Source organism: Ruegeria sp. CDSB029 (assembly GCF_059611125.1).
This window is the reverse complement of the sequence record NZ_JBXWOX010000010.1, coordinates 1-57,450: the sequence shown is the minus strand read 5'-3', so window position 1 is coordinate 57,450 and position 57,450 is coordinate 1. Positions and strand designations below refer to the sequence as shown.

The 57,450-nt window shown below is 58.7% G+C and carries 52 protein-coding genes (1 of these 52 only partly in view); 37 read left to right on the top strand and 15 right to left on the bottom strand.

What is annotated here, in order from left to right; all coding sequences use genetic code 11:
• The 3 genes from fdhF to AC2FI8_RS13590 form a co-directional block, all read left to right on the top strand.
• Positions 1-2,573 carry the 3' portion of a formate dehydrogenase subunit alpha gene (gene fdhF, locus AC2FI8_RS13600; RefSeq protein WP_496779537.1) on the top strand. Its footprint begins 211 nt before the window's first position, so 2,573 of the gene's 2,784 nt are visible here — the last part of the coding sequence; its start codon lies off the left edge, out of view; the stop codon is at positions 2,571-2,573.
• Positions 2,574-2,684: 111 nt separating this feature from the next.
• On the top strand, positions 2,685-3,491 hold the full coding sequence (locus AC2FI8_RS13595) for a cyclase family protein (protein WP_496767088.1): 807 nt from the start codon (positions 2,685-2,687) through the stop codon (positions 3,489-3,491).
• The gene (locus AC2FI8_RS13590) at positions 3,475-3,996 is read left to right on the top strand and encodes a thioesterase family protein (protein WP_496767087.1); all 522 of its coding nucleotides are present in this window, start codon (positions 3,475-3,477) and stop codon (positions 3,994-3,996) included. Before AC2FI8_RS13595 ends, AC2FI8_RS13590 begins: the two co-directional genes overlap by 17 nt.
• 12 nt (positions 3,997-4,008) lie before the next feature.
• On the opposite strand, the gene AC2FI8_RS13585 is transcribed toward AC2FI8_RS13590, so the two are convergent.
• The 3 genes from AC2FI8_RS13585 to AC2FI8_RS13575 form a co-directional block, all read right to left on the bottom strand.
• Complete coding sequence (locus AC2FI8_RS13585; protein WP_496779535.1) at positions 4,009-8,088, bottom strand: translocation/assembly module TamB domain-containing protein; 4,080 nt, start codon at positions 8,086-8,088, stop codon at positions 4,009-4,011.
• Positions 8,085-9,833, bottom strand: coding sequence for an autotransporter assembly complex protein TamA (locus AC2FI8_RS13580; RefSeq protein ID WP_496706817.1), 1,749 nt, complete (start codon positions 9,831-9,833; stop codon positions 8,085-8,087). The genes AC2FI8_RS13585 and AC2FI8_RS13580 overlap by 4 nt, the downstream gene beginning before the upstream one ends.
• A 215-nt stretch (positions 9,834-10,048) precedes the next feature.
• Complete coding sequence (locus AC2FI8_RS13575; RefSeq protein WP_496779533.1) at positions 10,049-11,272, bottom strand: urate hydroxylase PuuD; 1,224 nt, start codon at positions 11,270-11,272, stop codon at positions 10,049-10,051.
• A gap of 96 nt (positions 11,273-11,368) precedes the next feature.
• Between AC2FI8_RS13575 and AC2FI8_RS13570 the strand changes: the two genes are divergently transcribed.
• Positions 11,369-12,292 (top strand): LysR family transcriptional regulator, encoded by a 924-nt coding sequence (locus AC2FI8_RS13570; RefSeq protein WP_113791847.1) that lies wholly within the window; start codon positions 11,369-11,371, stop codon positions 12,290-12,292.
• Between the two features lie 33 nt (positions 12,293-12,325).
• Here the strand turns inward: AC2FI8_RS13570 and uraH are convergent, their stop codons facing one another.
• Positions 12,326-12,682: a hydroxyisourate hydrolase gene (uraH, locus tag AC2FI8_RS13565; RefSeq protein WP_496726840.1), complete on the bottom strand. Its 357-nt coding sequence runs from the start codon at positions 12,680-12,682 to the stop codon at positions 12,326-12,328.
• A 161-nt stretch (positions 12,683-12,843) separates the two neighbouring features.
• Between uraH and puuE the strand changes: the two genes are divergently transcribed.
• Complete coding sequence (gene puuE / locus AC2FI8_RS13560) at positions 12,844-14,262, top strand: allantoinase PuuE (protein WP_496779531.1); 1,419 nt, start codon at positions 12,844-12,846, stop codon at positions 14,260-14,262.
• Entirely contained in the window at positions 14,259-14,747 is a 489-nt protein-coding gene (locus AC2FI8_RS13555; RefSeq protein WP_496726842.1) for an ureidoglycolate lyase, read from the top strand. Before puuE ends, AC2FI8_RS13555 begins: the two co-directional genes overlap by 4 nt.
• Positions 14,748-14,841: 94 nt before the next feature.
• On the opposite strand, the gene AC2FI8_RS13550 is transcribed toward AC2FI8_RS13555, so the two are convergent.
• The 3 genes from AC2FI8_RS13550 to AC2FI8_RS13540 form a co-directional block, all read right to left on the bottom strand.
• A complete protein-coding gene (locus AC2FI8_RS13550) occupies positions 14,842-15,828 on the bottom strand; it encodes a type I glyceraldehyde-3-phosphate dehydrogenase (protein WP_496779529.1) in 987 nt (328 codons plus the stop codon).
• 54 nt (positions 15,829-15,882) lie between these two features.
• A complete protein-coding gene (locus AC2FI8_RS13545; protein ID WP_496767080.1) occupies positions 15,883-16,206 on the bottom strand; it encodes a hypothetical protein in 324 nt (107 codons plus the stop codon).
• Between the two features lie 88 nt (positions 16,207-16,294).
• On the bottom strand, positions 16,295-17,128 hold the full coding sequence (locus tag AC2FI8_RS13540; RefSeq protein ID WP_496767079.1) for a bifunctional allantoicase/(S)-ureidoglycine aminohydrolase: 834 nt from the start codon (positions 17,126-17,128) through the stop codon (positions 16,295-16,297).
• A gap of 175 nt (positions 17,129-17,303) precedes the next feature.
• Between AC2FI8_RS13540 and AC2FI8_RS13535 the strand changes: the two genes are divergently transcribed.
• Positions 17,304-17,660: a hypothetical protein gene (locus tag AC2FI8_RS13535; protein WP_496767078.1), complete on the top strand. Its 357-nt coding sequence runs from the start codon at positions 17,304-17,306 to the stop codon at positions 17,658-17,660.
• 7 nt (positions 17,661-17,667) lie between these two features.
• On the opposite strand, the gene AC2FI8_RS13530 is transcribed toward AC2FI8_RS13535, so the two are convergent.
• Complete coding sequence (locus tag AC2FI8_RS13530; protein WP_496767077.1) at positions 17,668-18,603, bottom strand: 2-hydroxyacid dehydrogenase; 936 nt, start codon at positions 18,601-18,603, stop codon at positions 17,668-17,670.
• Positions 18,604-18,730: 127 nt separating this feature from the next.
• On the opposite strand from AC2FI8_RS13530, the gene AC2FI8_RS13525 reads away from it, so the two are divergent.
• The 4 genes from AC2FI8_RS13525 to AC2FI8_RS13510 all read left to right on the top strand — a co-directional run bounded on the left by AC2FI8_RS13525 (position 18,731) and on the right by AC2FI8_RS13510 (position 22,441).
• A complete protein-coding gene (locus tag AC2FI8_RS13525) occupies positions 18,731-19,966 on the top strand; it encodes an acyl-CoA dehydrogenase family protein (protein ID WP_496726847.1) in 1,236 nt (411 codons plus the stop codon).
• An 8-nt stretch (positions 19,967-19,974) separates the two neighbouring features.
• Positions 19,975-20,781 carry a thioesterase family protein gene (locus AC2FI8_RS13520; protein WP_496779526.1) on the top strand — a complete coding sequence of 269 codons (807 nt, stop codon included), beginning with the start codon at positions 19,975-19,977 and terminating at the stop codon, positions 20,779-20,781.
• 122 nt (positions 20,782-20,903) lie between these two features.
• Positions 20,904-21,503 (top strand): DUF1007 family protein, encoded by a 600-nt coding sequence (locus AC2FI8_RS13515; RefSeq protein ID WP_496779524.1) that lies wholly within the window; start codon positions 20,904-20,906, stop codon positions 21,501-21,503.
• On the top strand, positions 21,488-22,441 hold the full coding sequence (locus tag AC2FI8_RS13510) for a nickel/cobalt transporter (RefSeq protein WP_496779522.1): 954 nt from the start codon (positions 21,488-21,490) through the stop codon (positions 22,439-22,441). Before AC2FI8_RS13515 ends, AC2FI8_RS13510 begins: the two co-directional genes overlap by 16 nt.
• On the opposite strand, the gene truA is transcribed toward AC2FI8_RS13510, so the two are convergent.
• On the bottom strand, positions 22,438-23,205 hold the full coding sequence (gene truA / locus AC2FI8_RS13505) for a tRNA pseudouridine(38-40) synthase TruA (RefSeq protein WP_496767072.1): 768 nt from the start codon (positions 23,203-23,205) through the stop codon (positions 22,438-22,440). The genes AC2FI8_RS13510 and truA overlap by 4 nt on opposite strands.
• 107 nt (positions 23,206-23,312) lie before the next feature.
• On the opposite strand from truA, the gene AC2FI8_RS13500 reads away from it, so the two are divergent.
• The 8 genes from AC2FI8_RS13500 (at position 23,313) to AC2FI8_RS13465 (ending at position 34,067) form a co-directional block, all read left to right on the top strand.
• Positions 23,313-24,728 (top strand): YcjX family GTP-binding protein, encoded by a 1,416-nt coding sequence (locus tag AC2FI8_RS13500; RefSeq protein WP_496779653.1) that lies wholly within the window; start codon positions 23,313-23,315, stop codon positions 24,726-24,728.
• Positions 24,725-25,180, top strand: a complete 456-nt coding sequence (locus AC2FI8_RS13495; protein ID WP_496779520.1) for a GNAT family N-acetyltransferase — start codon at positions 24,725-24,727, stop codon at positions 25,178-25,180. The genes AC2FI8_RS13500 and AC2FI8_RS13495 overlap by 4 nt, the downstream gene beginning before the upstream one ends.
• Entirely contained in the window at positions 25,173-26,162 is a 990-nt protein-coding gene (locus AC2FI8_RS13490) for a YcjF family protein (protein WP_496726854.1), read from the top strand. The genes AC2FI8_RS13495 and AC2FI8_RS13490 overlap by 8 nt, the downstream gene beginning before the upstream one ends.
• A 54-nt stretch (positions 26,163-26,216) precedes the next feature.
• Positions 26,217-26,927, top strand: a complete 711-nt coding sequence (locus tag AC2FI8_RS13485) for a VIT1/CCC1 transporter family protein (RefSeq protein ID WP_496767070.1) — start codon at positions 26,217-26,219, stop codon at positions 26,925-26,927.
• A gap of 282 nt (positions 26,928-27,209) precedes the next feature.
• Positions 27,210-29,909: a DUF2339 domain-containing protein gene (locus AC2FI8_RS13480; RefSeq protein WP_496779518.1), complete on the top strand. Its 2,700-nt coding sequence runs from the start codon at positions 27,210-27,212 to the stop codon at positions 29,907-29,909.
• Positions 29,910-30,072: 163 nt separating this feature from the next.
• Positions 30,073-32,985, top strand: a complete 2,913-nt coding sequence (gene ileS, locus AC2FI8_RS13475; RefSeq protein WP_496779516.1) for an isoleucine--tRNA ligase — start codon at positions 30,073-30,075, stop codon at positions 32,983-32,985.
• 82 nt (positions 32,986-33,067) lie between these two features.
• Positions 33,068-33,523 (top strand): methylated-DNA--[protein]-cysteine S-methyltransferase, encoded by a 456-nt coding sequence (locus AC2FI8_RS13470; protein ID WP_282120675.1) that lies wholly within the window; start codon positions 33,068-33,070, stop codon positions 33,521-33,523.
• A gap of 76 nt (positions 33,524-33,599) precedes the next feature.
• Positions 33,600-34,067: a hypothetical protein gene (locus tag AC2FI8_RS13465; RefSeq protein ID WP_058273207.1), complete on the top strand. Its 468-nt coding sequence runs from the start codon at positions 33,600-33,602 to the stop codon at positions 34,065-34,067.
• A 3-nt stretch (positions 34,068-34,070) separates the two neighbouring features.
• Here the strand turns inward: AC2FI8_RS13465 and AC2FI8_RS13460 are convergent, their stop codons facing one another.
• From AC2FI8_RS13460 to fsa, 4 genes are all read right to left on the bottom strand, one after another.
• The gene (locus AC2FI8_RS13460; RefSeq protein ID WP_496740199.1) at positions 34,071-34,766 is read right to left on the bottom strand and encodes a CDP-alcohol phosphatidyltransferase family protein; all 696 of its coding nucleotides are present in this window, start codon (positions 34,764-34,766) and stop codon (positions 34,071-34,073) included.
• Between the two features lie 85 nt (positions 34,767-34,851).
• Positions 34,852-35,772, bottom strand: coding sequence for a tyrosine recombinase XerC (locus AC2FI8_RS13455; RefSeq protein ID WP_496779514.1), 921 nt, complete (start codon positions 35,770-35,772; stop codon positions 34,852-34,854).
• Entirely contained in the window at positions 35,769-36,476 is a 708-nt protein-coding gene (locus AC2FI8_RS13450) for a DUF484 family protein (protein ID WP_058273210.1), read from the bottom strand. The genes AC2FI8_RS13455 and AC2FI8_RS13450 overlap by 4 nt, the downstream gene beginning before the upstream one ends.
• Positions 36,477-36,670: 194 nt before the next feature.
• Positions 36,671-37,324, bottom strand: coding sequence for a fructose-6-phosphate aldolase (gene fsa, locus AC2FI8_RS13445; RefSeq protein WP_050603155.1), 654 nt, complete (start codon positions 37,322-37,324; stop codon positions 36,671-36,673).
• A 90-nt stretch (positions 37,325-37,414) separates the two neighbouring features.
• On the opposite strand from fsa, the gene AC2FI8_RS13440 reads away from it, so the two are divergent.
• The 4 genes from AC2FI8_RS13440 (at position 37,415) to AC2FI8_RS13425 (ending at position 42,309) form a co-directional block, all read left to right on the top strand.
• Entirely contained in the window at positions 37,415-39,610 is a 2,196-nt protein-coding gene (locus AC2FI8_RS13440; protein ID WP_496779512.1) for a primosomal protein N', read from the top strand.
• Between the two features lie 79 nt (positions 39,611-39,689).
• The gene (locus tag AC2FI8_RS13435; RefSeq protein ID WP_496779510.1) at positions 39,690-40,922 is read left to right on the top strand and encodes an MFS transporter; all 1,233 of its coding nucleotides are present in this window, start codon (positions 39,690-39,692) and stop codon (positions 40,920-40,922) included.
• A gap of 66 nt (positions 40,923-40,988) precedes the next feature.
• Positions 40,989-41,861, top strand: a complete 873-nt coding sequence (locus AC2FI8_RS13430; RefSeq protein WP_496779508.1) for a 50S ribosomal protein L11 methyltransferase — start codon at positions 40,989-40,991, stop codon at positions 41,859-41,861.
• 103 nt (positions 41,862-41,964) lie between these two features.
• A complete protein-coding gene (locus tag AC2FI8_RS13425) occupies positions 41,965-42,309 on the top strand; it encodes a hypothetical protein (protein WP_109312601.1) in 345 nt (114 codons plus the stop codon).
• Between the two features lie 99 nt (positions 42,310-42,408).
• On the opposite strand, the gene AC2FI8_RS13420 is transcribed toward AC2FI8_RS13425, so the two are convergent.
• Positions 42,409-42,621: a DUF1127 domain-containing protein gene (locus AC2FI8_RS13420; RefSeq protein ID WP_496779506.1), complete on the bottom strand. Its 213-nt coding sequence runs from the start codon at positions 42,619-42,621 to the stop codon at positions 42,409-42,411.
• 334 nt (positions 42,622-42,955) lie between these two features.
• Here AC2FI8_RS13420 and ruvC point away from each other — a divergent pair, with 334 nt between their 5' ends.
• The 4 genes from ruvC (at position 42,956) to AC2FI8_RS13400 (ending at position 45,832) form a co-directional block, all read left to right on the top strand.
• Positions 42,956-43,453 (top strand): crossover junction endodeoxyribonuclease RuvC, encoded by a 498-nt coding sequence (ruvC, locus tag AC2FI8_RS13415; RefSeq protein ID WP_058273216.1) that lies wholly within the window; start codon positions 42,956-42,958, stop codon positions 43,451-43,453.
• Positions 43,450-44,127 carry a Holliday junction branch migration protein RuvA gene (ruvA, locus tag AC2FI8_RS13410; protein ID WP_496767061.1) on the top strand — a complete coding sequence of 226 codons (678 nt, stop codon included), beginning with the start codon at positions 43,450-43,452 and terminating at the stop codon, positions 44,125-44,127. The genes ruvC and ruvA overlap by 4 nt, the downstream gene beginning before the upstream one ends.
• Positions 44,128-44,131: 4 nt before the next feature.
• Positions 44,132-45,151: a Holliday junction branch migration DNA helicase RuvB gene (ruvB, locus tag AC2FI8_RS13405; protein WP_109312604.1), complete on the top strand. Its 1,020-nt coding sequence runs from the start codon at positions 44,132-44,134 to the stop codon at positions 45,149-45,151.
• Between the two features lie 63 nt (positions 45,152-45,214).
• Positions 45,215-45,832: a hypothetical protein gene (locus AC2FI8_RS13400; RefSeq protein ID WP_472724244.1), complete on the top strand. Its 618-nt coding sequence runs from the start codon at positions 45,215-45,217 to the stop codon at positions 45,830-45,832.
• 22 nt (positions 45,833-45,854) lie between these two features.
• On the opposite strand, the gene AC2FI8_RS13395 is transcribed toward AC2FI8_RS13400, so the two are convergent.
• Positions 45,855-47,561, bottom strand: a complete 1,707-nt coding sequence (locus AC2FI8_RS13395) for a SulP family inorganic anion transporter (protein WP_496779504.1) — start codon at positions 47,559-47,561, stop codon at positions 45,855-45,857.
• Between the two features lie 190 nt (positions 47,562-47,751).
• On the opposite strand from AC2FI8_RS13395, the gene ybgC reads away from it, so the two are divergent.
• The 10 genes from ybgC (at position 47,752) to AC2FI8_RS13345 (ending at position 57,227) form a co-directional block, all read left to right on the top strand.
• A complete protein-coding gene (gene ybgC, locus AC2FI8_RS13390; RefSeq protein ID WP_496779502.1) occupies positions 47,752-48,159 on the top strand; it encodes a tol-pal system-associated acyl-CoA thioesterase in 408 nt (135 codons plus the stop codon).
• 111 nt (positions 48,160-48,270) lie between these two features.
• Positions 48,271-48,966 carry a protein TolQ gene (tolQ, locus tag AC2FI8_RS13385; RefSeq protein ID WP_058273221.1) on the top strand — a complete coding sequence of 232 codons (696 nt, stop codon included), beginning with the start codon at positions 48,271-48,273 and terminating at the stop codon, positions 48,964-48,966.
• Positions 48,967-49,443, top strand: coding sequence for a protein TolR (tolR, locus tag AC2FI8_RS13380; RefSeq protein WP_109312607.1), 477 nt, complete (start codon positions 48,967-48,969; stop codon positions 49,441-49,443).
• A 9-nt stretch (positions 49,444-49,452) separates the two neighbouring features.
• Positions 49,453-50,553, top strand: a complete 1,101-nt coding sequence (gene tolA, locus AC2FI8_RS13375; protein ID WP_496779500.1) for a cell envelope integrity protein TolA — start codon at positions 49,453-49,455, stop codon at positions 50,551-50,553.
• Entirely contained in the window at positions 50,550-51,869 is a 1,320-nt protein-coding gene (gene tolB, locus AC2FI8_RS13370) for a Tol-Pal system beta propeller repeat protein TolB (RefSeq protein ID WP_496779498.1), read from the top strand. The genes tolA and tolB overlap by 4 nt, the downstream gene beginning before the upstream one ends.
• Before the next feature lie 89 nt (positions 51,870-51,958).
• Positions 51,959-52,462 (top strand): peptidoglycan-associated lipoprotein Pal, encoded by a 504-nt coding sequence (gene pal / locus AC2FI8_RS13365; RefSeq protein WP_496726873.1) that lies wholly within the window; start codon positions 51,959-51,961, stop codon positions 52,460-52,462.
• 4 nt (positions 52,463-52,466) lie between these two features.
• Positions 52,467-53,300, top strand: coding sequence for a tol-pal system protein YbgF (ybgF, locus tag AC2FI8_RS13360; RefSeq protein ID WP_496726874.1), 834 nt, complete (start codon positions 52,467-52,469; stop codon positions 53,298-53,300).
• Positions 53,297-54,550, top strand: coding sequence for a tRNA lysidine(34) synthetase TilS (gene tilS, locus AC2FI8_RS13355; protein ID WP_496779496.1), 1,254 nt, complete (start codon positions 53,297-53,299; stop codon positions 54,548-54,550). The genes ybgF and tilS overlap by 4 nt, the downstream gene beginning before the upstream one ends.
• Before the next feature lie 76 nt (positions 54,551-54,626).
• On the top strand, positions 54,627-56,543 hold the full coding sequence (ftsH, locus tag AC2FI8_RS13350) for an ATP-dependent zinc metalloprotease FtsH (RefSeq protein ID WP_058273226.1): 1,917 nt from the start codon (positions 54,627-54,629) through the stop codon (positions 56,541-56,543).
• A 108-nt stretch (positions 56,544-56,651) separates the two neighbouring features.
• Positions 56,652-57,227 carry an MOSC domain-containing protein gene (locus AC2FI8_RS13345; protein ID WP_496726877.1) on the top strand — a complete coding sequence of 192 codons (576 nt, stop codon included), beginning with the start codon at positions 56,652-56,654 and terminating at the stop codon, positions 57,225-57,227.
• Positions 57,228-57,450 lie beyond the last annotated feature (223 nt).

Sequence of the window (57,450 nt, the reverse complement as noted above, 5' to 3'; positions counted from 1 at the left end):
CGTGCATCCGTCCGGCTGCGGACGGAATGGTGGTAAAAACCGATAGTGATCGGGCCGAGAAATCGCGCGCAATGGTCATGGAATTGCTAGTCGCCGACCAACCCGAAGAGGCGCACGATAAATCTAGCCACTTCTGGGATATGGCCAAGCTGAACGATGTCAGCGACAGTCGCTTCCCGGCGAAGGAGTTCGAGAAGATCCCTCTGCTGGATGACAGCCACGTTGCGATGCGCGTCAATCTGGATGCTTGCATCAACTGCAACCTCTGTGTCCGTGCTTGTCGCGACGTGCAGGTGAATGACGTGATCGGCATGGCCGGTCGCGGACACACCGCGCAGGTGGTGTTTGATCAGAACGACCCGATGGGGGATTCGACCTGTGTCGCATGCGGTGAATGTGTTCAAGCCTGCCCGACCGGTGCATTGATGCCAACCACTGTTCTGGACGATCAGCAGCAGGGGGACAGCAAGGATTACGATAGCGAAACCGAAAGTGTCTGCCCGTTCTGCGGCGTCGGCTGTAAGGTTTCGCTGAAGGTCAAAGACGGCAAGGTCAAATATGTCGAAGGCATCAACGGCCCGGCCAACGAAGGCCGCTTGTGTGTCAAAGGCCGCTTTGGTTTCGACTACATCCACCATCCACACCGCTTGACCAAGCCACTGATCCGGCGTGAGGATGCGCCTGCAAAGGGGTTGAATGTCGATCCGGGCAATCTGGGCACTCATTTCCGCGAGGCGACTTGGGAAGAGGCAATGGATCTGGCGGCCACCAAGCTGAAGGCGCTGCGTGATGAAGATCCGCGCAACGTCGCTGGCTTTGGTTCGGCCAAATGCACCAACGAAGAAGCTTATCTTTTCCAGAAGTTCATTCGTCAGGGCTTCAAGCACAACAACGTCGACCACTGCACCCGTCTGTGCCATGCCTCGTCCGTGGCGGCGCTGATCGAGAACGTGGGCTCAGGCGCGGTGACGGCCACCTTTAACGAGGTCGAGAACTCGGATGTGGTTATCATCATCGGGGCCAACCCGATCGAAAACCACCCCGTGGCGGCAACCTACTTCAAGCAGTTCACCAAGCGCGGTGGCAAACTGATCGTGATGGACCCGCGCGGCGTTGGTATGCGCAAGTTCGCAGACGAAATGCTGCAGTTCCGTCCAGGTGCTGATGTCTCGATGCTCAACGCGATCATGAACGTGATCGTCGAAGAGGAACTGTACGACAGCCAGTACATCCACCGCTGGACCGAGAACTGGGAAGCCGAGAAAGAGCATCTGCGCGCCTTCACGCCCGAAGCGATGGCGCCGATTTGCGGCATTGAGCCGGATCAGTTGCGCCGTGTCGCGCGTACCTTCGCACAGGCCAAGGCTGGTCTGATCTTCTGGGGAATGGGCGTCAGCCAGCACATTCACGGCACCGATAATTCCCGCTGCCTGATCTCGCTGGCATTGATGACCGGCAATGTTGGTAAACCCGGCGCGGGTCTGCACCCGCTGCGTGGCCAGAACAACGTGCAAGGCGCGTCTGACGCGGGTCTGATCCCGATGTTCCTGCCGGATTATCAGTCGGTTATGGATGACGGCATTCGGGCCAAATTCAACAATGTCTGGGACTCGGACGACTTCTCTAACGAGAAGGGCCTGACCGTGACCGAGATCATCGATCAGGCCTATGCGGGTAACATCAAGGGCATGTATATTCAGGGTGAAAACCCGGCCATGTCCGACCCGGATGTTGGTCACGCACGGGAAGCATTGGCCAAGCTGGAGCTGATGATCGTGCAGGATATCTTCCTGACCGAAACGGCCAACTATGCCGACATCATCCTGCCCGCCTCGGCGCTGTATGAAAAGAACGGCACCGTGTCGAACACCAACCGTCAGGTTCAGCGTGTGCGTCCGGCTGTGGCACCTCCGGGCGAGGCGCGTGAGGACTGGAAAATCACCGTCGAGCTTGCGCAGCGCATCGGGCTGAACTGGGACTACACGGATGTGTCTCAGGTCTTTGCCGAGATGAAGCTGACCATGGCGTCACTCGACAACATCACCTGGGAGCGGCTTGAGACCGAGACGATCACCTATCCATCGCTCAGTGAGACCGATCCGGGTCAGGCGATCGTGTTCGGTGACGGCTTCCCGCGGACAGACGGACGGGCCAAGTTCACCCCGGCCAGTGTCATCCCGCCGGATGAAGCGCCGGATGAGGAATACCCGATGATTGCCACAACCGGCCGTCAGCTGGAACACTGGCACACCGGGTCGATGACTCGCCGGTCCAACGTTCTGGATGCTGTGGAACCGGAAGCAAACTGTTCGATGAACCCTCGTCAGCTGAAACTGATGGGGATCGAGCCGGGCGAAATGATCCGTCTCACCACCCGTCGTGGCTCGATCGAGATCATGGTTCGAGCCGACCGGGCGATCGCCGAAGATATGGTGTTCATTCCGTTCGCCTATGTCGAGGCGGCGGCGAACATTCTGACCAACTCGGCCATCGACCCGTACGGCAAGATCCCCGAGTTCAAGTTCTCGGCCATTCGCGTCGAAAAGATCGAAGACGCCATCGCGGCGGAGTAAATCCGTCAAATACAGTATTGGAAGGGCGGCCCATTGGGTCGCCTTTTACTTTCCTTGACAGCAGCTTACCTGCGGCCAACCCTGTCACCGTTCTTGGTGGAGGAGTTTTACATGGCACGCCGTTTCGTCGATTTATCCGTTCCGTTGGAAACCGGGATTGTGTCCGATCCGCCGATCATGCTGCCGGAAATCGAATATCTGGCCCATGACCAGACCGCCGAACAAGTCATGTCCTTCTTTCCGGGCCTGCAGAAAGATGATCTGCCCGGCGGCGAGGGCTGGGCCATCGAACGCCTTCAGATCGCCACGCACAATGGCACCCATCTGGACGCGCCTTACCATCACCATTCGACCATGAACAATGGTGAGAGGGCGATCACCATCGACGAGGTGCCGCTGGAATGGTGCATGAACCCCGGCGTGAAACTGGATTTTCGCCATTTCGACGATGGTTATGTGGCGACCGCCGCCGACGTCGAAGCCGAGTTGAAACGGATTGGTCACGAATTGCAGCCGTTGGATATCGTGGTCGTGAATACCTCTGCTGGCACGCGGTATGGGCATCCGGACTATCTGGCCAAAGGGTGCGGCATGGGGCGCGAGGCAACGCTGTATCTGACCAAACGCGGGGTGCGCGTAACAGGAACTGACGCCTGGAGCTGGGACGCACCGTTTCCATTGACCGCGCAGGAATATGCTGAAACGCAAGATGCATCGATTATTTGGGAAGGGCACCGGGCCTCGATGGAGGTTGGCTATTGTCACATGGAAAAACTGACGAACCTTGAAACCTTGCCGCCAACTGGGTTCGAGATTTCCTGTTTCCCCTTCAAGATAAAAGGGGCCTCAGCCGGATTTATCCGCGCGGTCGCAATCTTTGAGACCCAAGAAGGAGCACTTGATGCAACTGACGCCTGAAACGCTGGCCGGGCATGACGGACCTTATGATGCCCCGCTTGAATTCCGTGGGTTCAAGGCGCGCCCCGAGTGGATTGACTATAACGGTCACATGAACGTGGGCTACTACGGCGTCGCCTTCGACAATGCGCTGGAGCTGTTGATGGTGGATCATCTTGGGCTGGGTGAGTCGCAGGTAAATGCGATGGGGCAGGGACCTTACATTTTGCAATCCCACATGAATTTCCTACGCGAAATACTGGAAGGTGAGGCCTTCAGCATCCGATTTCGACTATTGGACGCAGATCACAAACGCGGCCACTTTTTTGCGCAGATGGTGTCGGAAAAGGACGGCGTTGTTTGTGCCACGCAGGAAGCGCTCTTCATGAATGTCAGCCATACGACCGGCAGGTCGGTTGCCTATCCGGATTGGGCAGTCACACGCTTACAGCGCATGGTAAAGGATCATGCGGCGATCGACCTGGCCCCAGAGGTCGGACACCCGATCGGCATCCGCAGAAAGTGAACTGTGACCTGCTTAGTAGTCGCGCGAAAAGAAGACCCCAACACCAGTCTCACCCCGTCCATCTACAGTGCCTTTCACAGTGAAACTGTCGGTAACGTCCAGGTTCAGGTTCACCTCGGTGTCGCCTTCTGTGTTGACGGTGAAATCGGTGTAGAGGTTGTCGCTCAGATACGCTCCGGCGCCGAGCCGGCCCGCGCCACCGTCGGACACGCCGATGTCCACGGTGTCGACGCCCGTAGACTCGCGCAGGCCTTTGGTCGCGTCTCCGCCAGCGCCGCTGAGTTGTGCCAGCGAGGCCGCCATCTGAGCGATTACGAACGGTGACAACTCTGAGAAGCGATTACCGAACAGCAGCATGGCCAAAGCTTCCTCGGCTGGGCGCTCCGGGTCGGAAAAGACGTTGACCTCGGGCGAGTCCAGTGGTCCGGCGATCTCGATCGTTGCCGTGCCATCAGAGGTGCTGGTCGAGGATTCGAACTCGATATAGGGCGTCAGGTCCCCCTGCAGCGTAACAATGCCTTTGGTCAGTGCCAGTCTGCGGCCAAGAATGTCAAAATTACCACGGATCAGCTCGATCTGACCGGATGGAATGACCGAGGTAGTGGTGCCGCCGATGTGGATTTTTCCTCCCAGCTCTGCGTTGACACCACGCCCGCGGACAAACACGGCCTTGGGCGCCAAAAGACTGACGTCCAGCGCGATACGTGAAGCGCTTTTGCCTGCGCCTTCTTTTTCGACCAGACCAGCGCGCTCACGGGTGACATAGCCCGCCTGACTTTCGTTTACGTGCACGATGTCCGGAATGGGTGCCGCCCCCACGGCACCTGATGCAGCCGCGAGGTTGATATTGGTTTCGCCAAACGTGATCTGTCCAGCGATCGAGCTGTTACCCGCCAGCGCCCCGGTCATAGCAATTTGTCCGTTCAGCGTGGTTTCATACAGCAACTGATCGGTCAGTACGAGGCTGTTAAGGGCGGTCGTGATATTGGCATTGAATGGTGGTGAAAGGTCTACAGGCCCGCTGACGGTAAAATTGCCGCCTGCCCGTGGTCCGCCACTTAGGGAAATCGTGGCGCGGCTATTCGCAAGTTGGACCGATCCGCTGATGCCAGTGATCGTCTGTCCTGCGCCGGGAATTGCCAGCGACGTACCGGAAGTGGTGATCGAACCGGACAGGGATTCCAGTGCCGGTTTGCCAGACAGGGTAAGGTCATAGCGAGCGCTGCCGTCGATCTTGTTGGGCGTGATAAAGATATTGGCAATGCCAAGATTGACGCCGCCAACGGCTTTCATGTCCGCTTCTCCGGTGCTTTCGTCGAAGGTACCAGAGACTTTGCCGCTAATCTCCGCAGGCCCGTCGGCTTGGGCGTCGATTGTCCAGACACCCTTGTTGCGCTTAGCGCTGCCATTGGCGGCCACTGTACCCGGAAACTCAGGTACAAAACGCTCGATCCGGTTGAACTTGGCGTCAAAGTCCAGATCCGCCGACCCATCGCTGTCCACCGTCCCGGCAAGCTTGGCGTATGAGCTGTCGGGGCCATTCAGGTTGACCGTGCCTTCCACGCCCTTGGATGTCGGGGCAACGTTTCCATCCAACGTCAGTGGACCGGACATCGTGTTCAACACCCGCGCCAGATCGTCCAATTTGACCGAGAAATCCAGCCCGCCCGCTTGACGGTCCAGCTTGCCCGAAGCCGTCGCGGTTATGGCCGTTCCGTTCAGGCGGAACGTTTGAATGCTAAGGCCATCTTCCCCATTCTGTGCATCTACGGACAGGGTCGTCTGGCCCTGAATCAGCTTGTCCACGGCCTCGATGCCGGTCTGAATGTCGTTGGCATCGAGATTACCTTGAACATCGAAGGCTCGGGTAGACAGGGTACCGTTGCCTTGCACGTTTGCCGCGATCGAACCCGCCAGATCACGCCCGGCCAAACCGGAAAACAGGGACAGGTTCGGCACGCTCAATTGCGCTTGCCCATCTGCCGACAGATCTCCGGTAGGGTCGTCGACGGTTGCCTGAACCTGTGCGCTAAGGGCGCGGCCATTCACCGAAGCGCTGCGGATGTCGATACTGTCTGCGGTTCTGGCACCGTCCCATTCGATCTCGGTTCTGCCGGTCAGTAGCGGGTCAATATCGGCCATGCCGGTCTTGACGTTCTGACCTGTCACGCTGGCCGTGCCGTCAAATTCCAGCGATTGTACCGTGCCTGTACCGTTCACGGTCGCCTGTAGGGAACCGCCAAGGTCGCGTTTTGCCAAGCCAGAGAAGACCGACAAGTCCGATGCGTTGACCCGGGCCTGCCCATCAATGGTCAGGTTGCCGTCGGGCGTCGTCACAACACCGCTGGCCACGGCTTTGGCGGCCTCACTGTCCAGATCGAATTCACGGATAGTTATGCCGTTTGTGCCGCGGCTTGCGTCCAGAGTGATCGTGGTCTCTCCGGTGATAACCGGGTCGATATCGTCACGGCCAGTAGACAAGTCGCGGCCCTGAACCATGACTTTGCCGTCAAAGCTGCGTTCCAGCGGTGAACCTTTTCCGGTCACGCTGGCCGAGACCTGCCCACCAAGGTCCAGCTTGGCAAGGTCCGAAAAGCGCGACAGGTCAGTTGCGTCCAGCTTGGCTGTTCCGTCGACGCTCAAGCCGCTGGTCAGCCCGGAAATCAGCGCGTCCAGCGCCAGCGTGTAGTCAGAGCCCACAAGCTCGAACCCAGAAAGGTTCAGTGACTGGTCGCTGCTATAGTCGAACTGGCCATCAAGCGTGATGCGATCGCCCAAAGCCGTGGTGAGCGCGTCGTCGGCCATGTCTATTCCGCCGACCGCGATTTGTACGTCGCCATCGATAGTCAGAACCTCGCCCTGATCCAGGGTGCCTTGTGCGGTGATCCGGGCATCACCCAGCTTGACCTGCGGGGACGCGAATTCGTTGGCCGTCAGGCTCAGATCCCAAAGATTGCCGTTCTGGCGGTCAAACAGGGCCGAAATTTGTGCCGCCTTGAGCGATGTGTCGCCTCCTGCCACGGGCAGAACGACGGCTTCCCCATCTGGCGGGGTGATGCGCCCTTGCAGGGCGGCCAGTTGCAGAGTGCCGCCTTCAGCCAGCTGCAATTCACCTTTCAGATCCAGCGCCTGCGTGGTGAGTTCCAGATCCGAGATGTCCAGCGCGCCTTCGGGCTTGGTCTGGCCATCGACATAAAGCCGTGATTTTGGGCCGAAGAACGGATCGATGTCCTCCCCCAGAAAGGGTGTCAGATCGCCGTTCAGATCAGCGGTGAACGCAATGCCTTTCGCTGCGCTGCTCTCGGCCGCCTGCAGCTGAACCTGCCCAGTGACGCGCATCTGATTGTCGCTGCTCAGCCCGATATCGGCGGTAAAGTCCGTCAGAGGACCCGCGCCCTTGGCTGTCAGGCCGATCGGTGGGCTGTCAGGGATTTTCAGCGCGGTTGAAATCAGACCGCCAGAGGCTTCGTTCACTTGCAAATCCAGATTGATCTCACTTGTTGAGTTCTGGAAACCAGCGGCCAGCTTGATCTCATCACCTGCGCGATCCAGTCGGATCACGTCCAGATTGGTGTCCAGCGCCCCATCTGCCAGCGACAGGTTGCCTGTCACGCTCAGATCAGCAGCGACACCGATCAGCGGCTCACCCAGAGACAGCTCATCCACCCGGATTTCACCGATTTCGATGGAAACCGGCAGTTCGGGCAGTTGAAACGGTTGCGTTTCCGCCGAAGCAGGTGGTTCTTCCTTGGTCGTTGATCCCGGCGCACGGGCAACATCGATTTCCTGCGCGGTCAGAGAGTTGACCGAAAACCGGCCGCGGATAAGCGCCAGACGGTTCCAGTCAAGTTCGGCGTCCTTGATGGTCAGCCAAACACCTTCATCATCGGCAACTGTGATCTCGTCAATTGTCGCGCGGGCGCTCAGCGCGCCTTGCAGGCCCTTAACGGTCACGTTTTGGTCGTCGCCGGAGAGCGTATCCTGCAGGAAGTTTTCCAGCATGCTGCCGCCTTCTTCCTGCGCGGCAAGTGGCAGAGGGGCAGACAGCATCAGCCCCGAAAACAATAACGGATATGCGCGACGTCCAATCAAAATGCCTGTCCGATCCCGATATAAAACTGCAAACCGTCGCCGGTGTCGCCCTGCACTGGAACGGCCAGATCCAGCCGCAAAGGACCAAAACCGCCCAGATCATACCGAACCCCAAGTCCGGCACCCGCGTGATATTCTGCGCCGCTGCCGATGAATGAGGATGTGTCAACGGTACCGTAGTCATAAAACCCGACCAGAGATATGGCTTCGGTGACTTTGCCGCGCACCTCCGCGGAAAGACCAAGGAAAGATTTGCCGCCTGCGATCCCAGTGCCGACAGGGATGCCAAGACTCTCGTAGGGTTGGCCCCGAACCGTTCCGGCACCGCCCGAGAAAAACAGGAAGTCTGGCGTTACACCGTCCGGCGACGGCCCGAGCACTGATCCCAGCTGTACGCGCCCAGCCAGAACCAGCCGTCCGCCGGTGCCGAGGCTGGTATAGCCGCGCCCATCAAAAAACATGCGTATGCCGCTTTCGGTTTCGGACAGACCAGCAAAGGGCGTGATCTGCGCGTCCAGATAAAAGCCGCGCGTTGCGCTGACTTTACTGTCGCGCTCGTCCCATTCCGAACGCAAGGGAAGGATGAAATATCGGAACCTGCGGTCATCGCCATAGGCGTCGTCCGCGCTGGACCACTGAAACCCGGCTGAGGCTTCGGCATATAGCCGATCAGAGAACGTGCGCCGGGCACCGTAGGCCAGCGACGCAACGGTGACATTGTAGTTTTCTGTGTTGCGCCGTTCCAGAAGCGTGTTCCAGAAAGTGTTGTCATCGGGACCAAGCCGGTCGGGCTGATCCAGACGCAAGCCGATCCGGCCGTCGATATCCTCGGCACCGCCGATATTACGGACTGCCGCCTCGAACCGCAGGCGTTCGGCACGTCGGAATACGTTGCGATGCGTCCAGGTCGCGGTCACGTCTACACCGTCGCGCGACGCGATCTCGGCGCCAAAGGTCAGTCGACGTTTTGGCAAGTCTTCAAACGTGGCGTCGAAATCCAATGTGCCGTCCGGGTTCGGAGTGTCCCTCTCTTCAATCGAAACAACGTTGAATGTCCCGGTCCGCCGTAACCGTGTGCCGACCTTCTGGATTTTCTCTGGCGAATATACTTCGCCTGCCGGAAACCCGGCGATCTTTTCTATTGACCGGTGGCGCACATCGGTGTCGCCCTTGATGAGCATTTTGCCAAATCTCAGGCGCGGGCCGGGGGTAAGGTCGATCTCGGCATCCAGCTTGGCCTCGGCATGGCGGGCAATGACTTTCTGGCCTTCGACTTCGGCCTTGGCATGACCCGCGTTGCGCCAACCCTGCACGCCAGCGGACGCGGCTTGTTGAATGGCGCCGGTGGTTGCGAGTTTGCCGACCGCAAACTCCTCGGGCAGAACTGTTTCGGGCGTTATCGGTTGTACGATGGCTTCGCCAAAGGTGAACTTGGGGCCGGTGTTGACCGTGATTACCGCGCTATTGATCTGCGCCGGTACGCTGAGCGAGCTGATCTCAGCTGCTTCTTTTCCGTCCAGTTTGATGCTTACGACTGGGCTGAAATACCCTTCGTCATAAAGAATTTGGACGAGAGTGCGATAATCCGAAAGCGCCGCCGACAAGATCTCAAGCGGCGTGTCCAGCCCGCGAGATTCGGCCGTCGTAACCGAGGAGGTTTCCTCCATCCGCTCGACAAGCTCTTTTGAAGCACCCGGAGCTGTTAAGGTGGTTTCCAGCGCGGCCAATGCGGTCGGCAGGGTCATTGCAATCGCGCCGAGAAGGCATCTCTTCAAAAAGGCGCGCGGCCTGCTCCCCGGCATCTGATAGCTCCAACTGCCCCAACTCGAAATCACATTTGCCGTTTTTTGCAAATCAACGGCTGATTACATTCATGTTAGAGCATCAGAGTCCTTGCAGGAAAAGACTAAATCCAGCGTCGCCTGAATTTTGCGACCTGTGTGATTGATCGGTCTCGGGATCAGGAACCTGCGTTGCGAAACCAGCGGATGATTGCTTCTCGGTCCTCGGGCTCCATGTAGGTGACGTTTGCGGGGGGCATCGCATGGCTGACCCCCGCCTGCAGATAGATTTGCTGGGCGTTGCGGGCAATGTCGCCTTCAGTTTCCAGCAATACGCCCTTTGGCGCCCACAAAATGCCCTCCCACACCGGTTCGCGTGCGTGGCACATTGAACAGCGACCCAGAACGATGTCATGGGCCTCTTCAAATCCATCGGCGGCGGCATATTTCTGTTCAAATGGTGTCAGCGGCTGTGCTTCGGCCTCCTCCAGAGGTTTGTACATAGGGGCGGTAGACAACCACATGATAGCGATGAACAACAGTGCTGTGACCAGCCACGTCCAGGTCGGATCGCCTGCCCGTGCGTGGCGTGTGTTGAAATAGTGCCGGATGGTCACGCCCATCAGGAAGACCAGCGCCGCGATGATCCAGTTGTATTCCGTCGCAAAGGCCAGCGGGTAATGGTTCGACAGCATCAGGAACACGACCGGCAAAGTCAGATAGTTGTTATGCGTCGACCGTAGCTTGGCGATTTTGCCGTATTTTGGATCAGGTGTGCGGCCGTTCTTCAGATCGTCGACCACGATGCGTTGGTTCGGCATGATGATGAAGAACACATTGGCTGTCATGATCGTAGCAGTGAATGCCCCCAGATGCAGCATCATGGCGCGACCGGTGAAAACCTGATTGTAACCCCAGCCCATAACAACCAGCAGCACGAACAGAAGCACCATCAGAAGGGTCGGACGTTCACCCAGACCTGATTTGCACAGGAAATCATAGATCAGCCAACCAACTGTTAGCGAGGCGGCCGAGATCAGGATGCCTTGCCACAACGCAAGATCGGCTTTCTGCGCGTCGATCAGATACAATTCTCCACCGACCCAGTACACGATCATCAGCAATCCGGCCCCGCTGAGCCAGGTCGCGTAGCTTTCCCATTTGAACCAAACCAGGTGTTCCGGCATCCGTTCGGGCGCAACTAGGTATTTCTGAATGTGGTAAAAGCCGCCGCCATGTACTTGCCATTCCTCGCCATCCGCCGGGCCGGGGATGTCGCGGTTCAGACCAAGGTCCAGTGCGATGAAATAAAATGAGGATCCGATCCAGGCAATGGCGGTAATAACGTGCAGCCAGCGCACGGCAAAAGCCATCCAGTCCCAGAACACGGCGAAGTCGTACATGAGAAAGCTCTCCGATTGGTTGCCGTCACACTAGGCAAAGGGCACTTTCTTCGGTATTCCCTGATATTGTCAAACTGTATCAAAAAAAACGAAAAGATGTCCTATCTAGACAACATCCGCACCTTTGTCAGGGTTTACGACCTTGGCAGTATGTCCGCTGCCGGGCGAGACCTGCGAATCTCGCCAGCGGTGACGTCGGCGCGGATATCTCAGCTGGAAGATCATCTGGGCGTGCGCCTGTTTCAAAGAACGACGCGCAACCTCAGCCCGACAGAGCAGGGGCGGGCATTCTATCCCGGTGCCGTGGCTGTTCTGGATGCGGTGGACGATGCCGAAGCGCAGGTCGTCCACCTGACCGAAGCGCCGCGTGGATCGTTGTTTGTGGCTGCTCCACTAGGGGTCGGGCGCAGGGTTTTGGCGCCACACGTACCTGATTTCCTTGCGGAATATCCCGAGATCGACGTACGCTTGCGGTTGACGGACAGATCCGTTGATCTGACGACCGAAGGTTTGGATCTGGCCTTTTTTATCGGCCAGCCTGAAGATAGTACTCTGCGTATTCGAAAGATCGCCGACTGCCAGCGCGTGCTTTGTGCCGCTCCGGCCTATGTTGAACGCAGGGGCATGCCTGCAACGGGCGCGGACCTGGTTTCCCAGCGCCATGAATGCCTGAACCTGAGGTTTCCCGGCGCGACCGAGTTTCAGTGGCAATTGGAAACGCCCGACGGTCCCAAGCGGTTCGCAGTCTCTGGCCGGTTCGAATGTGACGACGGTGATGTGCTGACCGACTGGGCGCTGTCGGGGCAAGGGATTGCTATGAAACCGGTTTTTGAAGTGGCCGAACACCTCAGTTCGGGGCGTCTGGTCCCCGTTGCGGTCGAAACGCCGCCGGTGTCTGTTCAAATGGCCTGCCTGTACACCCATCGCCGCCATCAGGACCCTAAGGCGCGTTTGTTCATGGATTTCATGATTGCGCGGATCGGCAAGGTCGTGCGTGGGTCGGAAACTGCTGACACATAAAGCTGCCGCTTAGCGGCAACCCCATCCCGCGGTTCAACTGCCCCGGTAGGTCGAATAGCCGTAAGGGGAAAGCAGCAGAGGCACGTGATAATGTGCGTCGGCATCAGACATGCCAAACCGGAGCGGCACCTGATCAAGAAACAGCGGGTCCTCAGCAGCTTGACCTGAGGCGCGCAGATAGTCTCCTGCGAAAAAAACCAGCTCGTAAGTGCCAGTTTTGAACGAGTCTTGTGGCAAGATTGGGCTGTCTGTGCGCCCGTCCGAATTGGTCTCCATCTCGGCGATTTTGCGATGGGAGTTCCCCGACACCCGATAGAGTGCGATTTTCAACCCTTCAGCCGGGCAGCCGCGTGCAGTGTCCAGAACATGGGTTGTCAGATAGCCAGCCACAGGTCTCTCCTTTGATTTGTCTTTTGCTTTGTCACAGTGTGGCGCAAAGTCCGAAACAGTGGAAATGCCGAAAGAACCGGAAACAGCGTTCGGATTGATTTGATAATCATCGGCGTGTTTCTGAGGTAAAGCTATTCAAAAGTTCAAGAATGGAAGATGCCATGCAGCCCCCTCGCTATCCTCGTGACATGATTGGCTACGGTGCCAACCCGCCAGACGCCCAATGGCCAGGCGGTGCAAAGCTGGCCGTTCAGATCGTGCTGAACTACGAAGAGGGCGGCGAGAACTGTGTTCTGCACGGCGATGCAGCGTCCGAGGCGTTTCTGTCCGAAATCGTGGGGGCCGCGCAATGGCCAGGCCAGCGCCATTGGAACATGGAGTCGATCTATGAGTACGGCGCGCGCGCCGGATTCTGGAGGTTGCACCGGTTGATGCAGGATCTGCCGATCACGGTCTACGGTGTCGCGACTGCTCTGGCCCGCTCGCCGGATCAGGTGGCCGCGATGAAGGCTGCGGGCTGGGAGATTGCCAGCCACGGCCTGAAATGGGTCGAACACAAAGACATGCCCGAAGACGAAGAGCGCGCACAGATTGCCGAGGCGATCCGCCTACATACCGAAGTTGTCGGGGAACGTCCGCGCGGTTGGTACACGGGGCGCTGTTCGGAAAACACCGCTCGTCTGGTGGCAGAAGAGGGTGGTTTTGCCTATGTGGCCGACACATATGCGGACGACTTGCCGTACTGGATGCAGACCGGTGGGCGGGATCAGTTGATCGTGCCCTATACACTGGATTGCAACGACATGCGCTTTGCCACGCCGCAAGGCTTCAACGCGGGTGACCAGTTCTATTCTTACCTCAAGGACAGCTTTGACGCACTTTACGCCGAGGGCGAGGGCGGAGCGCCCAAGATGCTGTCGATTGGCTTGCACTGCCGCCTGATCGGACGACCGGGCCGGGTGATGGCGTTGAAACGGTTTCTGGAATACGCGCGCGGCTTTTCCGATGTCTGGTTTGCAACACGGTTGCAGATCGCCGAGCACTGGGCCGAACACCATCCGGCGGTGCCGCATCCGAAACCTGCCCAGATGAATCGCGATGCGTTCGTGGCGGCGTATGGTGGCATCTTCGAGCATTCCGCCTGGATTGCCGAACGGGCGTATGAGTTGGAATTGGGGCCGGCGCATGACACGGCCGGAGGGCTGCACAGTGCATTGACCCGCATGTTCCGATCCGCCTCTGCGGACGAAAGGATGGGTGTCCTGACCGCGCACCCGGATCTGGCCGGAAAGCTGGCGCAGGCAAAGCGGCTGACGCAGGAAAGCACGTCCGAGCAGGCTTCGGCCGGGTTGGATGCTCTGACAGATGATGAGCGTGCGATGTTCACGGGCTTGAACCAGAAATACACCGAGAAATTCGGTTTTCCGTTTATCATCGCCGTGCGTGATCACGACAAAGCGTCCATCCTCCAGGCGTTTCAACGGCGGATCGATCAGGATAAAGACACCGAATTCGCAGAGGCTTGCCGTCAGGTCGAGCGGATCGCCGAATTCCGGTTGCAGGACATTTTACCCTCATGAGCGCGCAAGTCGGGACTGCGCCTTTGACGGCCAAGGCATTTGCCCCATTCGGTGATGTCATCGAAGTGACCGGTGATCCGGACAAGATCATCAATCAGGGGCAATGTGGTCGCTACCATGATCTGGCGCGACTGGATTTCACAGACGGGCGCGCCGGTATCAGCCTGTTCAACGCCAATCCGCGATCCTTGCCCTATCAACTGGATATGGTAGAGCGTCACCCCGAGGGTAGTCAGGCTTTCATCCCAATGACACATCAGCCTTTTCTGGTTGTCGTGGCCCCGGATGAGGGCGGGCGGCCCGGACATCCGCAGGCATTTGTGACCAAGCCCGGACAGGGTGTGAACTATTTTCGCGGCACTTGGCATGGGGTGCTGACCCCATTGTACGGACCCGGCTTATTCGCTGTGATTGATCGGATTGGTGGGGGGGCTAATCTGGAGGAGTTCTGGTTTGACGCGCCGTTTGAGATAATAGGCGGATAGGGAACTCCCGCCCGGTCAATGCGCATCAAAGATGCTTGTGACCCGTTGGGCCAAGCAGCGCGCGGGCAAGCCCGCCCGCTGCGCCCGCGCAAATTCAGCCATCTGTCATAAGGCGGGCAACATCCAACATGCGTGCCGAAAATCCCCATTCGTTGTCATACCAGCCGAAAACACGGACCTGATGTTCACCGACCATACGTGTCTCGGGTCCTGCGATAACCAGTGACTCTGGGCGTGTACGCAGGTCTGACGAGACCAGAGGGTAATCTGTCCAACCCAGCACGGGCGATGTCTGGACGGCTGCGCGCAGTTCGGCTTCGAACAAGTCGGGTGACATTCCGCGATCCAGCGTCACCACCAGATCAATGGCGGATACACTGGCCGTCGGGACCCGAACAGCAGCGCCCGAGATGCGCCCGGCCAGATGCGGCATGACGTCGTCGATCAGGTGGGTGGCGCTGGATGTGGTGGGCACCATAGACAGCGCGCCGGCGCGCGAACGGGCCAGATCGCCGCGTGGTGCGTCCACCATTGGTTGGCTGTTCGTATAGCAGTGAATCGTTGTCATATGGGCTGACGCGATCCCGCCAATCTGATCCAACACTTTGACCAAGGGCGCAAGCCCGTTGGTTGTGCAAGACGCGTTGGACACGATGCGAGCGTTGCCCAACTGATCTTCGTTGGCCCCCAGAACGATTGTGATTTGGGTCGCGGGCGAGGGGCCAGAGATCAGCACCTTGCGAGCCCCGGCGGTCAGGCCCTGACTGGCCACATCCGAGGTACGGGCAACGCCGGTGCAATCCATCAGAACGTCGACACCGGCCAGATCGACATGTGCCAGATTGGGGCTGTGCGTCATGGGGATTGTGCGCCCATCGACGACGATCGCCGCGTCGCCCTGTTCTACTGTGCCGGGGTAGGGGCCAAAGGTGCTGTCATATTTGAACAGGTATGCGCAAGTCTCAAGCGGGGCGATGTCGTTGATCAGAACCAGCTCAATATCCGTGTCCTGCGGCAAAGCCAGCAGCTGCCGCAGGATTGTGCGGCCAATACGGCCGAATCCGTTGATTGCAAGTTTCATGCGCAAGCTATGGCAGCGCGCTGCCAATAGCTCAATGCCCGTTGTGACCTATGGTCAGTTGCAACTAACCTGCGAAAAGAACTGGCCCGAGATGTTCTGGTACATGCTGGCCACGATCGGTCTGCACCCGGTCGCTTGCTGAAAGGCGGCTATGGCCTGAATGGTGCGCAGGCGCGGCGGTGGGCCAAAGGGGTTCAGGTTGTTGTTGTCGCGCGTCGCGCGGTACACGACCGGAGCGTCCGAGACCTGTGTCACCGCCCAGGTGCGGCTCATGACAAAAACCTGCTTGGTTTCTTCCTTTGCGGCGACAGGCGTTGCATCAAATGCCGTCAAACCAATCGCAACAGCCAGTGCCAGCATCGTTACACGCAGTACCATTGAACAATCTCCAGTGCTAAAATCCGCTATCATTTCACCAGATTCACGCGCTTCTGTGAACCCCTGACCGAAAAAAGCGTTTAAAAGCCTAGCGTTTGGACAACATCAGCGGCATGTGCCGGTTCACATCCTTGTAAAGCAGATAGCGAAAGCGCCCAGGTCCGCCTGCATAGCAGGCCTGCGGGCAAAAGGCGCGCAACCACATGTAATCGCCGGCCTCTACCTCGACCCAATCCTGGTTCAGCCGATAGACCGCCTTGCCTTCCAGCACGTACAACCCGTGTTCCATGACATGGGTTTCGGCAAAGGGAATCACGCCGCCGGGTTCGAAATTGACGATGTTGACGTGCATGTCATGACGCAGATCCTGCGGATCGGTGAAGCGGGTCGTGGACCAGCGCCCCTCAGTTCCGGGCATTTCGACGGGCGATACATCACGTTCATTGGTGATGATCGGATCTGGCGCAGGCAGGCCGGGAACGGCTTCATAGGCTTTGCGAACCCAGTGGAATCGGGCGGTTTTTTCGGCGCCGTTTTGCAGCGTCCAATCCGATCCGGGCGGGATATAGGCGTATCCGCCGGTTTCGAGGACATGGACAGCACCTCCTAATGTCAGGGTCACCTCACCTTCGACAACAAAGAGAACGCCCTGCGCCTGAGGGTCAGTTTCAGGGTGGTCGCTGCCGCCGCCGGGCTGAACTTCCATGATGTATTGCGAAAACGTCTCGGCAAATCCGCTGAGGGGGCGGGACAGAACCCAAAGCCGGGTGCCTTCCCAGAACGGTAGATTGCTGGTGACGATGTCGCGCATGGTGCCTTTGGGGATAACCGCATAAGCGTCGGTAAACATGGCGCGGTCGGTCAACAGCTGGTCTTGTCCGGGGTGTCCGCCTGTGGGCGCGTAATAGGTGGGCTGTGCCATTTCATGCCTCTGGTTCGTGTTTGAGGCACTATGAGGCGATTGGCGCGGCGGTCCTAGCACCCGAGTCGCGATAGGTTTGTTCGGTATTATTTGAAGGTCGGCCAGCGGGGCTTGGCCCCCGTTCCTCGGCGGTATAGTCTTGTGACCAAACTTATTTTAGCAAGGCGAGAAGATCATGAAAGCCTGGATTTCACACTTTTTTGCAGCAGCCGTTGTGATCGGCGCGGTTTCACTGGCACAGGCCAAGCCACTTTCGAGAATCATCGCTGAAATGGGGTTGAGCCCCGAAGACTACAGTGTCGTCAACGCCACGACCAATGCGATGTTGGCAGATGGAACGCCTCAGGTCGGAACCGAACGTAACTGGTCGAACGACGACACCGGATCAAAAGGTACTGTCCGGGTGCGCGAGGTTCGGGACAATTGCGTGCATCTTCAGCATTTCATTGTGCCTGCCGGGGCCGAACAATCACGCGAAGTCAGAACCCGCAACTGCCGGGACGCCGGCGGAAACTGGGTTCTGACGCCCTGATTTCGACTCAGTAGCCGCGTGTGCGGTCGACTTCGTGCAGTAAGGGCTTCCCTGCGGACAACCGTTGGAAATTCTCTGCAACGTCCGCCAATGCTTCGCCTAAGTGCCAGCCAGAAACATGCGGAGTGATTGTGACGCCAAGGTGTGCCCAGAGCGGACTGTCTGAGGGCAAGGGTTCTGTACTGGTTACGTCCAGAACGGCGTGGCCGGGCGTTCCACGGTCCAAGGCTTCGATCAGCGCAATTTCGTCAATCAGATCACCACGCCCTGCATTCAACAGCTGACTGCCGGGCTTCATGGCGGCCAACATCTGCGCATCGAACAAGCCGACAGTTTGCGGCGTGGACGGCAGAATGGCGCAAACGTGGTCGCATTGGCCAAGCAACGTCGGCAGCGCATCCTCGCCATGCAGGCAGGTCACGCCTTCGATTTCTTTCGGGGATCGGCTCCATCCCATGACCTGAAATCCGATGGCGCGCAGCATCCTGGCGCTGCGGGTGCCGATATGGCCCAGGCCCAGAACGCCCACTACGGTGTCCGGCGTGAATATCGGGGCTTTGGGCACCCATTCTGCCTTGCGCTGGGCAGCTTCGTGAAATGCCATGTTCCGTTGATGGTGAAGGACATAAGCGACGAACCACTCGGCAATACCTTGCGCGGGCGCATCGGGCTTGAGCCGTGCGATACGGACGTGATCGGGCAGGCTCGGGTTGCCAACAATCGTTTCTACGCCCGCGCCCAGTTTCTGGACCAGTTGCAGGTTCGGCAGCCGTTTGGGGTGGTCGTTGTTCAGGCCGACAACAGCGACCATGGTGATTTCGCTTGCATCTCCAATCGTTTCCCGGGTTCGCACATCCGCGCCGGGGTTTATGTTTCGGATCGTTTTGGCGATGTCATCATCGCTTATCCAGTCGGTCAGACCGGTTTCGATCAGTAGCGCCATGAATCACCCTCGCAATTTCATTTTGATTGAGTTGACGTTCCGTCACACAGCTAGACATTCTATCGGCAGCTAAGTCATTCTCTGTTCAAAGGTAAAGCCCGCTCTTTGGGCCTGAGGAGGAAAGCTCATGAACATGTCATTCGGTCTGCGTGAAGAAAATCGCGCACTGCTACAACGTGTGGCAGATATGATCCGGGATGAGATCATGCCGCTGGAAGAAGAATACCAGGCCGAAATCGATAAGGGCGACCGCTGGCAATACACCGAACGTCAGGCTGAAATCCTCGAAGGGTTGAAAGCCAAAGCCAAGGCTGCCGGACTTTGGAACTTTTGGTTGACAGACAGCGACAAGGGCTTTGGCTTGACCACGGTCGAGTATGCTTACTTCGCCGAAGAGATGGGCAAAACGCCTCTTGGGGCCGAGGTGTTCAACTGTTCGGCCCCCGATACCGGTAATATGGAAGTGTTCGAGCGCTATGGCACGGACGAGATGAAAGAGCAGTGGCTGAAACCCCTGCTGAACGGCGATATCCGGTCCGCGTATTTGATGACAGAGCCGGACGTGGCGTCATCGGATGCTACGAATGTATCGATGTCCTGTGTGCGGGACGGGGACGACTATGTACTGAATGGTGAAAAATGGTGGTCATCGGGGGCGGGTGATCCACGGTGCAAGGTCTATATCGTCATGGTCAAGACGGCAGGTGACGAGCAACCCAAACACAAGCGGCAGTCGATGATTGTTGTGCCTGCCGATGCGCCAGGGATCGAGGTTCTGCGACCGATGCAGGTTTACGGCCACGATGATGCCCCGCACGGCCACATGCACATTCGCTTTACCAACGTTCGGGTTCCCGCCGAGAATATCCTGCTGGGCGAAGGCCGCGGGTTCGAGATCGCGCAAGGTCGCCTTGGGCCCGGCCGTATCCACCATTGTATGCGCGCAATTGGTCAGGCTGAAACGGCGCTGGAACAGATGTGCAAACGGTCGCTGCAGCGCGAAGCCTTCGGCAAGAAACTGGCGCAGCTGGGGGCCAATTTCGATATTATTGCCGAATGCCGGATGGAGATTGAAATGGCGCGCTTGCTGTGCTTGAAGGCTGCCTGGTACATGGATCAGGGCGATGCCCGTGCGGCGGCACCCTGGATTAGCCAGATCAAGGTCGTTGCCCCGCGTGTCGCACTCAAAGTCATCGATGAGGCCGTTCAGATGTTCGGCGGGCAGGGGGTCAGTCAGGACACGCCCCTGGCGACGGCCTGGACCCATGTGCGTACTTTGCGGCTGGCCGATGGGCCGGATGCGGTACACCGCCGTCAGGTGGCGCGGGCCGAGTTGAAAAAGCACACGCAGGAAAAAGTCTGAGGTTCTAGATGGTGCTGAAACCGGATCTGAAGGAACAATCCTATTTCCACGTTCGGACTGACGGAGCTTTTGTCGGCAATGATCCCGCACGCGGGCCGTGGTCTGCGGATCATTGTCATGCGGGCCCGGTCGCGGGGCTGATCGTTCGTGCAGCTGAAACAGAGGTTGGGCCGGAAAAGATGTTGACACGGCTGACGGTGGATCTGCTGCGCCCGCTACCGTTGGCAGGTTTGCGTGTGGCGGCAGAAACGACGCGCCATACCAAAACGTTAGCGACGACGCGTGTCACGGTGCACGATCTGGATGACACGCTGTGTGCCACGGCTACGACAATGCACATAGTACGGCGTGATTTGGGGCCGGTTCCAAACATCACGATGCCGCCGCCCAATCTTGACGACGCAGTGACTGGCCCGTTCCCGATTGGCGAAACCCTCCACGACCTGCCGGGATTCGCAAACCATTCGGATATTCTCTACCCCAAGGATGGTAACCAGAACGCCGGTCCAAAGACGGTCTGGATGCGCACCCCGAAGCTGTTGGAGGGCGAGGCGCAATCGCTGATTCAGGCGCTATGCCCTCTGGCGGATTGCGGGAACGGGATCTCGTGGAATGCACCAACATCTGAGATGGGGTTCATGAACACGGACCTGACGGTGCAGATTCAACGCGAACCCACGTCGGACTGGTTGGCCTCACAGTCCTTATCCCATTGGCAATCGTCGGGAATAGGAATGTCACAATCGGTTCTGTTCGACACCGAAGGCCCGGTCGGAACAGCCCTGCAGACGTTGGTTTTGTTCCCGCCGAAGTGACCGGTTTGGCCGGTTCCTGCACGGGTCTGTCGAAACACGTTGCCGGGCACGGGCCAAGCCCCTATCTTTTGCCTATGCGATGGCTCATAACCCTTTTCTCCTGTTGCCTGCCGGTTCCGGTATTGGCCCACCCGCATGTCTTTATCGACACCGGGCTGGAATTTATTGTGGATGATAGCGGCCAGTTGACCCATGTCAGGGTAACTTGGGCGTATGATGAGCTTTTCTCTTTGTTTCAGCTTGAAGATATGAAGCTGGATCAGGATTCCGATGGCATTCTGACCGAGAGCGAAGAAAAGTTTCTGTCCGGCTTTGATGCCCAGTGGGTCGAAGGATATAATGGCGATCTCGTGGTGTTCGCCGATGGTGCGCCGGTCGATTTGTCAGGGCCGATGGAGGCCAAAGCGACCACCGAGGATGGCCGTATCGTGACAACCCACCTGCGCGCGGTGGAAGGCGGTGGAGTGCCGGCAACCGCAGTCGTCGCAAAAGCATATGATGAATCTTACTACACGGCTTATGAAGTGACCCGCCCGGTATCGGTATCTGGACCCACCTCTTGTCAGATCAGCCGGATTGACGCGGATATTGACGGGCAACTGGCGCAGATGCAGGCGTTCCTACAGACCTTGGACGCCGACTATGACCTTGAAGAAAACGATATCCCCCTGGTTGGGGAAAGCTTTGCGACCGAGGTCCGTCTTTCATGTCCAAGTACCTGATTGTTCCTGTAGCCATCGCCGTTGGTCTGTTGCTGTGGTTTTGGGGCAGCGGTGGTTTTGACCATTTGGCCGCTTGGGCCGCTGGTGAGCAGCGGGAGTTTCAGAACCAGATCGCCCGCGCTTTGCGCGCCGCGCGCGCGGAACAACCCGAGGCCGTGGCAACACTGCTGACAGTCTGTTTTGCTTACGGCTTTTTTCACGCCGTCGGTCCTGGCCACGGCAAAGTACTGATCGGCGGTTATGGGTTGGGTCGCAACGTGGCCTTTCTGCGTCTGTCCGCGATCAGCTTGTTGTCCAGCTTGGGGCAAGCGGTGACGGCAGTGGTTCTGGTCTATGCCGGGGTACTGGTGTTCCAGATGTCTCGGGCAAGCCTTGTCGACACGACTGAAAAGGTTATGGCCCCGATCAGCTATGGTGCCATTGCAGCGATCGGTTTGTGGTTGATTTTTCGGTCCATTCGCAGTTTTGCGCGACGCCATCGCAGCCAAAACGTGCATCATCATGGCCACGACCACTCGCACGACCACTCGCACGAGGATGGTCACGAACATCACGACCATGACCATGGTGTCTGTTCTGATTGTGGGCATCGCCATGGTCCTACTGCCGACGAAGTGGCCCAAGTCGGTAGCCTGCGCGAAGCGGTGGTGTTGATCGCAGGAATTGCCGCGCGCCCCTGTACCGGAGCTCTCTTTGTTCTAATCCTGACGTGGCAGATGGGTATCGCGATGGTCGGCATTGCTGGCGCTTTCGCAATGGCGCTGGGCACGGCGACCGTCACAACTCTGGTCGGTTGGACGTCGTTCGGACTGCGCGGAGGGCTTCTGGCCTCGGCTTCGGCGACGCGATTTGCCTCGGTTCTGGCTCCGACGATTGAACTGGTGGCAGGGCTGCTGATCGCCGTGATTGCAAGCGGTCTGCTGTTGCGCGCGATTTAACCGAACACGGACTCCGGGTACCTGACCCGCGCCAGATACAGCCCTTGCGGCGGACATACCGGCCCGCAAGCGGCGCGGTCGGTGGCCTCCAACGCATCCCGTACATCTTCGGGCGACCATGTTCCGGCACCAACACGTTCAAGCGTTCCAACAAAGCTGCGCACTTGATTGTGCAGGAAAGACCGGGCGCGAACGTGAAAATGAACCTCTGGTCCGGAAAAGCCTTCAACCTGTTCGACCCGCAGCTCATCCAAGGTTTTGACCGGGCTTGCAGCCTGACAAATCGAAGACCGGAACGTGGTAAAATCATGCCGCCCGATCAGCATGTCCGCGCCCGCCTGCATCGCGTCTACGTCCAGTTGATGGTTGATCCGCCAGACCTGCCCAGCGTCATGCGTAGCAGGTGCGCGGCGCATCAGGATGCGGAACAGGTATTGCCGTTCGAGCGCTGAAAACCGCGCATGCCAGTCATCGTCTACCCGTGCTGCTTTAACGATGGCAACAGGCTGCGGTTTAAGGTGATAGTTCAGCGCCTCAGACAGGCGGAACGGATCCCAGTCCTTGATCAGATCACTATGCGCAACCTGTCCCAGTGCGTGCACACCCGCGTCTGTACGCCCGGCCGCGGCAATTGTGTGATCGCCGGGTTGAATACATGACAAGGCCTGTTCGATTGCCCCTTGAACAGACGGCAATTCCTTTTGCCGCTGCCATCCGGCAAACGGCTCCCCCTGGTATTCGACTTTCAGCGCGTATCTAGGCATGGCCTGCTGGTAACGCGCCGTGCCGCTACGGGCAAGAGTGGGAAAGCGCTGGTATGTCCGACAGCCGCTACCTATCTTGGGAAAAACGAAAAAAGCGGGGCGACGGTTTGGTCATCTCATCTCTGGCAGACAGTCTGACGCGCGGCGTCGAATCCGTGGGTGACCGCGTGTCTGAGGCATTGTTTGAGCCGGTGATCCGACTGGGTGTCACCGGGCTGGCGCGTTCAGGAAAGACAGTATTCATCACGTCTCTGGTCGCGAACTTGCTGGACCGGGGGCGGATGCCGGGCCTCGTGGCGCAGCAAGAAGGGCGGATCAACGCGGCTTACCTGCAGCCGCAACCAGACGACACCGTGCCCCGGTTCGACTACGAAAATCACCTGGCGGCGCTGACCGGGCCTCAGCCGCACTGGCCCGAAAGTACGCGCGCAGTGTCAGAACTGCGTTTATCGTTCAAAGCCCGTCCCGCCGGGCTTTTGTCAGGGTTGCAGGGACCACGCACTATCCATCTGGATATCGTGGATTACCCCGGCGAATGGCTGCTGGATCTTGCGTTGCTGGACAAAACCTATGAGGTCTGGTCGCAGGAAACACTGGAGCGCATCGCCAATCGCAATGAGGCGACGACCTTTCTGGCGCAGGCAAAGGCGGTTGACCCTTCTGTCAGCCACGACGAACCAAAGGCCCAATCACTGGCCAAAGAATTCGCCTCTTATCTGAACGCAGCCCGCGATGCCGGGTTCTACGACTGTACGCCGGGGCGGTTCTTGCTGCCGGGCGATCTGGCAGGCTCGCCGGTGCTGACATTTGCACCCTTGCCGGTCGAGGGTCACGGCCCGCGACGCAGTCTGCACCGCGAGATGGCCCGGCGATACGAGGCCTATAAATCTCAGGTCGTGAAACCGTTTTTCCGCGATCATTTTTCCCGGATCGACCGTCAGGTGGTTTTGGTGGACGCGCTGGGCGCGATCCATAACGGGCCACAGGCAGTCGAGGATATGCGTCGCGCGATGGCCGATATCCTGTCGGCGTTTCGGCCCGGACGAAATGCGTGGCTTAGCCAGTTGTTGCTCGGAAAACGGGTCGAGCGCATCCTGTTTGCGGCCACCAAGGCGGACCATCTGCATCACCTGCAACATCACCGCCTGACCAATATCATGGAGGCCCTGACCCGAGAGGCGCGCGATCGCGCGAGCTTCGCCGGGGCCGAGACGGCGGCGCTGTCGCTGGCCTCCTTAAGGGCAACGACCGAGGAAATCCGCACCCATAACGGGGCCGAGCTGCCCTGCGTGCGAGGTACCTTGCTGGACAGCGGCAAGCAGGCCGCTTTCTATCCCGGTGATCTGCCCGAAGACCCGTCGCATTTGCTTGGCCCGGCGCGCAACGGGTCCGAAGGCTGGCTGGGTGAGGATTATGAGTTCATGGCCTTCGCGCCGGCGCACCTGACGATCCGCCCCGGCGATGGCCCGCCGCATATCCGGCTGGACCGCGCAGCCCAGTTCCTGATCGGAGACCGGCTGTGAATGTCATTCTTCGCCCCGCCCGCAGCACGGATGCCGGTGCCACCGGAGAGATTTTGCATGGCTTCGCCCGCGAAAACGAATGGATGCCGGAACTGCACTCGCAGGCGGAAACCATCGCGTTTTGTGGCCGTATGATTGAATTGGATTGGGTGACCGTGGCCGAAACCGGTGACGGTGTGATCGGGTTTTTGGCGCTCAACGGTGCCGAAATCCACTCACTGTACCTGGCACCTGGGGTGCGGAGGCAGGGGATCGGTCAGCAATTGCTTGAACATGCCAAATCGTGCCGGTCCGAATTGTCATTGTTTGCGTTTCAGGCCAACCATCCAGCGCGCCAGTTCTATGAGCGCAACGGCTTTACCGAGGTTGCACGCAGCAGCGGCGCTGACAATGACGAGAACCTTCCGGACATAAAGTATGTCTGGAACAGTGAAGGAGCATCCAATGGCTAAGGGGCCGGTTCTGATTGATCTGGAGGGTGATGAACCCGCGGCTGATGTGTCGCAAGCACCTCCGGTCCCGGATATCGCACAACCTCAGGGTCAGGCGATGCAAGGTGCGGCGCGTTTGGCGGCGCACAAACCTTCGACCCTGTCGCGGTGGTTCTGGGGTTTGGCGCTTGCCGCGCTTGGGGCTGTTGTTTCAGTGGCGGCTTGGGACTTTGTGAATTCCCTGATTCTCCGCGCGCCGATCATAGGATGGGTGATTACGGGTTTGTTTGCAGCGCTGGTGTTGGTCGCATTGATCATCGCTGTGCGCGAGCTGGCCGCAATCGGACGGTTGTCCCGCGTGGACGGGATGCGTCACGCGGCCGATACTGCGTTGGCTGAGGATGATCTTGCGCAGGCGCGCGCAGTCACGAACCGATTGATCTCGTTTTACAAAGGCCGAGACGAAACCCGTTGGGGGCGCGATCGGCTGTCCGAACGGATCGACGAACAATTTGACGCGTCTGGTCTGCTGACCCTGGCCGAGGACGAGCTGCTGGCCCCGCTGGATGTCGCTGCCAGTCGCGAAGTCGAGGCTGCCGCGCGTCAGGTTGCAACGGTGACGGCGTTGGTGCCTTTGGCGCTTGCGGATGTTGCGACCGCGCTGGCCGCTTCTTTGCGGATGATCCGGCGTATCGCGGAAATCTATGGCGGGCGCGCAGGGTTTTTGGGCAGTTGGCGACTGACGCGGGCCGTGTTCGTGCACCTTGTGGCCACCGGGGCGGTGGCCGTGGGAGACGACCTGCTGGAACCTGTGCTTGGGGGATCAATCCTTAGCAAACTGTCGCGCCGGTTCGGCGAGGGGTTGGTCAACGGCGCGCTAAGTGCGCGGGTCGGGGTTGCCGCGATGGAGGTTTGCCGTCCGCTGCCCTTCTCAGATCGGCACAAGCCATCGACCCGCGGCATCATCAAACGTGCTCTGGCTGGCTTGTTTTCCAAAACTTGACCTGACGCAAGGTACAGTGGTTGGCTGTCGTGCATAACAGTGTCAGAGCCAGCCATGACCGATCACGGACACAGCCAGCAAGAGATTGCAGAACGCATCAACGCGCCACCGGGGCGCGGTGTTTTGCGGGATGTGGTCTATGGTGGGATCGATGGGTCCGTAACCACCTTTGCCATTGTGGCGGGTGTAGCCGGGGCGGGCCTGTCACCCTTTATTATCGTTGCGCTGGGACTGGCCAATGTATTGGCGGACGGGTTTTCCATGGCGGCGGGTAATTACTCGGGCACCAAGGCCGAGCTGGACAATATCCGCCGCATCCGGTCCATCGAAGAACGTCACATCAGACTATACCCGGAAGGCGAGCGGGATGAAGTGCATGCGATCTTGTCGCAAAAGGGCCTGTCGGGGCGCGTGCTGGATGAGGCCACGGACGCCATCACAGCCAACCGCGACAATTGGATCAATCTGATGATCGAGGGTGAATACGGATTGGGCAGCGTCGATCCGAACCCGTTCAAAGCCGCGATGGCAACGTTTTTGGCGTTTCTTGTGGCCGGCATGGTCCCGCTGCTGCCGTTTCTGCTGTCGTTCGATCGGGCTTTTCAGCTCTCGATTACCATGACCATGGCGGTCTTCTTTATCATCGGAGCTCTGAAAAGCAGGTGGTCACTGGCTCCATGGTGGCGGTCAGGTCTAGAGACTTTTGCGATCGGCGGCGCGGCCGCACTGATGGCGTATTTTGTTGGCTCGTTGTTCCATCCCTAGTTATAAGAAGTACCGCTGGGCACGCGGTGTAGATTGTCAATATTTCAAAGTCGATGATGGACCCTGATCTGATCCGGCGACGGTAAAACTTGTCGACGCCTGTTTCTCATCTGGTTCGATTGCCGCTGTGTTGGTCATCATCTGGTTGATGGTTGCCGGACTGTCCCTTGGCTGGGGATAAGGCGTTCTGAACTGCGTAGCCCGCAAAAAACACGGTTTTTCGGACTGTTGCGCAGATCGACACCCGGCTAGGTTGACGGCACATTTGCCCGGAGGCCTCTGTTGGAATCGCTGCTCGTACTCGTTGGATTGATCGTTCTGGCCGTCCCGGTGGCCATCCTTGTTCTGTTGGTATCCCAGGTTCGACTGCGCCGCCGGGTGGAGCAACTTGAACAGCAGATTCGCACACTTGGTGGCGACCTGCCAGCGCCAGAAACAGTACCTGAATCGACGCAAGCGAGGGATAAAAAGAGCTCTCCGTGGCCGGCAATCAAAACAGAACCACCCGAGGTCGAAACGAAAGAAGGCACCTCAGCACCTGAGCCACAAAAGATACCCCTCCCCGAAACGGCGAAGGACGATCGAATCGCCGCACTGAGCGCTTGGCTGCGCGAGAACTGGTTCTATGCGGTATCCGCCCTGTCTTTGGCGCTGGCTGGCGTTTTTCTGGTCCAATACGGGGTCGAAAGCGGGTTGTTGTCGCCAACGATGCGCGTCATTGCGGCCCTGATGTTCGGCGCGACGCTGATCGGCGCGGGTGAGGTGATCCGCCGGAAGTATGGCGATGACGAGTCTTCAGCCACAGCTTACCTGCCATCGGTCTTTTCTGGGGCCGGGCTGGTGACGCTGTTCGGTGGCTTGCTGGCTGCAAGGCAGTTGTACGATCTGCTTGGTCCCGAAGCGGCCTTGATTGCCATGATTGCTGTTGCGCTTGTGGGGCTTGTTTTGGGCTGGTTCCACGGCCCCTTGCTGGCGGCCGTCGGTTTGATTGGTGCGTTTGCGTCACCCTTCGTGGTGGGCGGGACCTCGACCGATCCCGGCTGGTTGTACGGCTATTTCTTTGTGATCGCCGTCCTTGGGTTGGGTATCGACACCGTGCGGCGCTGGGCGTGGATATCCGTTCTGACGCTAGTCGGGGCTTATTCCGCGTGCCTGCTGCTGGTGCTTTCGGCACCCGCGACCGAGTCGGGGTATCTTGTCGGCGTAACTGCATTGGCGATCATCGCGATCGCGATCCCCGTGCGGCGGATCTGGCCGGAACACGAGGGGCGCATGATCAGCGAAATCGTTACGATCCAAAAGGGCCTCCAGTGGCCAGAGTTTCCGACACGCCTTGCCTTTGGCGCGGTGAGCGTCAGCGCAGTAATCCTGGCGATACACTGGCCAGACTCAGCGGCCGAATTTTGGCTGGGAATCATGCTGTTGGCAGGCCTGACGCTGGGTTTGCTGACCTGGGCAAGCCAGGCGCGGGCCCTGCAAGACCTGACCATACTGCCAGCCGCTGGTCTAACTTGGTTCGTACTGATCCAAGGGTGGGACAACGGCTCTGTCGCGCGCCGCTTCGCTGAAACCTATGCCGAAACCGCCGAGGCGGATTTCCCGTGGGCGGTTACCCTGTTGGTGGCACTGGGTGCATTGATCTCAGGCCTTTCAGCTTGGCGATCGTTTCGCGCAACCGAGTACCGGGCTGTATGGGCGGGCGGTGCCGCAGTATTTGCACCGTTGTTGGCAATCGCGCTGGAGCTTGGATGGCATCCCGATGAAGTTATCGGAGCCTATCCGTGGGCGCTGCATGCGGTTGCATTGGCGGTGATGATGGTTGTTCTGGCCGGGCGTTTCGCGCGCGTCGACGGCGAAAACCGGCTGCGGGCGGCTTTGGTGACCTTGTCGGCTTTGTCTTGCCTGACCTTTGCCTGCGTGATTGTCCTAAGTTCGGCTGCCCTGACAATTGCTTTTGTGGCCGTGATCGTGGCCGCGGCGGTGCTGGATCGGCGCTTTGATCTTCCACCTATGGGTTGGTTCATCTGGGCTGGCGTCTTCACTGTCACGCTCCGGCTTGTACTGAATCCCGGTCTGGATTGGGCAAACTCGGCACCGGTCGCAGAAATGGCGCTTGTCTATGCCACAGCTGCTGTTGGATTTCTGGCGGCCTGGGCCATCCTGCGCCCATTGAACCGTCCGGTCATCGCGCTGCTTTTGGAAAGTGCCGCCTGGGCCACCGCTGGTATCTTGCTGTCCTTGCTGTTGCTGCGCTGGCTCGAAGGGTTTGGCAACGGCGGTGCCCATGACAGCCACTGGGGGCTGGGGCTTTTGTCCTTGATCTGGCTGCTGCTGGCCTGCGCGCAGGTGCGGCGGTTCGAATTGGGCGGAAAACTGAATTATGCGCGCTACGGGCTGGCGTTGTTCTTTGCGGCACATGGTGTTGTTCGCCTGGCGCAGGCGCTGACCGAAGCGAACCCCTTGCTGAATGCCCAAGCTGATCCGGTTCTTGGGGTGCCAATATTGAATACCCTCGCCGTGGCTTACCTGTTGCCCGCCATTGTATTGGCCCTGTCGGCTGCTTGGCTGCCTGCACTGCACCCGCGATGGAAACAAGGGTGCTTCGGTCTGGCAACAGCCTTGGGTGCCGTCTGGCTGGGCTTGACCATTCGCCATGTCTGGCAGGGGGCCAGCGGTATGTACGAAGGCAACGGTGTTTCGCAGCCCGAGCTATACACCTACACCATGGCCCTACTGCTGGTCGGTGCGGGCCTGTTCTATCAGTCACTCGCCCGTCGATCGGACATGATGCGCAAGGCGGGGTTGGTCGTCATTGGGCTTGCCGTGGCCAAGGTGTTCCTGGTCGATATCGCTGGTTTGGGGGGGCTGATCCGGGTGTTCTCACTGCTGGCGCTGGGCCTTGCGCTGGCCGGTTTGGCGTGGCTGAACCGGTGGGCCACGCTGCGCCATTCGCCGCATGGGGCGGAACCTCTGGACCATTAGGCGCGGGCGTCCTATAAGCCCGGCATGTATGACCGGATGGCCATCATTATTCGAATTATATCCCCGGCGCTCTGATTTCGCGAGACGCCGGGCAAAGGTGCTTGAGATTTCGCACTGACCGCTTCGATCCAAACACGAAAAGATCATCCTGAGGACGCCCCAAATGTGCGCCGACACGACCCAAACACCTGACTACAAAGAAACGCTGAACCTGCCCAAAACCGATTTCCCCATGCGCGCTGGCCTGCCCAAGCGCGAGCCCGCGTGGTTGGAACGGTGGGAGAAAATCGGTGTCTATGACCGCCTGCGTGAAAAAGAGAACCGCACGGCCTTTACCCTGCATGATGGCCCTCCGTACGCCAACGGCCACCTGCATATCGGCCACGCGCTGAACAAAACCATCAAGGACATGATCGTGCGGTCCCATCAGATGATGGGTCATGATGCGCGCTATGTGCCCGGCTGGGACTGTCACGGCCTGCCAATCGAATGGAAGATCGAGGAACAGTACCGCAAGAAGGGCAAGAACAAGGACGAGGTGAACATCGTCGACTTCCGTCAGGAATGCCGCAAGTTTGCCGAAGGCTGGATCGACGTCCAGCGCGAAGAATTCAAGCGCCTTGGTATCACCGGCAACTGGCCCGATCCCTACATCACAATGGACTATCACGCCGAGGCTGTGATCGCCGACGAGTTCATGAAGTTCCTGATGAACGGCACGCTCTATCAGGGCTCGAAGCCCGTGATGTGGTCGCCCATCGAGAAAACCGCGCTGGCCGAGGCTGAGGTCGAGTATCATGACAAGGAAAGCTTCACTATCTGGGTGAAATTCAAAGTCGTAAATGCTGGCGATCTGGATGACGCGTTTGTTGTAATCTGGACAACGACGCCATGGACGATGCCGTCGAACAAGGCTGTCGTCTACGGTAAGGACATCTCTTACGGCCTCTACGAAGTCACCGGAGCACCAGAAGAATGCTGGGCTAGTGCCGGAGACAAGTTCCTGCTGGCCGACAATCTGGCCGCCGACGTGCTGGGCCGTGCACGCCTGAACGACGACCAGTGGACTCGCGTGCGTGACGTAACCACCGATGAATTGGCCGGTGTCCAGTTGACCCACCCGCTGGCCGGGGCCGAAGGTGGCAATGGCGAATGGGACGACATCCGCGACTTCCGCGCCGCTGAGTTTGTAACTGACACCGAAGGAACCGGTTTTGTCCACTGTGCGCCGTCGCATGGTATGGAGGAATTCGAACTGTACCGTGATCTAGGCATGCTCGAGCAAGTCATCACCTACAACGTGATGGACGATGGCTCGTTCCGCGCTGACCTGCCGTTCTTTGGCGGTAAGTTTATCCTGTCCCGCAAGGGCGGTGAGGGTGATGCGAACAAAGCCGTCATCGACAAGCTGGTCGAGGTTGGCGGGCTGCTGGCGCGTGGCAAGATCAAGCACAGCTATCCGCATTCGTGGCGCTCGAAGGCTCCGATCATCTACCGTAACACGCCGCAGTGGTTTGCGTCTGTTGATCGCAAACTGGACGACGGCATGGGTGAGATGGGTGACACCATCCGCGAACGCGCGCTGCGGTCTATCGACGAGCTGGTGAAATGGACGCCGCAGACAGGCCGTAACCGCCTGTACTCGATGATCGAAGCGCGCCCGGACTGGGTCTTGTCCCGCCAACGCGCCTGGGGTGTGCCGCTGACATGCTTTACCAAGAAGGGCGCTCTGCCCACCGACGCGGATTACCTGCTGCGCAACGAGGAACTCAACGCCCGCATCAAGGCGGCGTTCGAGAAAGACGGCGCGGATATCTGGTACACTGACGGCTTCAAAGAACAGATCCTCGACGGCATCGCCAACCCGGATGACTACGATCAGGTGTTTGACGTTCTGGACGTGTGGTTCGACTCTGGTTCGACCCATGCCTTCGTACTACGCGACCGTGAGGATGGCACTGAAGACGGCATCGCGGACGTCTACATGGAAGGCACCGACCAGCACCGCGGATGGTTCCATTCGTCCATGCTGCAGGCTTGCGGCACCAAGGGGCGTGCGCCGTATCGCAACGTGGTAACCCATGGCTTCACGCTGGATGCCAAGGGCAACAAGATGTCCAAATCTCTGGGCAACACTATCGTGCCGGAAGAGGTTATCAAGCAATATGGTGCCGATATCCTGCGCCTTTGGGTGGCTCAGACCGACTACACCGCGGATCAGCGGATCGGGCCGGAGATTCTGAAAGGTACCGCCGACAGCTATCGTCGCCTGCGTAATACCATGCGGTTCATGCTGGGTTCGCTGGCGGACTTCACCGAAGCGGATCGTGTCGCGCCTGAGGATATGCCGCGTCTGGAACGCTGGGTTCTCAGCCGTCTGGCCGATCTGGATGAACAGGTGCGCAAAGGTTATGCATCCTTCGACTTCCAGGGCGTGTTCAGCGCCGTGTTCACCTTTGCCACGGTCGATCTGTCTTCCTTCTATTTCGACGTCCGCAAGGATGCGCTGTACTGCGACGGCGACAACCTGCGTCGCCGTTCTGCGCGCACCGTGCTGGATATCCTGTTCCACCGACTGACCACATGGCTGGCCCCGGTTCTGGTCTTCACCATGGAAGAGGTCTGGTTGGAGCGGTTCCCCGGCGATGACAGCTCGGTCCATCTGGTGGATTTCCCCGAAACCCCTGCCGACTGGCGCAATTCAGAACTTGAGGCTGCTATGGTCAAGATTCGCCGTGTTCGCCGCGCGGTGACTGCAGCGTTAGAAATCCAGCGTCAGGACAAGGTCATCGGATCCAGCCTTGAGGCCGCACCAATCGTGCATGTCGAAGACAATGACACCCGCGATCTGCTGGCCACTTTCGACGTGGACGACATGTGCATCACGTCTGGCCTGACCGTTTCGGGCGACCCGGCCCCTGCCGAGGCGTTCCGTGTGCCGGAAATCGAAGGCGTTGGCGTCGTGTTCGAAAAAGCAGATGGCGAGAAATGTCAGCGTTGCTGGAAGATCCTGCCGGATGTTGGTCGGCATTCCCACGCGGGTGTGTGTGGGCGCTGCGACGAAGCGCTGGGCTAAACATTCGAACCCCCGGCGTCACCCGCCGGGGGTTTTTCTTTCCCCGCTTGCGCTGGCCCCGGCGATCTGAAACGCTGTGTCCATGCCGATGATTTCCGTTGATACGCAGTTTGGCCGCCTTGGCATTGAAGAAACAGATGGCGCCATCACACGCCTTGTGTGGGATGGGCAGGACGACGGGCCGGACACACCCCTGTTGCAGGAAGCCGCCGCACAGTTAACCGCATATAACGAGGGGCGTCTCGAGCGGTTCGATCTGCCGTATCGTGTTGCCGGGTCAGACTTTCAGCGCAATGTCTGCGACCTGATGTATGCCATTCCGCTGGGCGAGACCCGAACGTACGGGGACATCGCGAAAGAGCTTGGGCAGCCACCCCAACCGGTGGGGCAGGCCTGCGGTGCGAACCCCATACCGGTGATTATACCTTGCCATCGGGTGCTGTCTGCCAACGGTCTGGGCGGGTTCTCGGGCGATGGTGGTGTCGAAACCAAAGTGGCCTTGCTGCGTCATGAACGAGCGGCGGGCCTTCTGATCTGAGGCGCGAAAATCAGTTGCAATCCCAGAGTTCGCGGCCCAACCTATATCAGTTACTGAATTTGAAGGACCGTATTGCATGACCGCCCATACAGACCCGGCCGCTCGCAAAAAGGCCATCATAGACCGCCTGATGTCGCTGGAAGAACAGGAACTGGCAACTGCGCAGGCGCATTACGACGCATTTCTAAAAGACTCGCAGCTGGACGACCGCGAAGGGCATGACAAGGATGACATTGCCGCCTCGCGCGAGAATGCGGATCTGGCGGCGGCGTTCGATGCACCCGTTCATGCGCACCACGCCAAGATTGATGTGATCGAGAACACGGATTTCAGCCTGACGGACCGGGTTCAGCCAGGCGCTGTTGTCAAGTTCAACAACCGCCGTTTCGTGGTCTGTGTTTCGACTACACGGTTCGAGGTGGACGGCAAAACCTATATGGGTATTTCAACCCAGAGCCCGATCTACCTGACCATGACCGGTCTGCAAGAGGGTGATGTGTTCACCCATAACGGCACCGAGTTCGAGGTTGAGGAAATCCTGTAGCGTTCAGTTGTTGCGCAGCGGGATAATTTGCTGCGCAATACCAGCTGAAACCAGGTAGAGGCTTGTAATCACCAACCCCCAATGCGCCCAGCTTTCGGGATGGAAATCGACCCAGGCAGCCCAACCGGCGAAGAACGTCCAGGCGAACGCGATGGGCAGTGACACGTTGCGCCAGCGTTCCGTCCGCACCGGGTGAATGAACTTCAACGGTAGGAACATCGCCAGCGACAACAGTGAAACCAGCAGCAGGATCACCCAGAAATTGGGCTCAAGCGCGAAGATCACGATGACAAACATGTTCCAGCAACCCGGAAACCCAGAGAACGAATTGTCCTTGGTTTTCATCCGCGTGTCCGCGAAATACATGGCGCTGGCAAAGGTGATCACGATGATCGCAAACCAGCCTGTCCAACCGTCCATCAGCCCCGATTTGAACAGCGCAAAGGCCGGAATGAACACGTAGGTCAGATAGTCGATGATCAGGTCCAGAAGAACACCGTCAAATTCCGGTGCGTTCTTTTTGACATGGTAGTGGCGCGCAAGCGGGCCGTCGATTCCGTCCACGATGAACGAGATCACAAGCCACAGATACATAAGGCTCCACTTTTCCTCGACCGCGGCCAGCATGGCCAACATTGCAAAGACGGCACCGGTCGCGGTGAACAGATGTACGGAAAGGGCTTTGAGTTTTATTGTCATTTGTGTCTCTTGGACGATGCGCGCTGCAGATGCAAACTAAAAGCCGGGTAAGGGTACAGCCCAGACGTTATCGTGGGACCTGCGATCAGGCCTTGGGGTGCGCGCGGTTGTAGACTTCCATCAATCGGGCCGTATCTACGGCCGTATAGGCCTGCGTGGTGGAAAGCGAGGCATGGCCCAACAATTCCTGAATGGCGCGCAGATCGCCCCCTGCGGACAGCAGATGGGTGGCAAAACTGTGCCTTAAAGCGTGCGGAGTGGCGGTTGCGGGCAGGCCAAGCTGCATGCGCGCCTTGGCCATCACGCCCTGAATTGCACGGGGATTGAGCGCACCGCCCCGCACCCCACGGAACAAAGCCTTTTCTTGGGATTGTGGATGCGGGCAAAGCTGCAGGTAGCGGTCAACGGCGGTGCGGGCGGCCGGAATCACCGGAACGATGCGTTCTTTTCCGCCCTTTCCCACAATACGCAAGCTACCCGGCACAGGTGCGTCGCTTCCTGTCAAAGACAGCGCCTCAGAGATGCGTAAACCGCAGCCATATAGCAATGTGACGACAGCAACGTCGCGCGCCGAGATCCAGTCGTTTGACGCCTGAAGCTCGACCGTGTCGATCATCGCGCGGGCTGCGTCTTCGGCCAGCGGGCGTGGGAGTTTTTGGGTAAACTTTGGCGCGCGTGTGGACAGAACCGCGGTGGGTTCGAACCCTTCGCGTTCAGCCAGCCATCGGTAGAAGCTTTTGACCGCAGACAGCTTGCGCGCCAAGGATCGCGCGCCAACACCTGCGCTGCGCTGATCGGCCATCCAGGCGCGCATGTCGGACACGGTGATGCGGGCCAGCGCTGCCAATCCCTGCCGTTCACTGTGGTGTAGTGTCATGAAAGACAGGAAGTCGGTGACGTCACCACGATAGGCGGCTTGGGTGTTTTCCGATCGCCCCGCCAGCGCGCTCAGGCTGTCCAGCCAGTACTGTAACGCGTCGCGGCAGGCGGGTGAGATCAGGCTCACGACAACCAGTGGCGCATCGAACGTTCGAAGACGCCAGCGAAGAACGACAGAAGATCAGTGCCCAGCTGCGGCGAGAAGTGGTTGCGGTCCCTTGCGCTCATCACGATCATGCCCGGCAACCGACCCTCACCCAGATCCAACCGCAGGCAAGCCTCGGACCGCAGGTGATCTGCGTTGGGCCCGAAAATTCTGTGTGTAGGGTGGAGGATCTCGCGCAGAACCACGTCGCGGGCGGGGCCGCCGCGGTCGAAGGTCAGGTAATTGTCCACGAAGCCGGGTTCGACTACGGACAGAACACCGCCCAGAGTGTCGATGGCGGGGTCTTCCTGTGTGGCTGTGGATTCCAGAATCAGCTTGATGCGATCAACGCGCAGGATTTCGACCACATCCGAGCCGAGCGTGCGCAGGAAATCTTCGAACTCGGCCGGTTCCAGCATGCGGATAACGGCACGATGCACCTGATTTGTGCCTGCAAGGTTTTCATATGCTGCGGCGATGACGGACCGGTGGGTGTCTTCCAGCCTGTCCAGCCGTTCCTCGAGCCGTTGCATGGCGATGCCGCGCAGGTCGATGACGTTGTCCCCGCGCGCCTGTTCGTTGGCTGTCACAAGTGCCTGCATCAGGTCCTTGTCGTCCAGCACGGCGTCTGGTTTGGCCAGAATCGCGGCGCGCAAGTTGTCCTGGAGTTTGGTGTTGCTGCTCATGTCCCGCTCGGTCTTTTTTTGTTGAGGGGCTTATAACATGAGTTATGGCGGTTTCCTTGGAAAAAATGCATTGGCGGTGCATTTCATTCCCACTGTGACCTGCGGCTCCCGCCTGCGAAACCTTGATCAAAGATCAAGGCTTGGCAGTTGGGCCGGGCGCGGCACCTGACGGTGCCGCGCGGTCGCGCAAAGAGTCAGAGGATTTTCTGACCTGTCTTGGCCCAGTCGGCCAGGAAGGTTTCCAGACCTTTGTCCGTCAACGGGTGATCGGCCAGTTTCTTGATCACAGCGGGCGGTGCGGTGATCACGTCAGCACCGATGCGGGCGCTGTCGGTCACGTGGTTCACGGTGCGGATTGAAGCGGCCAGAATTTCGGTTTCAAAACCGTAATTGTCATAGACCTGACGGATGTCGGCGATCAGATCCATGCCATCCAGGTTGATGTCATCCAGGCGACCGATGAAGGGCGAGATGAAGGTTGCGCCCGCCTTTGCGGCCAAAAGCGCCTGGTTGGTCGAGAAGCAGAGTGTGACGTTGACCATCTGGCCTTCGTCGCTGAGCGTCTTGCAGGTTTTCAGACCGGCCCATGTCAGCGGAACTTTCACGGCGATATTCGGCGCGATCTTGGCCAGCTTGCGGCCCTCGGCGATCATGTCGTCTGCTTCGGTGGCCACAACTTCGGCTGAAACCGGGCCGTCGACCAGATCACAGATTTCCTTGGTCACTTCCAGAATGTCACGACCTGATTTCAGGATCAGCGAGGGGTTGGTGGTCACGCCGTCCACCATGCCCAGATCGTTCAGTTCGGCAATGGCGTCGATCTCGGCTGTGTCTACGAAGAATTTCATGCGGGCAGTCCTTTGATGGGTTGGCCTTGGTCGCGGATGGCTTTACCTCAAAGAGACCCATGCTGGAACCCCCGAGCCCAAGGATATGCGTTGAGCACTCAGGAGTATTTCGACCACGGAGAGCTGGTTGCGGTTCTGACCGCACAACCGCTGGACCGGACGCTGGATTACAAGGCGCCCGAGGGGGGCTGTTTTCTGGGGGCGTTCGTAGAGGTTCCGCTGGGGCCGCGCAAAGTACTGGGTGTCGTCTGGGGGCCGGGACAGGGCGGGTTCGACCTGAACAAGGCGCGATCCGTGATCCGGGTGCTTGAGGTCGCGCCGATGCGCGAAGAAATGCGGCTGTTTCTGGGGAAGGTTGCTGATTACACCCTGACGCCGATGCCCGCGATGTTGCGTCTGGCAACCCGTGCGCCGGGTTTGGGTGATCCGCCGTCGATGCGCAAGGTTTATCGGCTGGGCAATGGCGCGCCGGATCGGATGACAGACGCACGCACCCGTGTGCTGGAGGTTCTGCGCGACTATGGCGGGCTTGCATTCACCCTGAAAGAACTCGCCGAACAGGCGGGCGTGACGTCTTCGGTCGTCAAAGGGTTGGTCAAGCAGGGCGCTGTACGGGAAGAAGACAGCCCGCGCGATTTGCCCTATCCGCATCTGGATCCGGATTTGCCGGGCAAGGCGCTAACCGACGATCAGGCTGCGGCGGTTGAGAAGTTGCAGCAGGGCCAGCGGTCCGGGGAATATGGAACCACGCTGCTTAAGGGCGTGACGGGTTCGGGCAAGACCGAAGTGTATTTGGAGGCTGTTGCCGAGGCGCTGCGGATGGGCCGACAAGCCTTGGTTCTGCTGCCCGAGATCGCTCTGACAGCGGAATTCCTGACACGAGTTGAGGCGCGATTCGGTGCACGCCCAGCCGAATGGCATTCCGGCGCGACCATGACGGAACGCCGCCGGGTCTGGCGGATGGTTGGGCAGGGGGATGCGCAAATGGTGATTGGTGCGCGGTCAGCTTTGTTCCTGCCGTTTCGCAACCTTGGCCTGGTGGTGGTCGATGAGGAACACGACACCTCGTACAAGCAAGAGGACGGGGTGCATTACAGCGCGCGGGACATGGCTGTTCTGCGGTCCGCCATTTGTGGCGGGCGGGTGATTCTGGCCAGCGCAACACCTTCGCTGGAAAGCTGGGCCAACGCCGAGGCGGGAAAGTACGAACGGGTTGATCTGACCTCGCGGTTTGGGGCGGCGGTGTTGCCGGAGATGAAGCCCATCGACATGCGGGCCGAACAGATGCAACCGGGGACATGGATTTCTCCGTTTTTGCGGCAGGCGGTGATGCAGCGGATCGAGAAGGGCGAGCAATCGCTGCTGTTCATCAACCGCCGTGGGTATGCGCCGGTGACCCTGTGCCGCGCTTGCGGGGAACAGATTGCCTGTGATCACTGTGACGCCCGAATGGTCGAGCACCGGTTTCTGAAACGGCTGATGTGTCACCAATGCGGTGAGACCAAGCCGATGCCCGAGGAATGTCCCTCATGCGGCGTCGAGGGCAAGTTGGCCCCGGTCGGCCCGGGGATCGAGCGGCTGGCCGAGGAGGCTGAGGCGACGTTTCCCGATGCCAAGATCGCGATGCTGAGTTCCGATTTGTTTGGCTCGGCCCGCGCCCTGAAAGCCAAGATCGAAGAGATTGCCGAGGGCGATGCCGATATCGTCATCGGTACGCAGCTGGTCGCGAAGGGGCACAACTTTCCCAATCTGACTTTGGTCGGGGTAATCGATGCCGACCTTAGTCTGCACGGGGCGGACCTGCGCGCCGCTGAGCGGACATTCCAGTTGATGCGGCAAGTCGCAGGTCGGGCAGGCCGGGCGGACAAGCCAGGGCAGGCCCTGTTGCAGACATTCCAGCCCGAGCATCCTGTAATCCGCGCTATTCTTTCAGGTGACGAAGAAGGATTTTGGAAGGCCGAGGCCGCCGGACGGCAGGCAGCAGGTGTGCCGCCATACGGCCGTATGGCCGGGATCGTCCTGTCCGGACCTGAGGTTGGACCAGTTTTTGATATTGGAAATGCAATGGCCCGAAACGATGCGCCACTGCGTGATATCGGGGCACAGGTATTTGGCCCGGCTCCGGCGCCTATTGCGCGGATTCGCGGCAGACACCGCGTGCGATTGCTGGTCAAGGCACCCAAGGGCGCCCCGATTCAGGACGCGATAGCACGCTGGATCGCACCCTTGCGCCTGAAAGGTGACTTGCGTTTGACCGTGGATATCGATCCGCAGAGTTTCTACTGACCTCTGCATCAGCGCAGATCGATTGTGCGCGCACTGCTTCGGCCTCGCCAAAATCTGAAAATGGGCGTAGAGGAGTCCCATGTTGAAACCGATGCCCCTGTCCGAGGCGCAGAGCCTTCCGTTCTGGCGCCGCCCTGTGACGCTCTTGTTCGTCATGGCGCTGACGATGCCCATTGCCTTCAACGCGTGGAGCGCGCTGTTGAACAATTTCGTCATCGAGGTGGCGAATTTTGACGGGGCCGACATTGGGTTACTGCACACTGTGCGGGAGATCCCTGGTTTTCTTGCTGTTGGCGTGATTGCGGTGATCATTTTCGTGCGTGAGCAGGTGTTGGCGATGATCTCGCTAATGATGTTGGGTGTGGCGACTGCGGTGACTGCATGGTTTCCCAGCCTCGGCGGGTTGTTGTTTGTTACGCTCTTCAGCTCGATCGGCTTTCACTACTACGAAACGGTGAATCAATCGCTGCAGCTGCAATGGCTGCCCAAAGATCGCGCGCCGCAGGTTCTGGGGTGGTTGGTGGCCATGGGGTCTGCCGCGACTGCAGTGGTATATGGCCTGATCGTTTTGACCTGGGACCGGTTTGATCTGTCCTACAACATTGTATTCATGGCCGCTGGTGGTGTGACCGCCCTGCTGGCGCTGTTCTGTCTGTTCGCCTTTCCGCAGTTTGAATCGCCAACTCCACAGACCAAAAAACTGATCCTGCGTCGTCGCTACTGGCTGTATTACGCACTACAGTTCATGGCCGGCGCGCGGCGGCAGATCTTTGTTGTCTTCGCCGGCTTCATGATGGTCGAGAAGTTTGGGTTTGAAGTACACGAGCTGACCAGCCTCTATCTGATCAATCTGGTGATCAACATGGCGGCGGCTCCGATGTTGGGTAAGGCTGTGTCGATGTTCGGTGAGCGCCGCACGCTGATCTTCGAATACACCGGCTTGGCGATCGTTTTTGCGGCCTATGGTGGTATCTACTGGTTCGGTTGGGGCGTAGTGCTGGCTGCAACCCTATATGTGATCGACCATGTTCTTTTCGCTTTGGCGCTTGCTCTGAAGACCTACTTTCAGAAAATCGCCGATCCTGCGGATATCGCACCGACGGCGGCTGTGGCGTTCACGATCAATCATATCGCCGCTGTGTTCCTTCCTGCGCTTCTGGGCCTGCTGTGGGTCATCTCACCTGGTGCAGTCTTTGCACTGGCCGCTGCGATGGCGATGATCTCGTTGGGATTGTCCTTACTGATCCCGCGCCACCCGGAACCGGGCAATGAAACGATCTTGTCGAAATACGCGCCGGCACCTGCCGAATAAGCGCCAATGCTTGACCTTGGCGGGCCATCGCCATAGGCGCTGTGTCAATTGATACAGGAGGCCCCCATGCCCACATTCACTGCGCTGACTACACTGACCGGTAAAAAAGCTGCCGAAGGGCTGGGCGAAGCGATGGAGCGCCTGGATCCGGAACCAACCGGCGTTGGTGTATTCGAGGTCGAGGATGGTTCGGGACTTTGGGAAGTTGGTGGGTATTTCACCGAAACTCCGGACGAAACCGCTCTGGCTGTTCTGGCCGCCGCGTTTGAGGCCAAGCCGTTTGTCGTGTCAGAATTGCCCGATACGGATTGGGTGGCCCATGTGCGCCGGGAACTGGCACCGGTCGATGCTGGACGGTTCTTTGTCTATGGCAGCCACGACGCTGACAAACTGCCGGAAGGACGTATCCCGCTACTGATCGAGGCCGCAATGGCCTTTGGCACTGGCCACCACGGGACCACTTTGGGGTGCCTGAAGGCGTTGGACCATCTTCTGAGCCAAAGGTTCAAGGCGACCAAAGTGGCCGATATCGGCTGTGGCACTGCCGTGCTGGCCATGGCGGCAGCGCGGGTCTGGGAAGGTGAGATCATCGCCAGTGATATCGACGAAGTGGCTGTTGATGTTGCCGAAGCCAACCTGAAGGCCAATGGAATGGCAGGCAAGGTCCGTTGCGTGGAAGCGGCGGGCTTTGACCATCCCGATCTGGGCGCGATCGCACCTTACGATCTGATTTTCGCAAATATCCTCAAGGGGCCACTGGTTGCTCTGGCCCCCGAAATCGCAGCGAATCTGCGCGTCGGTGGATACGCAATTTTGTCTGGAATCCTTAACGAACAAGCCGATGATGTGGTTTCCGTTTATGTACAAAACGGGTTCAATTTAGAGAAAAATGACCAAATTGGTGAGTGGACGACGCTAATATTAAGCAAACAGGGCTAAATTTGGGCCATTTGCTGGAGCTTTCTGGAGTTTTGCCTCGATTTTGTCGCATTCTGTTTCTACCGTCTTAACGTGGAATCGGGGGGCGGTTTTGGAGGCTGCCATGACGGGAAAACAACTAGAATTTGATCAGCGCGTGAATCGCCTGAGCAAGAAACACGCAAAACTAAGCCGTGGCTATCGCGCGACGATGCGCAAGGACGGGTTGGTTGTGATGAAACCGCAGAGGGTAAAGTCAGCTTTACCCCTTAAGGTTCTACTGATGTGTCTGCTTGGGTTGTTTGCATTCAAGACCTTCTTGCTCACCAGCCTTGGGCCTTCGGGCTATCAATACAGGGTTGACGCATTGAACGAGGGCACCTCGGTTGAACAAGCCGGTGCCTGGGTGATGCAAATCGACCCGGTATCGCTGATGCTTTCGGAACAGCTGGCACGGCTGCTGCCCTGACGTCCGGCCAAAGAATCGGAAACGCCGCGCATTCTGCATGCGCGGCGTTCTGCTTTGCCCCCGAGGGAGGGAAGGGGCATAGAGTGGGTGTGTTAAATCTTAACGACGACCATCGGCCACGACGTCAATATCGCCACGGCACAGTCCGATATCTTCCAGCTCGCGATCTGTCAGACCGCTCAGCGTGTTACGAGTAACGCGGGCGTCATTCCATTCGACAGCGGCGTTCACGACCGATGCGAAATATGCGCCGATACGGCCGACGAGGCCGAATGAGCCGGTGGTGGTGCGGGTGGTGTCCAGTGCAGCCATATCCTGTTTCCTTCTGGTTTAAGTTTACGTTTTGATCGTTCGATCTGAGCGGCATCTAGTGCCGCCAAATCGGCTGTGCAAGTGCGGAAATTGCAACTGTCCTATGCGTTTTTTGCAGAGCTCAAGATTCATTAGAACCCCTTAATTTATTGGCCATTTTTGCTTCATGAAACGTGTCGATTTCAGACTTTTGACTGTCGCAAACTGGCCGTTTTGTCGCCTGTGAAACAGGTCTGTCGTTTTTGCGCTCTCTGTCAATTCGCTTGGAAAATGTTCACGCTTCGTGCTAATCCGTAAAAAAGATCACAAAAACTCGAGCAGGCCGAGGCGAAATATGCGGATTTTGGGCATTGATCCGGGGCTTAGGACCCTGGGATGGGGCGTCATCGAATCGCATGGCAGCCGCCTGAGCCACGTCGCCAACGGACTGTGCAAGTCTGACGGGGACGATTTGGGCGAGCGTTTGCTGTCTCTCTACAATCAAATCGTCGAAGTCATTGCAGAACATCAGCCCGATCAGGCGGCCATCGAACAGACCTTCGTCAATAAGGATGGGGCTGGTACGCTGAAGCTGGGCCAGGCGCGTGGTGTGGCGTTGTTGACGCTGGCGCAAGCAGGGCTGCCCGTGGGGGAATACGCGCCCAACCGGGTTAAGAAAACGGTTGTGGGCGTTGGGCATGCCGAGAAAGAGCAGGTTCTTCATATGGTCAAATTGCAACTGCCGGGCTGTAAGCCCAAAGGGGCGGATGCCGCGGATGCGCTGGCGATTGCCATCTGTCATTCATATTACGGCGCAGCGCCGCAGGCGCGCGTGAAAGAGGTGCGGGCATGATCGGGAAACTGACCGGACGACTGGACTATCGCGCAGCGGATCACGTGTTGATCGACGTGCGTGGGGTTGGATACCTGGTTTACTGCTCGGACCGGACCATGGCCGCGCTGCCGGGCGTTGGCGAGGCTGTCTCGATCTATACCGATATGGTGGTGCGCGAGGACCTGATGCAGCTTTTCGGGTTTTTGTCTCTGGTCGAAAAGGAATGGCATCGCCTGCTGTGTTCGGTTCAGGGCGTTGGGGCCAAGGTCTCGCTCGCTATACTGTCCGCGCTGGGTCCGGATGGGGTCAGCCGTGCCATTGCGCTTGGGGATTGGGGTGCCGTCAAGGCGGCGAAAGGCGTGGGCCCAAAGACGGCGCAGCGGATCGTGCTGGATCTAAAAGACAAAGCGCCGGGTGTTATGGCGATGGGCGGGACCGTGACCGAAGCGATGGACGGTCCCGGATTGGAAGTTGTTGAGCTGTCTGAACCGGCACCAGCGCCCAAACAGGCGGCCAAGCCTGCCTCGGGGTCTGCCGCAGCTTCGGCGGGGGCACTGTCAGCCCTTGGCAATTTAGGGTACGGACCATCCGAGGCGGCCTCGGCCGTGGCCGAAGCGGCCGCCAGCCTACCGGATGCAGGCGAGGCTGAATTGATCCGGGCGGCGCTTAAGTTGCTGGCTCCGAAAGGGTAACTGAATGGTAGACGCCGATCCCACATTGCGCCCCGATCCCTTGCCCGAGGATAACGACCGCGCCCTGCGTCCGCAGGGGTTAGACGAATTCATCGGTCAGGCCGAGGCGCGGGCCAATCTGCGCATCTTTATCCAATCCGCGCGTATGCGGAGCGAGGCGATGGATCACACGCTGTTTCATGGCCCTCCGGGTCTGGGTAAAACAACGCTGGCGCAAATCATGGCGCGCGAGTTGGGGGTGAATTTCCGCATGACCTCGGGGCCGGTTCTGGCCAAGGCGGGTGATCTGGCGGCGATCCTGACCAATCTGGAATCCCGCGATGTGCTGTTCATCGACGAAATCCACCGTCTAAACCCGGCCGTCGAAGAGGTTCTGTATCCGGCGATGGAGGATTTCGAGCTGGATCTGGTGATCGGCGAAGGCCCGGCAGCGCGGACTGTGCGGATTGAGCTGCAGCCGTTTACTTTGGTCGGAGCAACGACGCGGATGGGCTTGCTAACCACCCCATTGCGTGACCGATTTGGCATTCCGACGCGGTTGCAGTTCTACACGGTGGACGAGTTGCACGAGATCGTTACGCGCAACGCCCGCAAACTGGGCGCGCCTGCTGATGATGCTGGTGCCCGAGAGATTGCGCGCCGATCGCGCGGGACCCCGCGGATCGCGGGGCGATTGCTGCGACGGGTGGTGGATTTCGCCATCGTCGAGGGCGATGGACGTATCACCCTGGATCTGGCGGATGGCGCGCTGACGCGGTTGGGTGTGGATAATCTGGGCTTGGATGGTGCCGACCGGCGATACCTCAAGCTGATCGCTGAGAACTATGCCGGTGGTCCGGTCGGGATTGAGACCCTGTCGGCTGCGTTGTCGGAAAGTCGCGATTCGCTGGAGGACGTGATCGAGCCCTATTTGTTGCAGCAAGGTCTAATCCAGCGCACGCCACGCGGTCGGATGTTGGCGCAGAAGGCTTGGACGCATCTGGGAATGGCGGCACCAAAGGGCCAGAGCGATCTGTTTGGTTGAAGCTGAGGCCTTTAGATTTTATGCCTTCGGCAAGAGTACTTTCGAAAAGATGAAGGATTGGGCGTGACCCCCGAAGACATTCAGTCGTTGTTCACCCGTGAAAACGGAGAGTTTCTGTTCGCGCGTTGGGGTCGGCCCATCGTGCCTATCGTCTTTGGGGTCGAGGAGGAAACTCTGACCACCATCAAGGGCGCATTCGAGGCCGTAGTCAGCTTGGCCGATCATAAGATGGCCGAAACGGATCCAGAACTTGGTGCGAATTGCATGGTGTTCTTTTTCCGCGACTGGAAGGAACTGCTGGAAGTTCCCGATCTGGATCGGCTGGTTCCCGATCTTGCGCCGTTAGTCGACCGACTGATCGCGGCGGATGCAAATCAATACCGGGTGTTCCGCTTTGAGGAAGACGGTGCGATCCGGGCCGCGTTTGTTTTTCTGCGAATGGACGAAGAGCTGTCCAAGGTTCCGGCTGAGACTCTGGCACTTAGTCAGGTAGTACAGACCATCCTGTTGTGGTCCGACACCGCTTTTCGAACGCAGTCGCCGCTGGCGGTCGCGGGCGAGGCGACGATCTTGCGCCCGGAGATCGCCGGGTTGATCCGCGCAGCATACGATCCGGTATTGCCGGGAGCTTCGCAGGATCCGGCGCACGCTTTGCGACTGTTCGCGCGGTTGCAGGCGTAGTCTTAAGACCGATAGAGGCTATCTACGATTTGGAGTCGATTCGGTGTTGAAAGGCAGTCAATAGGTCGCTTCCCGCGTCGTAAAAGGCATCACTACCCACCAAATCCGTAACCCCGTATCTGTCCAGCTCTGACCGCACGTGGGGGTCGACCAGTAGGAAAACCATCTTGATGTTCTTTGCCTGCAGGATCTTTAGAACATTGCGCAGCGTATAGCCTGCCGTGAAATCCACGTCATCAATGGCCGAAGCCTCGATACAGAACCAACGTACTTTGTTATCTGAATCACGGGTGATTGTCGCAATCTCTTCCGAAAGCCGCTGTGCATTCGCGTAATACAGGCTGTGAGAGAAGCGATAGATTACAAGCCCAGTTTCGAATTGGTTTGGCACGGAAATGGGTTTTGAATGCCAACCACCGTCTTTGGTTTTGACGATCACTGAATTTTTGGGGCGGTAGCCGCGGCGGGTATGGTCGATCAATGACAGCACCATCGCAAAGATGATGCCTTGTTCGACCCCAACGATGACGACAACCGCAGCCGTGGCGACTGCAATCCAGAATTCTGATCGGGCTTGCCTGTAAATTGCAATCAGGCCTTTCAGGTCGATCAGTTTCAGGCCGATCAGGAACACGACTGCAGACAGTGCCGCATTCGGCAGGTAGGCCAGTGGGCCGGTCAGGAACAGTATGACCACCAAGACGATCAAGACGGTCGTCAGTTGTGCCACCTGACTGCGGCCACCGGCGCTGGCCACCATCTCGGTTTTTGTCGGGCTGCCATTTACAACGAATGTGCCCGTGAAGGCGGCCCCAAGATTGGCCAGACCCAGCCCGACAAGGTCAGTGTTCTCGCTGAACTTCTCTTCGTAACGCGCCGCATAAGCCCGCGAAGTTGCGGCGCTTTGGGCCAAGATCACAACGAAGATGGACAGCGCGGTTGGCAGCAATTGTTTGAACAGGGTCCAGCTCCAATCTACGTTCGGGACAGAGAGCGCAGGCAAGCCGCTGGGGACCGAGCCCAGTACCGCGATGCCGGATGCGGCGAATTGGAACGCCCAACTGCATAGGATTACCCCAAGTATGGCGAATAACGGGCCGGGTAGTTTCGGTGACAGCTGCCGGCATCCGACGACGATCAGCAGAACTGCCGCCGCTACCGCCAATGTGGGCCAGCTTGTCTGGTCGATGTTCTGAATGGTTGCCTGAAGCTTGGCGATGGTCCCGTGACCGTCGCTTTCGATCCCTAACAGTCCGGGGATTTCACCGGTTGCGACCTGAATGCCCACGCCTGTCAAGAACCCGACAAGAACTGTTCGGGATAGGAAATCAGCCAGAAACCCCAAGCCGATGAGGCGTGCGGCAATCAGAAGAACAGCTGCCATCAGCGCCAACAGGGACGCCAACGCCAGATACTCGGACGAACCCGACACTGCCATGCCAGCCAGAGCCGAAGCCGTAATCGCCGCCGTGGCAGAATCCGCCCCCACCACAAGATGACGGGACGAACCGAACAGCGCGAACAGCGCCATTGGGATAAGGATGGTGTACAACCCAGTCACGACCGGCGTGCCTGCGATCTTTGTGTAGCCCATGACCTCGGGGATCGCGAGGCAGGCAAAGGTCAGGCCTGCCAAAACTTCCGCAGGCAAGGTCGCGCGGTTGAACGGCAAGATGCCCTGAAGGACATGAAGAAAGAACATCCTCTCTTCTTTTTGCCCCTTAGCCATTGAAACTCCTGTCGGATTCACTTGGTATGTATGAAAGCCTAGAGGGCAAATCTTCGAATTTCGAGAGCGGACTTGGGAAGGTGGGAACTTTGTCCCCGCAAGGGATTGCAGGAACCGCGACAACCATGCATCTGTTTCAGAGCAGGATTTGCCCCGCGCGTTACATATTTGAGAGACCGGACCTGATATCATGGCCAATGAAGCTGATGCGCCCCACAAGCATATCTTTCCGATCCGGGTCTACTATGAAGACACCGATATGGGCGGGGTTGTCTACCACGCGAACTACCTCAAATTTATCGAACGCGCGCGATCTGACTATGTGCGCCGTCTGGGCAACGATCAGAACGCGATGCGCGATGGTGGGATCGTCTGGGTCGTGCGCCGGATCGAGGCCGATTACGTCGCGCCCGCGAAGTTCGATGATGAGTTGATCGTTGAAACTTGGTTGTCGTCAATCTCTGGTGTGCGGCTGACCATGGGTCAGTTGGTCAAGAGGAGGGAGACCGAGATCTTCCGCGCCTCGGTGACTGCTGTTTGCATGAACGCGCAAGGTAAGCCAGTCCGCCTTCCGGCAGAGATTCGCGCATTAATGTAACAATTTGTCGGTCAGGGGTGGTTATGTTGGCTTTTCATAACCAACTGCGATAGCGTTTGGCAAAACAAGGCCAAACGAACGGCCGTCAGGCAAAAAACAAAGAGCAGGTTCATGGAAGCTGAAACGCTGGCGCTGGCGCAGGAGATCGATTTCTCCATGTGGGGGCTGTATGCCCGCGCGACCTTTGTCGTCAAACTGGTGATGTTGATGCTGATCGCTGCATCCATCTGGTCTTGGGCGATTATCATTCAGAAATTGATTAACTACCGCGCCGCCCGTCGCGAAGCGCAGGTGTTTGACGAGGCCTTCTGGTCCGGCAACCCGCTGGATGAGCTGTTCGAACATATCGGATCGCAGCCAGACGGCAGTTCAGAAAAGATTTTCGCCGCTGGCATGATCGAATGGCGCAGGTCGCACCGAACGGATGGCGGGCTGATCGCGGGGGCCACTGCGCGGATTGACCGTTCGATGGATGTCGCGATCGCCAAAGAGTCCGAGACATTGCAAAAAGGTTTGCCCATTTTGGCGACGGTCGGCTCGACTGCGCCATTCATTGGCCTATTCGGGACCGTTTGGGGCATCATGAACGCGTTTATCGAAATTGCCGAGCAGCAAAACACCAACCTAGCCGTTGTGGCACCCGGCATTGCCGAGGCGCTTTTGGCCACGGGCCTGGGTCTGTTGGCTGCCATCCCGGCGGTGATTTTCTACAACAAGCTCAGTTCTGATAGTGACCGGATCGTGGGTGGCTACGAGGCTTTTGCCGACGAGTTCGCCACCATCCTGTCGCGTCAGTTGGACAGCTAAATGGGTGCGGCGGTTCAGCAGAACGGCGGCGGGAACGGGCGCAGACGCGGCCGTCGACGCGGTCGAGCGCAGCCGATGGCCGAGATCAACGTGACGCCGTTTGTAGACGTCATGCTGGTGTTGCTGATTATCTTTATGGTGGCGGCACCGCTGCTAACCGTTGGCGTGCCGGTGGACTTGCCCAAGACGGCGGCAAGCGCGTTGCCGGGCGATAACGAAGAGCCGCTGACAGTCACGATGACTGCAGAAGGGCGCGTTCAGATTCAAACTACTGATGTTGCCCGCGAAGAGTTGATCGGCAAGCTGCGCGCCATTGCGGCAGAACGCAGCAGCGACCGGGTGTTCCTGCGGGCGGATGGTGCAATCCCATACGCGCAGGTGATGCAGGTTATGGGTGCGCTGAATGCAGGTGGGTTTTCCAATGTGGGGCTGGTGACTGACACCGGCGGCCCTGCGCTGGACGATGGTGGAGAGTGAGGCCGCGCGGTGGACACCGGCACCAAGATCTCGGCAATTGCCCATGTCAGCTTGATTTCGTGGGCTCTGTTTGGCGGCACCTTCCGGTCCGAACCATTGCCTATGCCCGTGCAGGATATCTCGGTGATCTCGGCTGAACAGTTCGCAGCTATGACGGCTCAAAGTGAGGCGCCTGAGCTGCCTACGCCAACTGCCCTGCAACAGCCCGATGCGCCCGAAGAGGAAATCCCCACCCCTGAACCGGTGGAGCAGGAACCTCCGACACCTGAAGTGTCTGAGCCAAATGAACCAGAGCCAGAGCTGGAACCGGAACCGCTGGCCCCCCCACCCGAACCGGTCGTGATCGAACAGCCCCCCGAATTGGCCCCCCCAGAACCCGAGGCCGTCGTTTTGCCCGCCCCGCCAGGGCCCGAGGCACAGCCGCGGCCTGCGGATAAAGTAGCGCCTGAACCTGTTGCACCGCCGCCGCCTGAAGCCGCGCCAGATGATATTGAATCCCCGGCTGTATCGCTGGACGAGGGAGCTGAAACTCAGCAAGAACAGCAGGATCAAACGGCACCCGAAGAGGCCACGGATGAAATCGTGACCGAGGCGGAAGAAGCCAAGGAATATGCGCCGCGCAGCTCTCCGCGCCCGCTGGTGCGACCGAACGGGCCGACGCCGCCGGCGCAGCCCGAAGTGGCCGAGACCGAAGAACCGACCGAACCAGAGCCCGCGCCAAGTGATGAAACCGCGATCAACGACGCACTGGCCGAGGCGCTGGGGCAGAGCAGCGAACCGTCTGGTCCACCCCTGACTGCGGGTGAGAAGGATGCTATGCGACTGGCTGTGTCGAAGTGCTGGAACGTTGGTTCCCTGTCCACGGACGCACTGCAAACGGTCGTTGTGGTCGGGTTCTCGCTGACACCGGATGGCAAGGTGCTCGGCGGTAGCCTGAGCATGTTGGATAGTTCCGGCGGTACCGATGCGTCTGCAAGACAAGCTTATGAGGCCGCCCGGCGAGCGATTTTGCGCTGCGGGGCCAAAGGATACACCCTGCCTGCTGACAAATACGAACAATGGCGGGATATTGAGATTACATTCAATCCCGAGAGGATGCGGATCAAATGATGAGATTTCTGACCAGCCTGTTGCTTGGCCTGACAATTTTGGCGGCGCCTGTGTATGCACAAAGCGGACCGCTGCGTCTTGAGCTGGATCAGGGGATTATCGAACCCTTGCCTTTTGCGGTGCCGAATTTCGTGCCCGACGGGCCAGCGGCCACACAATACGCAAACGACATATCGCGCGTCGTGGCGGCGGACCTGACGGGAACCGGACTGTTCCGAGAGATTTCTTCTGACGCATTCATCAGCCGGGTCAGCAGTTTCGAAGCCCCTGTGCAATTTGCCGATTGGAAGGCCATCAATGCTGAGGCCTTGGTGACAGGGGCGGTCAATGTCTCGGGCAAACGCCTGACCGTGCGATTTCGCGTTTGGGACGTATTTTCGGGCCAGGAATTGGGCAATGGTCTGCAGTTTTCCGGCACTACAGATGGCTGGCGGCGCATGGCACACAAAGTGGCCGATCAGGTTTATACCCGAGTGACCGGCGAAAGCGGTTACTTTGACAGCCGCGTCGCGTTTGTGTCCGAAAGCGGTCCCAAGAACCAGCGTCTGAAGCGTCTGGCAATCATGGATTACGATGGCGCGAACGTTCAGTACCTGACCGACAGCGCCGCGATTGTTCTGGCCCCACGCTTTTCGCCTTCGGGAGATCGGCTGTTGTACACCAGCTATGAAACCGGTCAGCCGCGCATTTATGTTTTGGACGTTGATCGGGTCAAACGGACTGAATTGAAGACACAAGACGGCACCATGAGCTTTTCGCCGCGCTTTTCGCCGGATGGCCGCTCCATCGTCTATTCGCTGATTCAGGGCGGCAACACGGACCTTTGGAAAATGGATCTGGCCTCGGGCCAGAGCGTGCGCTTGACGAACACACCTGCCATTGAGACCGCGCCCAGCTATTCGCCGGACGGGTCGCAGATCGTGTTCGAAAGCGACCGCTCTGGCACACCTCAACTGTACATCATGCCCGCAAATGGCGGAGAGGCGACCCGCATCAGCTTTAAACAGGGGCGGTATGGTACACCGGTCTGGTCGCTGCGTGGTGACCTGATCGCCTTTACCAAACAGAACAAGGGTCGGTTCCATATCGGCGTCATGCGGACAGACGGCAGCGAGGAACGCCTGCTGACGTCGTCCTTCCTGGATGAGGGGCCAACATGGTCGCCGAATGGCCGCGTCATCATGTTCACCCGTGAATCGCAGGGCGCAAGCGGTCGGGCGACACTGTATTCGGTGGATATCTCGGGTCGGAACCTGCGCCCGGTACGTACACCGGATGGTGGCAGCGATCCATCCTGGGGCCCACTGCAGAAGTGATCGGGGCAGGGGGTTGGAAAAGTTCACAAATTTCCTGCACTGTGATAACAGAGACAGCAATAAAGCAATAAAACGACGAGGCACCTGAAATGAATGTATTGAGCAAAGTCATAGCATTGGGCGTGCTAAGTGTAATGGCCGCCTGTACCAACAACGATCCTTCGGCACTGGGCGGTGGCGCGGGCGGTAGTGGCTCGATCCTGCCGGGTTCGCCCAGCGACCCCCAGTCACCGGCCTATTTCCAGCAAACTGTTGGCGACCGCGTGTTGTTTGAGGTCGATCAGTCGACCCTGACCGGGCAGGCGCAGACGATATTGCAGGGACAGGCAGACTGGCTGCTGGCCAATACGGATTTCGTCGCCACGATCGAGGGTCACGCGGACGAACAGGGTACTCGCGAGTATAACCTCGCTCTGGGCGCGCGTCGCGCCAATGCGGCGCGTGAATACCTCATTTCACGTGGGGTCGCGGGCAACCGGTTGACCACCGTCAGTTTCGGAAAGGAACGCCCGATCGAGATTTGCAGCACCGAGGAATGCTATTCCAAAAACCGTCGTTCGGTGACGGTCCTGACCGGTTCAACTTTGGGGTAAGATGATGCGAATTGCAGGATGGGTTCTGGCTGCGGTCGTGGCGACTGCGGGCGTGGCAAGTGCACAGGATCAGCAAACCCTGGCGGATATCCGTCAGGAGCTTACTGTGCTGCACGTCGAGGTTCAGCGCCTCAAGCGCGAGTTTTCAACCACCGGATCTCCGGCACCCAATCTTGCTGGCAGTTCCGTTCTGGAACGTGTTGACGCCATTGAGGCTGAATTGCAGCGCCTGACCCGTCAGACCGAGCAGTTGAACCAACGTGTGCAGAACATTGTTACTGACGGAACCAACCGGATCGGCGATCTGGAATTCCGCTTGGTTGAGTTGGAAGGTGGCGATCTCAGCACGCTTGGCGAGACCTCGACCCTGGGTGGCGAAACCGAAATCACCGCTGCGGCACCGACAACACCTACTACCCCGACGGCACCGGCGCCGACGGATCAAGGTGAACTTGCCGTGGGTGAGCGCGCGGACTTTGATGCCGCATCACAGGCGCTGGCGGATGGCAACTATCAGACCGCAGCGGAGCAATTCGCCACATTCGAAACCTCGTATCCCGGCAGTCCGCTGGCCCCCGAAGCCAACTTGAAACGAGGGCGGGCGCTTGTTGGGATCGGTGACACGCGTGAGGCCGCGCGGGCCTTTCTGGCCAGCTTTACCGGCGATTCCGAAGGTGCATTCGCACCCGAGGCGCTGTTTGAGTTGGGCTCGGCGCTGGGGCGTCTAGGGCAGACCGATCAGGCTTGCATCACTCTGGGCGAGGTGGGCGTGCGGTTCCCGTCGTCGACCTCGGCCACGAATGCCACACAGGAAATGGCAAGCCTGGGCTGTTCTTGACAGAAAACGCTGAAGAACTGCGCGCCGGGATTCGGGCGCGTTTGCCGCGAACCCTTCCACCGCGCATGGGTGTGGCTGTCTCTGGCGGAGGCGATTCAATCGCCCTGCTTTTGCTGTTGAATGATATTGCCCAAAACGAGCAGGTTAAGTTGTTCGCGGCGACCGTTGACCACGGTTTGCGCCCCGAATCCCAAGCCGAAGCGCAGAAAGTAAGCGAGCTTGCCGCGCGTTTGGGTATCACGCATCAAACGTTGAAATGGACAGGGTGGGCCGGTCAGGGGAACCTTCAGGATCAGGCCAGACAGGCGCGTTATCGGCTGTTGACCGAATGGGCCACACGCAATGCGATCAGCGCGATTGCGTTAGGCCACACCGCGGATGATCAGGCCGAAACCTTCCTGATGCGGCTAGGCCGCGCAGCTGGTGTTACGGGTCTGTCGGGCATGCCGGTTGACCGGGTTTTGGATGGCGTGACGATGTTGCGTCCGATGCTGGGTATCACAAGGCAAGCGCTGCGCAGCTATCTGTCTGATCAGGGAGTTGGCTGGATCGAAGATCCCTCGAATCAGGACCTCCGGTTTGACCGGATAAAGGCGCGCCAGGCCTTGTCTAACCTCAAGGATTTGGGGATCACGGCCAATTCTTTGACCCGAGTCGCAGAAAACCTTGCACAGGCGCGTGAGGCATTGGAGCGTTTTACGCAGGAATCCGCCCGAAAAATCGCCGTGGTGAAAACCGGTGATGTTTGCTTGGATCGCACCGCCTTTCAGTCTTTGCCTCAGGAAATCCAGCGTCGGCTTGTGATCGGCTGCATCGCGTGGATTGCCGGAGCGGGGTATCCACCACGGCAAACGTCGGTGGATCAGGCTGTGAAGGCCGTTGAAGAGGGTACCGTTACGTTGATCAATGGCTGTTTGTTTGTCCCAAAGGTCAATAAAACGTGGATATGCAGAGAGCTAAACGCCGTTCAGGGCGAAATCGCGCGCCCAGGCGAGCCGTGGGACAAACGATGGATTCTGTCAGGACCTTCGACTGCTGGTGTACAAATCCGACCATTAGGCGAGCAAGGCCTGCCTAGGGTTCCAGATTGGCGGGACTTGGGTAAACCACGTCAGGTCTTGTTGGCTTCACCCGCTGTTTGGCTGGGGGATGAACTGGTGTCAGCTCCAACCGCCAGATTGTTGAATGGATGGACGGCTGAATTGGCCCCCGGAACGCCCGAGTTTCATTCTTCTTTTTTATCGCATTGAACCTCCTTGAATCATCTCTATTTTATAGAGCAACCCGGCAGACCCCCATCTGCCGAAATCTTTTGGGAGACTTTCCTTGGGCAACGCTCGTAACATCGCCTTCTGGGTCGTTCTGTTTTTGCTGATCCTTGCACTGTTCAATTTGTTCAGCGGACCAGGCGGGACGCTTCAGAGCAATGAAAGAACTTATTCTGATTTCGTAACGGCCGTTCAAGCCGACGAAGTCAAGAATGTGACCCTGGATGGCGAACAGATTCGCTATACCACGCAAAGCGGTGCCAGCTATGTCACCATCAAACCCGGCGATGCCGAGGTCACCAAACTGCTGATCGACGAGAACATTCCCGTTCGCGCCGAGAAACAGCAGCAATCCGGTTTCCAGTCGTTCCTGATCACGCTGCTGCCGTTCCTGCTGCTTATTGGTGTCTGGGTCTATTTCATGAACCGGATGCAAGGCGGTGGAAAAGGCGGCGCGATGGGCTTTGGCAAGTCCAAGGCCAAGATGCTGACCGAAAAGCATGGCCGCGTGACATTTGACGATGTCGCAGGCATCGATGAAGCCAAGGAAGAGCTGGAAGAGATCGTGGAATTCCTGCGTAACCCGCAGAAGTTCAGCCGCCTTGGCGGTAAGATCCCGAAAGGCGCGCTGCTGGTTGGCCCTCCGGGCACCGGTAAGACGCTGCTGGCGCGTGCGATTGCGGGTGAGGCAGGTGTGCCGTTCTTCACCATCTCAGGTTCTGACTTTGTTGAGATGTTTGTTGGTGTCGGTGCATCCCGTGTGCGTGACATGTTCGAACAGGCTAAAAAGAATGCGCCCTGTATTGTCTTCATCGACGAAATCGACGCCGTCGGTCGCCATCGTGGTGCCGGTTACGGCGGCGGGAATGATGAACGCGAACAAACCCTCAACCAGTTGCTGGTTGAGATGGACGGGTTCGAAGCCAATGAGGGTGTGATCATTCTGGCGGCCACTAACCGTAAGGACGTTCTGGACCCTGCGCTGCTGCGCCCTGGTCGGTTTGACCGCAACGTGACCGTCGGCAACCCCGACATCAAAGGCCGCGAGAAGATCCTGGGCGTGCATGCGCGCAAGACACCTCTGGGTCCCGATGTCGACCTGCGCATCATCGCGCGTGGTACTCCGGGCTTCTCGGGCGCTGATCTGGCGAACCTCGTGAACGAGGCCGCACTGATGGCGGCGCGCGTTGGCCGTCGCTTTGTCACCATGGAAGACTTCGAGAACGCCAAGGACAAGGTGATGATGGGGGCCGAGCGCCGTTCGATGGTGCTGACGCAAGACCAGAAGGAAAAGACCGCCTATCACGAATCTGGCCACGCGGTCGTCGGTTTGTCGCTGCCGCTGTGCGATCCGGTCTACAAAGCGACCATCATTCCGCGCGGTGGCGCATTGGGTATGGTGGTGTCACTGCCGGAAATGGACCGTCTGAACTATCACCGCGACGAATGTGAGCAAAAGCTTGCCATGACCATGGCAGGCAAAGCCGCCGAGGTGATCAAATACGGTGAAGATCACGTCTCGAACGGTCCCGCTGGTGACATCATGCAGGCCAGCCAGTTGGCGCGTGCCATGGTGATGCGCTGGGGTATGTCTGACAAGGTCGGCAACATAGATTATGCCGAGGCGCATGATGGCTATTCGGGCAACACTGCTGGCTTCTCGGTCTCTGCACATACCAAAGAGCTGATCGAGGAAGAAGTGAAACGCCTGATCCAGCAGGGTTATGAGCGCGCGCACAAGATCCTGTCCGACAAGAACGAGGAATGGGAACGTCTGGCGCAAGGCTTGCTGGAATACGAAACCCTGACCGGGGATGAGATCAAGCGAGTCATGAATGGCGAATCGCCGACCGATGGTGATGACGAAGGTGACAAGCCGGATGAAGGCAGCGCGCCCAGCGTTACCGCCATTCCCAAGACCAAGGTCAAAAAGACCCCGCCCGACGGTGGGATGGAGCCGGAACCATCGGCATAAAGTAATCAGACCCGGGCAAAGTCCCGGGTCTTTTCTTTTCAGCTTTTCAAATGGACTGGCTTGACTTTTAGTACGATTTTGACGGCCCGCAGCCGAAGGGGATTTCAAATGCCGGTATTGCGAGAAACAGAATTCACGGGTGAAGTTGTTTGGCTGGGTCACGTGCCCGCGGGTGGCTCGATCCGGGCCAGAGCGGTCGATGCTTTGAAACTGGATTTCTCAGGGGACAAAGGCGAGCGGCACGAGGGTCTCAACCGGGCCTCATGTGTCAGGGTCAAGAATCTGTATCCGCAAGGCACCGAAATCCGCAACGTGCGCCAATTGTCTGTTCTGTCCGCCGAGGAAATGGACGCCGCAGCTAAAGAGATGGGGTTGGATTGGCTGGATCCGTCGTTTCTGGGCGTCAGCATCTTGTTGCGCGGCATTCCGGACTTTACACATCTTCCGCCATCCTCGCGTTTGCAGGGCCGCGACGGTGTCACGATAACCGTGGATATGGAAAACCGCCCCTGCATTATTCCCGGGCGTGAGATCGAAGCCGATCAACCTGGGTACGGGGCGTCCTTCAAACCGGCTGCTCAAGGCCGAAGGGGTGTGACTGCTTGGGTGGAACGGCCCGGTCAATTGCGGTTGGGGGACCAGATGAGCCTGTTCGTGCCAGATCAGCGGGCGTGGGCGCCCTAAACGTCAAGCGTTTTCGATTTGAAACCGGTGAAATGACGCTACGCCGTTTCATGGCTTGAATATGTCGGAATCTCTATCCATCGGGATTGTACACAACGGTATGGATTGACCAGCACCGGCCCAGCTGCGCCGGTTTGCAGGGAATTCAACCGGGGGTTTTGCCCAATGAGCTATAAATCGGACATTGAAATTGCGCGCGAGGCGCAGAAGAAGCCTATTCAGG

Bases quoted from the DNA above. Each gene is read 5' to 3' on its own strand.
- AC2FI8_RS13595 (WP_496767088.1), top strand. From the start codon at position 2,685: ATGGCACGCCGTTTCGTCGATTTATCCGTTCCGTTGGAAACCGGGATT.
- AC2FI8_RS13590 (WP_496767087.1), top strand. From the start codon at position 3,475: ATGCAACTGACGCCTGAAACGCTGGCCGGGCATGACGGACCTTATGAT.
- AC2FI8_RS13580 (WP_496706817.1), bottom strand. From the start codon at position 9,833: ATGACCCTGCCGACCGCATTGGCCGCGCTGGAAACCACCTTAACAGCT.
- AC2FI8_RS13575 (WP_496779533.1), bottom strand. From the start codon at position 11,272: ATGTACGACTTCGCCGTGTTCTGGGACTGGATGGCTTTTGCCGTGCGC.
- AC2FI8_RS13570 (WP_113791847.1), top strand. From the start codon at position 11,369: ATGTCCTATCTAGACAACATCCGCACCTTTGTCAGGGTTTACGACCTT.
- puuE (WP_496779531.1), top strand. From the start codon at position 12,844: ATGCAGCCCCCTCGCTATCCTCGTGACATGATTGGCTACGGTGCCAAC.
- AC2FI8_RS13555 (WP_496726842.1), top strand. From the start codon at position 14,259: ATGAGCGCGCAAGTCGGGACTGCGCCTTTGACGGCCAAGGCATTTGCC.
- AC2FI8_RS13550 (WP_496779529.1), bottom strand. From the start codon at position 15,828: ATGAAACTTGCAATCAACGGATTCGGCCGTATTGGCCGCACAATCCTG.
- AC2FI8_RS13545 (WP_496767080.1), bottom strand. From the start codon at position 16,206: ATGGTACTGCGTGTAACGATGCTGGCACTGGCTGTTGCGATTGGTTTG.
- AC2FI8_RS13540 (WP_496767079.1), bottom strand. From the start codon at position 17,128: ATGGCACAGCCCACCTATTACGCGCCCACAGGCGGACACCCCGGACAA.
- AC2FI8_RS13535 (WP_496767078.1), top strand. From the start codon at position 17,304: ATGAAAGCCTGGATTTCACACTTTTTTGCAGCAGCCGTTGTGATCGGC.
- AC2FI8_RS13530 (WP_496767077.1), bottom strand. From the start codon at position 18,603: ATGGCGCTACTGATCGAAACCGGTCTGACCGACTGGATAAGCGATGAT.
- AC2FI8_RS13525 (WP_496726847.1), top strand. From the start codon at position 18,731: ATGAACATGTCATTCGGTCTGCGTGAAGAAAATCGCGCACTGCTACAA.
- AC2FI8_RS13520 (WP_496779526.1), top strand. From the start codon at position 19,975: ATGGTGCTGAAACCGGATCTGAAGGAACAATCCTATTTCCACGTTCGG.
- AC2FI8_RS13510 (WP_496779522.1), top strand. From the start codon at position 21,488: ATGTCCAAGTACCTGATTGTTCCTGTAGCCATCGCCGTTGGTCTGTTG.
- truA (WP_496767072.1), bottom strand. From the start codon at position 23,205: ATGCCTAGATACGCGCTGAAAGTCGAATACCAGGGGGAGCCGTTTGCC.
- AC2FI8_RS13490 (WP_496726854.1), top strand. From the start codon at position 25,173: ATGGCTAAGGGGCCGGTTCTGATTGATCTGGAGGGTGATGAACCCGCG.
- AC2FI8_RS13485 (WP_496767070.1), top strand. From the start codon at position 26,217: ATGACCGATCACGGACACAGCCAGCAAGAGATTGCAGAACGCATCAAC.
- ileS (WP_496779516.1), top strand. From the start codon at position 30,073: ATGTGCGCCGACACGACCCAAACACCTGACTACAAAGAAACGCTGAAC.
- AC2FI8_RS13470 (WP_282120675.1), top strand. From the start codon at position 33,068: ATGCCGATGATTTCCGTTGATACGCAGTTTGGCCGCCTTGGCATTGAA.
- AC2FI8_RS13465 (WP_058273207.1), top strand. From the start codon at position 33,600: ATGACCGCCCATACAGACCCGGCCGCTCGCAAAAAGGCCATCATAGAC.
- AC2FI8_RS13460 (WP_496740199.1), bottom strand. From the start codon at position 34,766: ATGACAATAAAACTCAAAGCCCTTTCCGTACATCTGTTCACCGCGACC.
- AC2FI8_RS13450 (WP_058273210.1), bottom strand. From the start codon at position 36,476: ATGAGCAGCAACACCAAACTCCAGGACAACTTGCGCGCCGCGATTCTG.
- fsa (WP_050603155.1), bottom strand. From the start codon at position 37,324: ATGAAATTCTTCGTAGACACAGCCGAGATCGACGCCATTGCCGAACTG.
- AC2FI8_RS13435 (WP_496779510.1), top strand. From the start codon at position 39,690: ATGTTGAAACCGATGCCCCTGTCCGAGGCGCAGAGCCTTCCGTTCTGG.
- AC2FI8_RS13430 (WP_496779508.1), top strand. From the start codon at position 40,989: ATGCCCACATTCACTGCGCTGACTACACTGACCGGTAAAAAAGCTGCC.
- AC2FI8_RS13425 (WP_109312601.1), top strand. From the start codon at position 41,965: ATGACGGGAAAACAACTAGAATTTGATCAGCGCGTGAATCGCCTGAGC.
- AC2FI8_RS13420 (WP_496779506.1), bottom strand. From the start codon at position 42,621: ATGGCTGCACTGGACACCACCCGCACCACCACCGGCTCATTCGGCCTC.
- ruvC (WP_058273216.1), top strand. From the start codon at position 42,956: ATGCGGATTTTGGGCATTGATCCGGGGCTTAGGACCCTGGGATGGGGC.
- ruvA (WP_496767061.1), top strand. From the start codon at position 43,450: ATGATCGGGAAACTGACCGGACGACTGGACTATCGCGCAGCGGATCAC.
- ruvB (WP_109312604.1), top strand. From the start codon at position 44,132: ATGGTAGACGCCGATCCCACATTGCGCCCCGATCCCTTGCCCGAGGAT.
- AC2FI8_RS13395 (WP_496779504.1), bottom strand. From the start codon at position 47,561: ATGGCTAAGGGGCAAAAAGAAGAGAGGATGTTCTTTCTTCATGTCCTT.
- ybgC (WP_496779502.1), top strand. From the start codon at position 47,752: ATGGCCAATGAAGCTGATGCGCCCCACAAGCATATCTTTCCGATCCGG.
- tolQ (WP_058273221.1), top strand. From the start codon at position 48,271: ATGGAAGCTGAAACGCTGGCGCTGGCGCAGGAGATCGATTTCTCCATG.
- tolR (WP_109312607.1), top strand. From the start codon at position 48,967: ATGGGTGCGGCGGTTCAGCAGAACGGCGGCGGGAACGGGCGCAGACGC.
- tolB (WP_496779498.1), top strand. From the start codon at position 50,550: ATGATGAGATTTCTGACCAGCCTGTTGCTTGGCCTGACAATTTTGGCG.
- pal (WP_496726873.1), top strand. From the start codon at position 51,959: ATGAATGTATTGAGCAAAGTCATAGCATTGGGCGTGCTAAGTGTAATG.
- ybgF (WP_496726874.1), top strand. From the start codon at position 52,467: ATGCGAATTGCAGGATGGGTTCTGGCTGCGGTCGTGGCGACTGCGGGC.
- AC2FI8_RS13345 (WP_496726877.1), top strand. From the start codon at position 56,652: ATGCCGGTATTGCGAGAAACAGAATTCACGGGTGAAGTTGTTTGGCTG.